The organism is Rhizobium sp. 01T417 (genome assembly GCF_056398905.1).
This window is the reverse complement of record NZ_JBFTQH010000004.1, coordinates 1-56,870: the sequence shown is the minus strand read 5'-3', so window position 1 is coordinate 56,870 and position 56,870 is coordinate 1. Positions and strand designations below refer to the sequence as shown.

Below are 56,870 nucleotides of genomic sequence, written 5' to 3'. Positions count from 1 at the left end.
GCAGGACGCAGTTGACATCTTCCACACCACGAAGCCGATCATGGTTTCCTTCGAACCGCTCGAGAACGAAAAAGTCTCAAGCGTCCGGATCGACGGATCGGTGGCCGCCGACGAGATCATCGACAAGATCGTGGCCGACGGCAAGAAGCGGTTCGCCTATCTCTCGGGTACGAAATCGAGCTGGATCGACAAGCTCCGCCGCAAATGGTTTGTTGATGCGCTTACCAAGCGCGGGCTGACCCTTCACGCGGAAGCCTTCGGCGACTACAGCTACGATTCCGGTTTCAAGGAAGCGGTGCTGCTTCTTCACCGCTCCAAGGTGGACGCAATCATCTGCGGCAATGACGTTATGGCGATTGGTGCTCGCGATGCCGCCCGCCGTGTGCTTGGCAAGAGCACACCGGATGATATCGCCATCGTCGGTCAGGACGGCATCGCCATGGCGGCGTGGGACTGCAATGACTTGACGACGCTAAGTCTCGACCATGTCGCCTTCATCGATGCGGTTGTAGACCTTATCGAGCGCCACGATGCCGAACTCGAGGGCCCCCACAGCATCACCCTCACCTGCACCGCTCGCTGGGGTTCGACGGCGTGAAGCGCCCTTCGCGCGGGTGGCCGAAAGACGAGATTGAAGCCTACCGGGCCTGACGGGATCTCGCGATCACAAGGTCTTCTGCCTCTTCATGGCTCATACTGAGCACTGTCTTGCCGGTTTCGAAGCTGAAGCCATTGCGCCCAAACGCCGCCATTTCCCTGGCGCTGCGCTCCCGATCCGCGTCGCCACGACGAAATGGCCCGAAGGCGCGCTTGCGCGCAAAGACCACTGCTGCCAGCAATTCATCGGCCTCATCAAGCGCGGCCGTGATGATTTCTCGATCGACGCCCTTTTGTGAAAGGGTCTGAGCGATACGCCGCTTCGACCTGCCGCTGCGAACGGCGGAGCGTGTGCTGACCTCCGCATAGGTGGTGTCGTTCAAGCCGCCGTTCTCATGGGCGAACGCAACGGCTGAATCCGCAACCGCCCTGAGCTGCATCTGGGTGATGTTCTCGAATTTCTGTTTCGCCTTCCTGATGATGGCATCGAACAGCTGTCTTTCGGTCATCATTCGCCGCTCAAGCCGATAGATGGTCGAGTTTCGGGCCCAGCTCAGCATCCGCGCACTCGGAACGTCGGGGCGTGCTTCATCGTCGCTCACGATTCAGTCGCGCCCCTGTTACTTACCTGCGAGAGAAGCCAGGTCGTGAACGCAACGCCGAGGGCGTGTTCGCGTTTACCGTCTGGCATGACGACATAATAGCTGTTTTCCGTCGACATCGGCCGGTCAAAGACGATCTGCAGCCTTCCAGCGCTCAACTCTTGCTCGATCAGATAGAGCGGTAGAAGCGCAAACCCCATCGCCATCGTTGCCGCCTCGATGATCATCGAAAACTGGTCGAAGCGATTGCCGCGATAAGAAGGATCTGCGTCGACGTTGCAGAGTTCGAACCATTGGCGCCAGAGCCGCGGGCGTGTGGCCAGATGCAGCAGGGGTCCGCGCATGAGGTCGGCCGGGGTTCTGACTGGATCCGCTTGTAAAAGGGTCGGGCTGGCAACGGGAACGATCTTCTCGTCGCAAAGGAAGGTGCAGGTCGCCCGCGCCCAGATCGGCTGGCCGTAGTGAATGGCGAGATCGAAGCTTTCCTGATCGAAATCGAAAGGTTCCGAGCGCGATGCTATGTCGACGAGCGAGCCGGGATGGGCAGAAAGGAAGTCTGGCAGTCGAGGCGTCAGCCAACGACTTCCGAACGTCGGCAAGGTCGCAATCGAAAGCGTTGCAGTCGCATCGGCGCCCGATGCTGCACGGATCATCATCTCTTCTGTCTGATGGAGGAGCCGCCTTGCCTCAGGAAGGAGCCGTTTGCCGGCTTCCGACAGGATCGCCCGCTGGCGGACACGTTCGAACAGAAGGACCCCCAACTGGGTTTCCAGGTCCTTGATCTGGCGGCTGATGGCGCTCTGCGTCAGATGAAGTTCAAGAGCGGCGCGCGTGAAATTGCCGTGGCGGGCGGCAGATTCAAAAGACTGCAGCGTTGTCAGGTCGGGTGTCAGCTTCCGAGGCAAAGTCATTCCGAAACCGCATCATCTAAGCTTCATTTATCGTTATTCATCTACTCTACGCGCGATATGATCGCAATCCAGAATGAACTCTTCCAACTGGCGCGTGAGATAAAATATGTTGACCAGAAGTTTCGTCTCCTCCTGCAGCATCCGTTCTGCATTCTCGGCGGCAATGTCGGCCATGTATCGCACAGAGGTGCCCGCTTACGGCACCCTGATGGACATTGTTGCAAAAGTGAATGCGGCCACGCTTGCAGCCGATCCAGTCCTTAGGCGCAGGTTGGAAGAAACGGATTCCCTTGAGCGTGTTTCCGAAGAGCGCCACGGCGCCATCCGTCTCGGAACTGCCGACGAACTTGCGATGATGAGACGCGTCTTTGCCGTCATGGGCATGTTCCCGGTCGGCTATTACGATCTCAGCGAGGCAGGCGTACCAGTCCATTCCACCGCTTTCCGCCCGGTCGGCGATGGAGCGCTGAAGCGTAACCCTTTCCGTGTTTTCACCTCGCTGCTGCGCCTCGACCTGATTGCCGACGAAGAACTGCGCGCCGAAGCCGAGACGGTCCTGCAGAAGCGTCATATCTTTACCGCTGGCGCCATCGAACTGACTGAAAGGGCCGAGCGCGAGGGCGGTCTAGGCGAGGACGATGCCAAGCGCTTCGTCGCAGAAGTGCTGGAGACTTTCCGCTGGCATCATCAGGCGAACGTTGATCTCGCCATGTACAGGCGCTTGCATGATGCGCACCGGCTTATAGCCGACGTTGTCTCCTTCAAGGGACCGCACATCAATCACCTGACACCCCGCACGCTTGATATCGACGAAGTGCAGCGGCTGATGCCGGAATATGGCATTGCGCCGAAGGCAGTTGTCGAAGGTCCGCCGAGCCGTCGTTGCGCGATTCTGCTGCGGCAGACGTCGTTCAAGGCCCTCGAGGAAGCCGTCTCTTTCAAGGATGCGGGCGGGAACTGGCAGCAGGGCACGCATACCGCGCGTTTTGGGGAGATTGAGAGCCGCGGCATCGCCCTGACACCGAAGGGCCGCGCCTTCTACGACAAGCTCCTGGCGGATTCGCGCAAGGTCGTGCGCCCCGCGGCCGATGGCTCGAACGCTGCGGCTTACGAAAAAGCACTCGCCGAGGCTTTCGCGCCTTTCCCGGACAGCTGGGCCGAAATTCGCGACCAGGGTCTTGGCTACTTCAGCTACTCACTCACGCCGAAAGGCCGGAGCGCGATTGCCTCGGCTGATGCCAGTGTCGATCAACTTGTGGCGGAAGGCCTCATCTGCTTCGACCCGATTGTCTACGAAGACTTCCTGCCCGTCAGTGCTGCGGGTATCTTCCAGTCCAATCTCGGGGACGAGGCTGCGCAGGAGTTTACTGCAAGCCCCAATCAGCAGCGCTTCGAGCGGGACCTCGGCGCCTCGGTTCTCAACGAATTCGATCACTATGCTGATATCGAGGCGCAATCAATCGCCGAATGCCGGGCCCTTCTGACCGCGGCGCAGGCGGCCGAGTAGGCCAACAGACCGAACCAGCAACCATTCAAAACGTCAAAGAGTGCACAAATGACCATCGCAGCAAGAACAGTGAATGTGGCACAAGAAGCCGTCGGGCTCCTCGACAAGATCGGCGTCGACAAGGCGCTCTACACAGGCGGCGACCTGGCCTCCTACAGCCCGGTCACGGGCGAGCAGCTCGCGGCTTTGAAGCCAGACAGCCAGGACGCGGCGGGCGCGAAGATCGACAAGGCTGCGCGCGCATTCCAGACCTGGCGCCTTGTCCCGGCGCCGAAGCGCGGTGAGCTTGTCCGCCTCCTGGGCGAAGAGTTGCGTGCCGTCAAGACGGAGCTTGGTCGACTGGTATCGATCGAAGCCGGCAAGATTCCGTCCGAAGGCCTGGGGGAAGTACAGGAGATGATCGACATCTGCGATTTCGCGGTCGGTCTTTCCCGCCAGCTCTATGGTCTGACCATCGCAACCGAACGGCCGGGGCATCGAATGATGGAAACCTGGCATCCCCTCGGTGTTGTCGGTGTCATCTCTGCCTTCAACTTTCCTGTCGCAGTCTGGGCCTGGAACGCTGCTCTGGCGCTGGTCTGCGGCAACGCGGTCGTCTGGAAGCCTTCCGAAAAGACGCCGCTGACCGCACTTGCATCGCAGGCCATCCTGCAGCGCGCCATTGCCCGCTTCGGTGATGCGCCAGAGGGCCTGAGCGAAGTGCTGATCGGCGACCGTGCGATCGGCGAGGTCCTGGTCGACCATCCGAAGGTGCCGGTGGTTTCGGCGACGGGTTCCACGCGTATGGGACGGGATGTCGGTCCTCGACTTGCTCGCCGCTTTGCCCGTTCGATCCTGGAACTCGGCGGCAACAATGCCGGCATTGTCTGCCCGTCTGCCGATCTCGACATGGCGCTGCGCGCAATTGCCTTCGGGGCAATGGGCACGGCCGGCCAGCGCTGCACGACACTTCGCCGCCTGTTCGTCCACGAGAGTGTTTATGATCAGCTCGTACCGCGCCTGAAAAAGGCCTATGCCAATGTCTCTGTCGGCAATCCGCTTGAAAGCACGGCTCTGGTCGGTCCCCTGATCGACAAGCTTGCCTTCGACAATATGCAAAAGGCGATCGGCGAGGCGAAAGCCCATGGTGGCACGGTCAACGGCGGTGAGCGCGTCGCGATGCCCCACGACAAGGCCTATTACGTCAAGCCGGCGCTCGTGGAAATGCCGTCGCAGGTCGGGCCGGTGCTGGAAGAGACCTTCGCGCCGATCCTCTACGTGATGAAATACTCCGACTTCGACAGCGTTATCGAAGACCACAATGCCGTCGGCGCGGGGCTTTCCTCGTCGATCTTCACGCTGGACCTGCGTGAAGCGGAGCGCTTCCTGTCAGCCGATGGATCCGATTGCGGTATTGCAAACGTCAACATCGGAACATCAGGCGCTGAAATCGGTGGCGCATTCGGTGGCGAGAAGGAGACCGGTGGTGGCCGCGAGTCCGGTTCGGATGCGTGGAAGGCCTACATGCGCCGTGCAACCAACACGATCAACTATTCGAAGGCTCTGCCGCTGGCGCAGGGCGTTTCCTTCGAGATCGAATAGGTGTTGCCATGACGATCGATGTGAAGATTGAAGAGGCGGGCTTTCGTCCCGCCTCGCGGATATCTGCCATAGGCGTCTCGGAGATCCTGCAGATCGGGGCGCGCGCCGCTGCCATGAAACGGGACGGCAAGCCGGTCATCATCCTTGGAGCCGGTGAGCCTGATTTTGAAACGCCAGACCATGTCAAGCAGGCTGCATGGGACGCAATGCAGCGCGGCGACACGAAATACACGGCGCTCGACGGCACGCCGGCGTTGAAGGAAGCAATCCGCGCCAAGTTTCAGCGCGAGAACGAAGTTTCCTTCGAAGTTGGCGAGATAACCGTTGCCACCGGCGCCAAGCAGATCCTCTTCAACGCGATGATGGCAACCGTCGATCCCGGCGACGAGATTATCATTCCCACGCCCTACTGGACGTCCTATTCCGATATCGTTCAGATCTGCGAAGGCAAGCCGGTGCTTGTCCCATGCGATGCGCAAAGCGGCTTCCGGCTGACCGCCGAAAAACTCGAAGCGGCGATCACGCCGCGGACGCGTTGGCTGCTGCTGAATTCGCCGTCCAATCCGTCCGGTGCTGCCTATAGCGCCGAGGACTATCGCCCATTGCTGGATGTACTGCTCAGGCATCCGCATGTCTGGTTGATGGTCGACGATATGTATGAGCACATCGTCTATGACGATTTTCGGTTCGTCACGCCGTTGCAGCTGGAGCCGCGCCTGCGTGAGCGCACGCTGACGATCAACGGTGTCTCCAAGGCCTATGCCATGACCGGGTGGCGTATCGGCTATGCAGGTGGCCCGAAGGCGCTTATCAAGGCTATGGCCGTGGTGCAGAGCCAGGCGACGTCCTGCCCATCTTCGATCAGCCAGGCTGCCGCCGTTGCCGCACTCAACGGGCCGCAGGATTTTCTTGCCGAGCGAACGCAGAGCTTCAAGCGGCGCCGCGATCTCGTCGTTTCCGGTCTGAACGCAATTGATGGTCTCGAATGCCGCGTTCCCGAGGGCGCCTTTTATACCTTCTCCGGATGTGGCGACATTCTCGGCCGGACTGCCCCAGGCGGCCGCAAGATCACGTCGGACAGCGAGTTCTGCGCCTATCTGCTCGAGGAGGCGAATGTCGCTGTCGTTCCGGGCTCGGCCTTCGGCCTGTCGCCGTACTTCAGGATCTCCTACGCTTCAGCGGAAGCGGACCTGAAGGAAGCCCTGGAGCGAATCGCAGCGGCTTGCAGGCGGCTCGGCTGATTGTCTGAGCGAGAGAGGGTCGCCATTTTCCCGCCACAGGACAAAGTGAATTGAGTTTGGCTTTCGTTGCCAGGCAGACAACGCAAAAGCGCCCGGATCACTTCCGGGCGCTTTTTCCTGTCCACTTTGATCGGACGATCAGCCGGCGATCTTTTCGCCGTACGCCTTCTGCGCATAGTGGTGGCCGAAGCGGCTGTCGAGGAATGCGTCGAGACCAATATCTTCCTGGCGGATGAAACCCTTGCCAGGCAACTCACCCTTGGCCAGCATATCGAGCACGGCGCAGATGCTGCAGGCGGTGGTGATCTGGATCGCACTCATCATGCGGCCGGCGACAACAGCGCTGTAGACCTTGTTGGCATAGGTTTCCTGCACGAGACGGCCGTTCTTCCAACCGGACACAGTGACGAAGACGATGACGACGTCCTGCATCGTCGACGGCAAGGCGTGCTCGAGGATGTCCTTGAGAACTTCGCGGCGATGACGCAGTCCGAGGTCGCTCAGCAGTGCCTTCATGATCGCGGCGTGGCCGGGATAGCGGATCGTACGATAGTTCAGCGTGCGAACCTTGCCCTTCAGCGTCTCACACAGCGTGCCGAGACCGCCGGAGGTATTGAAGGCCTCATAGGTCACGCCGTCGAGGGAGAACTCTTCCCGCTCTTCCAGAGCCGGCACTTCGATGAGCTGGCCGTCGACGATCGCCTCGCAGGGCTCGATGTACTCGTTGATGACGCCGTCGGTGCTCCAGGTCAGGTTGTAGTTCAAGGCATTCGAGGGATACTGCGGCAAGGCGCCGACGCGCATGCGAACACTGTCGAGCTTGTCGAAGCGGCTCGCAAGATCGTTGGCGACGATCGAGATGAAGCCCGGCGCCAGGCCGCATTGCGGTATGAACGCGGTGGATGCACCGGCAGCAATGGCCTTGACGCGGCGGGTGGATTCGACGTCTTCGGTCAGATCGAGGTAGTGCACGCCGGCTTCGGCCGCAGCCTCGGCGATGGCAATCGTCAGATGGAACGGGGCGGCGCTCAGCACGGCAAACTTGCCGGAAAGGAGTTTGACCAAGGCTGCGTGGTCGGCAATGTCCACTTCCGCCAGGCTGAGCGCGGCGTTGGCCTCCATGTGATCCAGCTGTTGCTTGCTGCGGTCGGCAAGCGTGACGTGGTAGTCGCCGGAATGGATGAGAAGACGGGCGATCGTAGAGCCGATCTTGCCAGCGCCGATGACGACAATGTTTTTCATATGCGTTCCCTCATATTGGTTCGAGAAATCTTTATGCCCCCTTTATTCCTGTCGGTTTGGTTGATTCACAGCGCGAGAATGATAAAATCGACTGGAATTCTTTGGCATATCGCCGTCTGGATTGATCAATATGACGATGAGTGACAAGGATCGGCAGCTTCTGTCGATTCTCAGCGAAAACGCCCGGATGCCGACCGCCATGCTGGCCCGCAAGCTCGGCCTGTCGCGCACAACAGTGCAGGCCAAGATCGAGCGCCTGGAGCGCGACGGCGTCATAGCAGGCTATGGCGTGCGGCTGTCGGATAACTTCGAGAGCGGTCAGATAAAGGCCCACGTGCTGATCACCCTTGCTGCCAAGGCGCTCGGACGCGTCACCCAAGAGCTGCAGGCAATTGCGGACGTCCGCTCGGTCCATTCGGTCAGCGGTAGCTTCGACATGATCGCAATCGTTGCCGCCGGCTCGATCAGCGAGCTCGATTCCGCCATCGACAAGATCGGTGATATCGACGGCGTCGAGAAAACCCTCTCTTCGATCATCCTGTCGACGCGCATCAACCGCTAAAGGGCAGCTGCATCTCGCGGTCAGCCTGGATTGCCGGAAGCACTAGACGCGGTAGGTGACGGCCGCCCCGGTGAGACCAGCACCGGCTGCTGCAAGAAGAAGGGTTTCACCCTCTCTGAGGGGCCGGGCGGCTGCATCCAGCGACAAGGTGAGCGGAATCGTCGCGGCGGAAGAGTTTCCGAACCGGTCCAGCGAGCAGACGGTCCGTTCGGGCCCGATCCCGAGATTGGTTGCAACTGCCTGAAATATCCGGACATTGGCCTGGTGCGGTACAAATCGGGTGATCGCTGCAGCTTCCACGCCAGCCATGTCGAGCGTCCGCTGCGAGGCGGTGCTCATCATCTCGACCGCCCGGGAAAACACCTCACGTCCGTCTCGCATCGTCATCAGATAGTCCGTGGCGGCGCGCCCCGGCGCGAAGGGCTTGTTGCTGCCGCCGGCGGCAATCGAGATCAGGTCATAGTTGCTGCCCTCGGAGCAGAGTTCAGTGCCGAGAATTCCGACGGAAGGATCGCTGGAGGGCGTCAGCACGACTGCGCCCGCCGCGTCAGCAAACAATACGCAACTGGCTCGCTCGGCCGGATTGATGCGGCGACTGAGAATATTGGCGGCAACGACAAGAACCGGCGTCCCCTGGGTGCGAACGAATGCGTCTGCGAGTGTCAGGGCATAAAGAAAACCGGAGCAGGCGCCGGCCAGGTCGATCGCGCCACAGTGATCAAGTCCAAGCCTGTGTGCCACGAGTGGCGCCGTCGGGGGCAGCAGCTGATCCGGCGTGGAGGTTGCCAGGAGCATCAGGCCGACCTCGGATCGATCGATCCCGGCATTGTCGAGGGCCATGGCTCCGGCTTCGGTGGCAAGCCCGCTGAGGGTGTCGCCCTCTTCTGCCCAGTATCGGGTGCGGATCCCGGTGCGACGCTCGATCCAACCGGTTTCTAGCCCGAGGGATTGCTCGATTTCGGCGTTTTCGACACAGCGACCCGGAACAGCGTGCCCAAAGCCTGCGATGCGCGCGGAGCGGACCTTCATCATGCTGCCGTTCCGATCAGTTCGTCTGCTGCCTCGTCGATGGCGTCATAAAGGCGATCGATTTCGGTTTCCGACACGCAATAAGGTGGCATGAGGTAGATGACGTTTCCAAGTGGGCGGATGAGCAGGTGGCGGTCGCGAAAGAAGCCGCGCAAGCGCGGTCCGATGTCGGCTAAATATCCTTCCGAGCCGACCGCCATGTCCAGCGCCGCAATGGTGCCGGTCTGGCGGACGTTCATGAAGCGCCGATCATTGGCAAAGCGTCGCAGCGCCTTCTCCTGCAGGGCAGCGAGGCGATCTATGCGCGCCTGAACCGGCTCGTTCGCCCAGATCTCCAGGTTGGCGACCGCTGCCGCGCATGCAATCGGGTTGGCAGTGTAGGAGCTCGAATGGAAGAAGGTCTTGCGGCGGTCGGTGGAAACATGCGCGTCAAAGATCTCGCTTGTACAAAGTGTGGCAGCGAGCGGCATGGCGCCCCCGGTCAGTCCTTTTGATGTGCAGAGGATATCCGGACAAATACCTGCCTGATCGCAGGCAAACAGGGTGCCTGTCCTGCCCCAGCCGGTCATCACTTCGTCTGCAATGAAAAGCACATCGTGGGAGCGGGCGATCTCCCTGAGCTTGCCGAGCAAGGATGGCTCGAACATCTTCATGCCACCGGCGCCAAGTACCAGTGGCTCAATCAACAAAGCCGCGACCTGGCCGGAGCAACAAAGCAGGTGAAAGGCATCAAGCGTCTGTTGCGCCGAACCGGGCTCCGGAAAGGCAAGTCGATCGACGCCGAACAGCAGGGGCTCGTAGGCGGCATTGAAAACGCCCCTTTCGCCGACGGACATCGTTCCGATCGTATCGCCATGATAACCGTGCTCCATGACGACGATCCGATCGCGGCGCCTGCCGGTGTTGTGGAAGAAGCCAAGCGCCATCTTCAACGCAACCTCGACCGCCGTCGACCCGCTGTCCGAATAGAAGACGTGCTCAAGCCCGGCCGGACTTACCTTGATCAGACCACGGGCGAGTTCTTCGGCAGGGGCATGCGTGTATTCGGCGAAGATGACCTGGTCATAACTGTCGGTCGCACGGCGGATCGCCTCCATGATCGTCGGATGCCGATGCCCGTGGGTGATGACCCACCATGAGGAGATCGCATCAAGAATGCGACTGCCGGCTTCGTCGATCAGATAGGCGCCTTCCGTCGCTATGACCTTTTTCATCGGCGGCTCGAGGCCGTGCTGTGTGAATGGATGCCATACAGGGGAGCGCGTCATGACTTTGAACTCCGAAAGACCGACACGTCGAAGCCGCGATGAAAGGCTGCCATCAGGCCGTCGTGGGTAAGCGGGCTGGTCGGCTCCAGCCGTCCCAATTCGCGAGAACCACTCATGTGGATGATGATCCTCTGGGTTTCGGCGTTTTCCTTGCCCATAAAGGCAATGCCGAAGATGGGCACACATCGGCGCTGCAGCGCTTCTACGGATAGCAGCGTATGGTTGATGGTACCGAGCGAGGTTCTGGCGCACAGGATGACGGGTGCCTGCCAGCGAGCGAAGATATCGGCAAACAGGATTCCAGATGTCAGTGGAACGAGAACGCCACCAGCGCCCTCAATGACAAGCGGATGCGGGAGCGCCGGCAGTTCAAGCGCGCCGGGTTCGATCGTCACGTGATCAAGCGCTGCTGCGTGGTGGGGGGATGCTGGTGTCTTTAGCCGGTAGGCCTCGGGGAGAATCCGTTCCGCCGGAACGTTGCCCAGTCGGGCGACCGTTTCTGCGTCGGTCTCCTCGTCCAGTCCCGCTTGGACAGGTTTCCAGTAATGCCCTTTGAGTGCGCAGGTTAATGCGGCGGCGAAAACAGTCTTGCCGATGCCGGTGTCAGTGCCGGTGACGACGAAGCGCGACGTCATTGCTGCTCCTTTCGCATGACAATGGCCAGCCTCTCGAACAGCCGCGAAATTGTCTCCGGTTCGACGTTGAGGGTGATGGAGATGCGCAAACGCGCCGTGCCCTCTGCCACGGTTGGTGGGCGGATGGGTCTGACGTCGAAACCCTCGGTCCGCAAGCCTTCGGCGATCCGAACCGCGCGACGATTGTCGCCGACAACAATGGGGAGGATCTGTGAGCCGCTGGATCGCATCCCGATCGTCCTTTCCATGTCGCGATTGGCAAGAGAGACAAGTCCGGCGAGCTTGTCGCGTCGCTCCGGTTCATCGTCGAGGATCCTCAATGCCTCCCGAACTGTCGCAGCCATCAGCGGGGATGGTGCCGTTGAATAGATGAAGTTCCGGGCGCGATTGACGAGGAAATCGCAGAGGACTGCCGGTGCAAGGACAAGCGCGCCCGACGCACCAAGCGCCTTGCCGCATGTGTGCAGCGTTATGCAGTTTTCTGGATGCCCCAGCCCCTCCGCCAGGCCGCGTCCTCCCTTTCCGAAGACCCCCGTCGCATGTGCCTCATCGATGACGAGGAAACCATCATGGAGCCTCGCAAGTTCGGCCAGCTCGCGAAGTGGCGCGCGATCCCCGTCCATCGAGTAGAGACTTTCGACAGCGATCCAGGGTCGGCCGGTGCCGCCGGCTCCCCGCCATGATCGGATGGCGTCGGCGACGGCGTTGACATCGTTGTGTGCGGTCGCGATCGATGGCGCCCGGCTGGCAGAAATCCCTTCATGAGCGCTGGCATGGATGAGCGCATCATGAAGGATGATGTCCTGGCGCTGTGGCAAGGTTGAGAACAACGCCACATTGGCAGCATAACCGTTGGCGAAGTAGAGCGCCCGTGCTGCCCCGAAATACGCGGCAGCCTCCCGTTCCAGCGCGTCATGCTCCGGATGATTGCCGCGTAGCAGGCGCGAACCCCCGGCCCCAACTGCCACGCCGCGGTCCAATGCAGACCGAAGCGCATCTCCTAGCCGCTGCGATTGCGCAAGACCAAGGTAGTCGTTCGAGGCGAAATCCGCGCCGCAAGCGGCGACAAGGCTGCGGCTCCTTCCCTTGCGATCAAGGCCAGCGAGCTTGCGCTCATAGACTGCAAGGCCCCCGGCACTCATTCTACCCGTTCCAGCTGTTCGGCTTTCAACCCCAGGCGGCGAAAGAGAGCCGCGTCATGATCCTCACCGGGATTGTCCGCTGTCAGGAGGGTTTCACCCACAAAAATGGAATTGGCGCCCGCAAAGAAACAGAGCGCCTGCATCTCGTCCGACATATCCGTTCGTCCCGCAGACAGGCGAACGTGGGAAGAGGGCATCAGGATTCGTGCCAGTGCAACCGTCCGAACGAACTCGATTGGATCGATCGGCTTTGCATTGGCGAGCTTTGAACCCGGGATCGGGATCAGCATATTGATCGGAACGCTCTCTGGCGGTGCCGGAAGATTGGCAAGCGTGACGAGCATCGAGATCCGATCTTCTGCCGTCTCGCCCATTCCGAGAATGCCGCCGGCGCAGACCTTGATGCCGGCCTGGCGGACATTGGCAAGGGTATCAAGGCGATCTGCGAAGGTCCGGCTTGTGATGATCTCGCTATAGAAGCGCTCCGAGGTATCGATGTTGTGATTGTAATAGTCGAGGCCGGCATCCGCGAGCCTTGCCGATTGCTGCGGCGTCAGCATGCCGAGCGTCATGCAGGTCTCCATTCCGAGCTCCCGCACACCCTCGACCATCGCGACGATCGAATCCATGTCCCGGTCCTTGGGGCTGCGCCAGGCGGCGCCCATGCAATAGCGCGTTGCACCCCCTTCCCTCGCCTTTCGCGCTTCGGAAAGTACGCGGTCGACCTCCATGAGTTTTGAGGCCTTGAGGCCGGTCGGATAATGGGCCGACTGGCTGCAATAGCCGCAGTCTTCGGCGCATCCGCCGGTCTTGACGGACAGGAGGCGGCTCATCTGTACGGCATTGGGATCAAAATTGGCTCGATGGATGCCGTGGGCGCGAAAGAGAAGGTCGCTGAAAGGCAAATTATAGATAAAAGTGGCGTCCGATGCGGTTAGTTGCCCCCTGTTGCCGCTCTCCGCGGTTGGACAGTCTGTATGTGGCTGCATTTGACTAAAACCTTTGCGCTGCGGGATGTCGAGTCGTAGATAGAAATCAAAATTATCTATAATAATTTCCCGCGACATTAGGCAAGTGCGTTTTTCAGTTTGTTCGCCTGAGGAAGATTGGCGATCCGACTCAGGCGCTCCAGTGTCGGCTAGCGCCTGATCGGCTGACAGGCTTCGCGTTTTCGATGCCACTCTCACAAATCAGGCTGCATTCCAGCGCGCAACAGGGATTGCGCTCGCTCGGCCGATGCGCGTCGCTATTGCCCGAGTTCGGAGCGCAGGCCACCGCTGAGCAGGCCACCGCTGAGCAGGAAATGCGCGTGGAGCAAGTGGGAACGGAGGCTAGCCGACGATTGCAAATCGTTCGCGAGCGGCATGCTGCATTCGCCGCGACGGGCCGCCGATCCATTGCACATGCCGCTCCAGCGCGGTCACGGCATTCTCGACCTTGCCGGCGCGAAGGAATGCGAGAATGCTGCGGTGGTCCGTATCGATTCGCGGTTCCCAGTCGGTGAGCCAGGTGGCGAACAAGAATCGAGCGCTCGCCGCATGCAGGTCGTCAATGGCAGAAAGCAGACGCGGCATTTCGCAGGGTTCGAGGATGAGTTTGTGAAACCTGCGATTGGCCTCTTCCCAGGTGCGAACGTCGCGCGCATTGTCACCGTCGATCGTTGCCTGTTCGGCCTGGTCGAGACGCGAAGGCGTCAGGTGCTCTGCCGAGTGGCGCAGTGCAAGGCCCTCAAGGGCGGCGCGCATCTTCGCGACCTCCTGCACCTCCTTTAGATCGAAGGAGGCAACACGAACGCCGCGGCGCGGTTCGCTGACGGCAAGGCCTTGCGCCTCCAAACGGCGCAGGGCCTCGCGCACGGGAACGTGCGAGGATCCGAATTCCTCGGCTATATGGTCCTGCTTCAGTTTCGAGCCGGGCGGCAAGGCGCCCGTCACGATGCGCTCCGCGAGCGCGCGACTTATGCGGCCGGCTATCGTGTCGTCGTTATGAATAGTCATATTTTAGAGATAGTTCCTGCGCTCGATGCTGTCGAGGTGCGTATCACCGACGGCTGTGGATTTGTAGGTTGGTCCTGCAGCGGTTCCTGGCGGTTTTGACGCCATGCGGCAATGGTTGCAAAGTTCGGGCACGAAGATCGGCAATGCCGGGCCCCGATTGTTTGTCCATTCGACACCAAGGTGGGGTCATCGCTGCAGAAGTTGTCGGGCCATGAAGCGGGACAATCTCTTATTCGTCCAACGCCATCTGGCAATGATTGTGTTGGATGGAGGGAGGCGCGGGACGGCCGAAGGGCTCCTTGTCGGATCTCTGTATCACGGTTGGGCTTTGTCGCCAGAATCCGTTGCGCACACGCGTTGAAGGCTTCCTCGTCGTTGGCGGCAACAGCCGCCGGCGCAAGATGTGCGGCCTTTGCCTGTAGTCGGGGGGGCCACGCTCCGTCGGCGGGCCGTGCCGGGCGGCGATAACATTTCGCCCTGAAAATAAAGACTTGGGCACGCCAGATGGCGCGCTCGTGCGTATGATGGCGGCTTCAACGTTGTGTTTGCGGGGATTTTCTTGCCGATGAGCGGCGCGGGCCTGCGTCATCTGAAACGTGGCGACATGGCGGGCTGACCTTGTGGTCATGTCGGCACTGTGATTTGCGCGTGGTTGGTGTTGCACCTGCTGTCGCTTGTGTGCGGGCGTCGCACTTGGCGGCTGCGCGGGCCAGGCGTGATGGCGGCGGCGTTACCACAGGGCTTCGGGCGCCAGGCAAGCATGAGGGGGCTTTTCGGGAAGAGCCGAGGTGGTGAGCGACAATGCGGTCGGCGTCTTCGGTGACGGTGGTTGGTGCATGCAGGATTATTGAGCCTTGTCGCAGGGCTTGGCTCGGACATGAAGGGATCAACTACTGGACTTGCCAAGTCTCTCGGCGCTGCCTGCCTGTCTCGCGGTCGCATTGGCCGGAAGTCCGTCGGGGGGGGGCATCAGGAGGTGCCCTGACCCTCGGTTGCTGCCAGCCTTCTAAGGTCCCGGTTCAAGCGGAGTTCCCCGCGGGGAACAAAGGGCCAGATGGCTTGTGCCGCTATCCACCGGCGCGAGGGGAAATATTAGTCTGAAAGGAATCGTTGGGCTTCGTCGCAGGTCTTGGCTCGGACATGAAGGGATTTGCGAATGGACTTGCCAAGGCGCTGGGAGCTGCCTGCCTGGATCGCGCTCGCATTGGCCAGGAAGACCGGCGGGGTGCAGCATGAAGCGATACCCTGACCATCGGTTGCTGCCAGCCTCGCAAGGTGCCGATCAAGGGGAGTTCCCCGCGGGGAACAATGGGTGAGATGACTTGTCGTGCCGCTATCCACCGGCGCGAGGGAAAGTATCAGTTCGAAAGGAATCGTTGGGCGTCGTCGTAAGGCTTGACCCGAACATGAAGGGGTTTTCGACCGGAGTTGCCAAGTCTCTCGGCGCTGCCTGTCTGTCTTGCGCTCGCATTGGCCGGAAGATCGTCAGGAAGCAGCGTCAGGAGGGGCCCTGACCATTGGGTTGCTGCCAGGCTCGCAGGGTCCCGACCCTGCGGAGTTCCCCGCGGGGAACGGTGGGGTCAGATCATTTGTCGTGCCGCTGATCCACCGGCATGAGATGCAGAATCAGTTCAAAATCACCGCGGCATGTTTGGTGTGCCTTGATGACAATTCCCGGATGATCGGGCGATTGTTGTTGACAAAGCACGGTCTTGTCCGAGATTCTATGGGCAGGTTTCAGGATTTGCGCCGCTCGCAGGAAGCGGCGCAAGGACATATTCTGGATGCCGCAGCCGTCATTGAGGCAATTTCAGCAGCATCTTTCGCCTTCGGCTTCCCGCCCTGCAAATAGCACATAGCGGAACGAAACAGCTCGGTGGCTGCCGTAAGCGAAAATATGTGCGGTTGATCAATGATTTAGCGGCGGCGCAACGACTGTGTCAGCAGACGCTGCGGAAGCGATCGACGCAGGTGGAGAGCACCTTTTCCCCCGGTCGTTTCCACCAGTTCGCTGCCGAAAAGATTTCGACTTCCTGCGCTCCATGATAACCGGCAGCCTCGATGGAGCGTCGGATCCCCTTGAGATCGATCACGCCGTCTCCCATCATGCCGCGGTCCAGCAACAGGTCCGTTGTCGGAACCAGCCAGTCGCAGATGTGGTGTGCCAGGATCCGGCCCGACGCCCCGGCTCGGGTGATTTGCTGCTCGAGTTTCGGGTCCCACCAGACGTGATAAACGTCGATGGCCACACCGACGCCGTTGCCGAGTAGGTCACAAATATCGAGCGCCTGCTCAAGTGTGTTCACGCAGGCGCGGTCGGCGGCATACATCGGATGCAGCGGTTCGATCGCAAGTGGTATGCCGGATGCGCGTGCGTGCGGAAGGATCGCGCCGATCCCGTCTGCGACCATATCGCGCGCGTGGGCGATATCCCTGGACCCCGCAGGCAGGCCGCCGACGACGAGAACGAGGCAATCGGCGTTGAGAGCAGCTGCCTCATCGATCGCCCTCTTGTTGTCGTCGATTGCTGCAGCTCGCCCCGCAGCATCCGCGGCGGGGAACATGCCCCCGCGGCAAAGCCCGGTCACCTGCAGTTGGTTGTCGGCGACGATCCGGGCAGCTTCCGACAAGCCGATCGCATGCACCTGATCACGCCAGGGAGCGATTGCAACAATATCCTGCTTGAGGCAGGCCTCGACCGCCTGCTTCATGTCGTACTGCTCTCGCACCGTCGCGAGGTTGATGGAAAGGCCATTGACTGCCATTTTTGATATTCCTCCCTCACCTCGCGATGCGAAGTGCATGCCGTGATTTTCAGATGCCTGCAGTCGCCAGGATCGTCTTCATCCGGCTGACCGCGAGATCCGGATCCCGCAGGACGCGGGCCTCGTCGGCAAGCCGGAACAGTTCCGCCAGATGCACCATCGAGCGCGTGCTTTGCTGGCCACCCAGCATCTGGAAGTGATTCTGGAAACCATTGAGATAGGCCAGGAAGACAACGCCCGTCTTGTAGAACCGCGTCGGTGCCTTGAAGATATGCCGTGAAAGCGGCACGGTCGGCGCCAGGATCTCGTGGAAACCGGCGAGATCGTCTGCGCCAAGCTTCTGCAGGGCAGCGCTGGCCGCAGGCGCGATGGCATCAAAAATGCCGAGCAGGGCGTGTGAGTATCCTTTCTCGTCGCCGGCGATAAGCTCCGCGTAGTTGAAGTCATCGCCGGTATACATCTTGACCGCCGGATCAAGCTTTCGACGCATGACGATCTCTTTCTCCGCGGAGAGGAGGGAGATCTTCACGCCGTCCACCTTGGTTGCGTGGTCATTGATGATGGCGACGGCCGTTTCCATGGCCTGCATATCATCACGCGAACCCCAATAGCCGGCGAGCGCAGGATCAAACATATCGCCAAGCCAATGGATGATCACCGGCTGCCGGACCTGCCGCAAGATGCGATCATAGACACGCACGTAATCCTCGGGGCTCTTGGCGGCGGCCGCAAGCGCGCGGCTTGCCATGAGGATGATCCGGCCGCCCTGCTCTTCGATGTAGGCGACCTGCTCCTCATAAGCGTGGATGACATCATCGATGCTAACGCCAGGACCTGCTGGCAGATGGTCGGTGCCGGCGCCATAGGCGATGAGGGCATCCGGGCGCCTGCGCGCTGCCGACTGGACATTGGCGATGAGTTCCTTGGCGCCAGCCCAGTCGAGCCCCATGCCGCGTTGGGCGGTGTCCATCGCCTCGGCAACGCCGAGGCCGAGGTCCCAAAGATACTCGCGGAATGCAACGGTGCGTTCCCAGTCGATATTGCGGTCGAGCCATGGATCGTTGTCCGCCAGTGGATCGACGACCACATGAGCGGCCGCGTAGGCGACACGGTTGAAGGCATGGCCGCCGGCCGGGCGTTCCGGCGCGGCAAGCGGTGCGTTGGCGATGGCATAATCCTCCAGCGTGCCGCCGGAGACGGGAAGACGAAGTGACTTTGCCATGGCCGTCAGGCAACCTTGCGGACTGATGTATCGGCGAGCGAGGGAACATCCACCCAGCGGCGTTCCTTCCAGCTCTGGTGCGCCAGTTCCGCAAGCTGAACACCCTTGGCGCCCTCGCGCAGCGTGAACCTCCACGGCGCGTCTTCGACGACATAGCGCAGGTAGTCTTCCCACTGCGCCTTGAAGCCGTTGTCGAAAACCTGGGTTTCCGGAACCTCGTCCCATGTCCTGTAGAAGTCGATCGTCTGCGGCTGATCGGGATTCCAGACAGGCTTCGGTGTGTTGACCCGATGCTGCGTCCAGCATTTGGTCAGACCGCAGACGGCCGAACCATGTGTTCCGTCGACCTGGAAGGTCACGAGGTCGTCACGACGCACGCGAACCGCCCAGGAGGAGTTGATATGGGCGACGATGCCGCCCTCGAGTTCAAAAGTCGAATAGGCTGCGTCGTCGGCATCTGCCCTGTAGGTCTTGCCGGTCTCGTCGACGCGGCTCGGGATATGAGTGGACGCGTAGCAGCTGACGGCCTTGACCTCGCCAAAGAGGTTGTCCAGCACGTAGCGCCAGTGCGGCAGCATGTCGAGGATCATGCCGCCACCATCGGCCGCGCGATAATTCCAGGATGGACGCTGAGCCTTCACGCCCCAGTCACCCTCGAATACCCAGTAGCCGAACTCGCCGCGTACCGAGAGTATCTTGCCGAAGAAGCCGCTGTCCTTGAGCAGGGCGATCTTGCGCAGTCCCGGCAGGTAGAGCTTGTCCTGCACGACACCATTTTTGACGCCGCGCTGTTCGGCAAGCGTCGCAACGGAAAGCGCCTCCTGGAGCGTCTCCGAGATCGGCTTTTCGCAATAGACATGCTTGCCGGCCTCGATTGCCTTTTTCAACAGCGAGACGCGCATTTGCGTCGAGCCTGCGTCAAAGAAGATCCTGTTGTTCGGATCCGCAAGGGCGCTGTCGAGATCAGTGGTCGTGCGCGTCAGGCCGTGCTTGCGGGCAATGGCCTCGATCTTGTCGGCGTTGCGTCCGACGAGGATCGGATCGGGCATCAGGCGGTCGCCGTTGGAAAGCTCAAGGCCCCCCTGCTCGCGGATTGCGAGAATGGACCGCACCAGATGCTGGTTATAGCCCATGCGGCCGGTGATCCCATGCATGATAATGCCAAGCGAAATCGTCGCCATCTGCGTCTTCCTCCCATAAATAACTATTTAGTTACATAAGTGCCATGTGCTCCCCATGCTGTCAACCCGGCCCGTTGCTGGCGACCAGAAAACGGCGCAGGCGCCAGCGCCCGCAAAGTCCCTGAAGCTCGGTCTTGCTCGTTGCAACGCCTGCGCACAATCACGCGGAGGGTCCGACCGCCGGGATGCAATCTGCTGGATATAAATGACGGAACCGCTTATGCGGTAAGCAAGGTGATGTTTAGAACGCTCGCAAGTCAGGCCAATGAAGGCAATTTCAGGCACCAATCTCGAACAGGCAAAATCGCACAACCGACGCGTCGTGATCGAAGCGGTTCGGACGAATGGACCGTTGTCGCGGGCGGCCCTCTCCCGGTTGACGGCGCTCAGCACGCAGACGGTATCGAACATTGTCGAAGAACTCGAACGGTCCGAGTTGCTGAAGGCCGAAGCCCCGAAAAAGGCGGCGCGTGGACAGCCGATCACGCCCTACTCGATCAATCCGGACGGTGCCTACTCCATTGGCCTGGAGCTGGAGCGGGATCGTGCGGTTGGCGTGCTGACCGATCTTTCCGGACGTGTCCGTGCCAGGATCGACAAGCCCGTCGACAGGCCGACGCCGACCGAGGCGATGCCGATCCTCGGCGGTATCGTTGACGAACTGCAACGGAACTTTCGCTTTGATCGCGCCCGCCTGCTGGGTGTCGGCATCGCAATGCCGGGGCGGTATGCGGCCGAAGGTGTGACATCGCTGAGCCCGGTGACGCTTCCCGGCTGGCAGGGCTTCCCGGTGGCCCCGGAACTCGCCCGACTTGTTGGCGTCCCGGTTCTCGTCGAGAACGACGCCACCTCTGCTGCGATCGGCGAGCGGCTCCACGGCGTCGCTCGGGGCTTGAGCAGTTTTGTCTATCTGTTTCTCGGCGGGGGTATAGGGGCCGGCATGTTTCTCGACGGCCATCTCTACAAGGGAAGCCGCAACAATGCTGGCGAAATCGGCCATATGATCGTGGTGCCGGATGGGCTGGCCTGCGTGTGTGGCAAGCGTGGTTGCCTCGACCGCTATGTCTCGCTCGGCGCGGCCTACGAATATCTCGACATCGGCGACCCCAGACAGCACGATCCTGAAACTCTTGCCGCCTTGATCGCGCAAGGGGACAGTCGGATTGATGCCTGGGCAGAGGCTGCCGCGAAGCCCATGCGTCAGACAATCGATGTTCTGGAATTGGCCTTCGACCCGCAGACGATCGTGCTTGGCGGTTCGATGCCCCCGTCACTGCTGCAGTGCCTCGCTCGAAAGCTGGATCCGTTGCATAGCCCGGTCAATCCCGGGGAGGAACGAAACCTGCCGCGCATCATGATCGGTGCGACCGGCAGGGACACGGCGCTTCTGGGCGCCGCGGCACTGCCGATCTTCTCGGAAACGAACCCGCAGTTCGATGTCCTTCAAAAACCTCTGGGCTGACAAGCTCACGGATAGGCGTACAGGACCGGCATCAATCCCGCGACTGCCTTGAAGCGCTCCCAGGACTTGTCCGCGGGCTTCGTCCAGGCGCTCTCGGCAAGTGCCGAGATCCGCGGAAACACCAGGCGGTCAAAGACCGCGCGATCGGTCATCGGCTCCGACCAGATGCAGGCCTGGATGCCACGCAGCTTCTTTTTCTGTTCGTCGCTCCAGCCTTCGACCGGGTCGAAATTGTAGAGCTTCTCCGGCTCCGACCACCCGGCCCAGCTGGCGCCCGGCTCGTCCCAATCGGGGCTGTTTGCCATGTCGAGATAGTAGACCTGCCCAGGGCAGACGACCATTTCGTAGCCCTGACCGGCCAGCGCCGCCGAAACTTCGACACTGCGCCAGCCGCAGAGATAGCTCTTTGCCTTGTCGATGACATTGCCATGCGCTGCCTCTTCCCAGCCGCCGGTGATGCAGCCCTGCTCGGCGAGGAACTTCTGGATCCGGGCGAGGAAAATCGACTGCAGAACCGCGGCTCCCGATCCGTCTATGTCATCGGCGCCGTGAGTATTGGTGATGACGTTGAGCCGCTTGGCATGTGCTTTAGCCACTGCATCTCCGCCAATCTCGCGCAGACGCGCCAAGGCCTCCGGCGAACCCGACCAGGCGCCGAGGGGCACTTCATCGGCGCCGATATGGATCGTCTTGAAGGGAAAGAGCTCGATCAATTCGCGGAAGATCGTCTCCAGAACCTCGTAGGTCTTCTCCCGTGCCGGGTTCAGGCAGTTGTCGGGGAAGCCCTGAACCGAATGGTAGCTCCCGGCTTCTTGCGGGTCGCGAAGTTCCGGGATTGCCTGTTGCATGGCATAGCAATGTCCAGGGACATCGATCTCCGGCACGACCTCGATGCCGAGCTCCTTGGCGTGCGCGACAATCTCGCGTACCGCCGCCTTGGTGTAGTAACCGCCGGTGCGGGCCGCGCCAGAGCCGAGAAGCGGCGGAATGGGAAGGCCATGTCCCCGCCAGGCGCCGACTTCGGTCAGGGCAGGATAGGCGTCGATCTCGATCCGCCAGGCCTCGTCGTCCGAGAGGTGCCAATGGAAGCGGTTGACCTTGTTCCAGGCGAGAATGCTGAGCAGCTTCTTGATTTCAGCCTTGCCGTAGAACTGACGGGCAACATCGAGATGAAGGCCGCGCCATCCCATGGATGGCTCGTCGCGGATCTCGCCTTCGACCGGAAAACGGAAGGCGTGCGGATAAAGGTGCGCACCACGCCAGACCTGGCCAAGCGTGATCAGGCCATAGAGCAGGCCGGTCTGTGTGCCGGCGGAAATGTGTACGATCTCGCTCGAGAAGGACACGCGATAGGCTTCTGGCGCCAGGCCCTCGACGACGTCAAGCATCACGGGCATTCCGCCTTCCGAGGCAGGACGAACGATCCCTTCGACCGCAAAGAGCTGTTCGACGAGGCCGGTAAAGGCAGCTGCCGCCGCAATGGCCGGGGGATTGCCGGCGTTGAGCGCAAAGCCGGTAGGAACCGAGCGCTTGCCGGATACCGACACCACGTCAGGCCACGGGACGATCGCGACAGGCACAGGCGGACTGACCGGCACGGGATAGATTTCTGCGCCACGCTTCAATGGGGCATTGTTGGCAAGCGAGCGGGTCGGCTCGACAGAAAGTGCAAGCGTGCCGCCGTCGGCGAACGCCACATAGGCGCCGGTTGCCCCATCCGTCCAATGCTGGAACGGCCAGCTGAGAGCGGAGATGGTCAGCGTCCAGGTCTTGCCCGCCTCAAGCTCGAAATTCTCGGGCGGAAGAAATTCGGTGAAATTTGATAGCCGGCGGCCGATCGTGCCACCCTCGATGTGAACAGCCGGATCCACCCGTCCCGGACCGCTGATGCAGAGGGTGAAGTTGGCAAGGGAATTCGATGAAAGGTTCTTGAGGTTGAGCGTGTAGGCCTGGTCTCGTTCTTCCGAAGCGGGCAGCCATGAGGTTTCGAGCCGCAGGGCGGGTTGGCGCTGTATCGACATCATCATCTCTTGATAGGTTAGGGACTGTGTTGTTCCGATTTGATCAATCAATTTGATTTAATCAGCTTGCGTTGGCGATCGTCAATCGGAAGAAGGAATTATTGCGGGCCCGGCAACGGCCCGTGTGCCAGGCGCCACGAAGGGGTCGTTACCCCGCTGCAAGTGGGAGATACAACTTGCGGTGAGTAATGTCGTGATATCGGTTAGATCGGCTTTGCCGCGTCCGGATGGGCAGCCTTGAATGCCGGCAGTGCGTTGCACGCGTCGACAATGCGTGCGACGCGAGGAAACGCCGACATTTCGATACCCCAGCGACGGGCGTTGTAGACCTGCGGCACCAGGCAGAAATCGGCCATCGTCAGTGTGTCTCCAAATGTGTAGCGACCGGTCGTCGGCTCATCGAGCATCTGTTCCACCGCGTGCAGTCCGCTGCCGATGAACCTGGTCATCCACTCGGCTCGGGCGCCCTCCTCGCCAGTCAGGTGAGCGACGTGCGAGACGACATTGAGGTTGCAGATCGGATGAATGTCCATGGCAACGGCGTAAGACAGCGCCCTCACCCGCTGCCGCCCCACGGCGGTATCGGGCAGGAACCCGCTTTCGGGATAGGTCTCGGAAAGGTATTCGATGATGGCCAGGGATTGGGTGAGCGTGCGTCCGCCGATGCGCAAGGTGGGGACCAGACCCTGGGGATTGATTTTCAGGTAGTCAGGATCCTTGTGCGCCAAGGCAAGCAGGTCGATCGGGACGGTCTCGAAGGCAAGCCCCAGCACATGAAGCGCGATGCGGACCCGGTAGCTGGCCGAGGAGCGCCAGTAGTCGTAAAGCACGATCCCGGTCATTGCCGCTCGTCCCCGGCGTAGCGTCGTACGGTCTGCTCGATCGCGCCAAAAATCGATGCACCGTGCTTGTCCTTCATCTCGATGCGAACCCTGTCGCCGAAGTGCAGGTAGGGCGTTTTGGGGCCTCCGTGCTCAATGGTCTCGATCATTCTGATCTCGGCGATGCAGGAATAGCCGTCTCCGCCCTCAACGATCGGCTTGCCGGGGCCGCCGTCACGCTTGTTGGAAACCGTGCCCGAACCGATGATCGAGCCTGCCGCCAGCGGTCGTGTTTTCGCCGCGTGCGAAACGAGCTGTCCGAAGTCGAACGTCATGTCTCTGCCGGCGTTGGCGCGGCCAAACGGAATGCCGTTCAAGCTGACGAGCAATGGAAGATGGACCCTGCCGTCCTTCCAGGCGTCGCCGAGTTCGTCCACTGTGACGGCGACGGGCGAGAAAGACGACGAGGGTTTCGACTGGAAGAAGCCGAATCCCTTGGCGAGCTCATCGGGAATGAGACCGCGCAGCGACACGTCGTTCACGAGCATCACGAGCCGGATTGCTTCATGTGCCTGCCGAGACGTTGCGCCCATCGCAACGTCATCGACGATAACGGCAACCTCGCCTTCCATATCGATGCCGAAGCGTTCATCGGCGGCAAGGATCGGGTCGCAAGGGGCGAGAAAGTTGTCGGAGCCGCCCTGGTACATCAGGGGATCGGTCCAGAATGTCGTCGGCATGGCGGCATTCCGGGCCCTTCGCACCAGCTCGACATGGTTGACGTAGGCCGATCCGTCCGCCCACTGGTAGGCGCGTGGCAGTGGGGAATGCACATGGCGCGGATCAAAGGGCTCGGATGGCACTGAGCCGGCTTCGAGGCTTTCGGCGAGGCGGGTAAGTTTTGGCGCGGTTGCCGGCCAGTCGTCCAGCGCTGCCTGCAGGGTGCGGGCGACCTCGCCCGCATCGGCAAACTGCGTCAGGTCACGGGTGACGACGATCAGCCGGCCGTCGCGCGAACCGTCTTTGAGCGTGGCAAGTTTCATGTGATCCTCCGCGTTCGAGCCTACTTGATGCCAGGCGTCCCATCGAAACGGCGCTCCAGACCGTCCCAGCAATCAATATAGTCATCCTGCAGCGTCTCCAGTTCTGCGGCGTATCTTGTCAGCTGCTGCGGGAAGCGCGTCTCGAACATGAACGCCATCGTGTGATCGAGCTTGACCGGTTTCAGCTCGGAGTTGGACGCTTTTTCAAAGCCGGAGGCATCCGGCCCATGTGGCAGCATCATGTTGTGCAGGCTCATCCCGCCTGGGACGAAGCCCTTTTCCTTGGCGTCGTATTGTCCATGGATCAGCCCCATGAACTCGCTCATGATGTTGCGGTGATACCACGGCGGTCGGAACGTGTGCTCGGCAACGAGCCAGCGGGGCGGAAAGATCACGAAGTCGACATTTGCCGTCCCTTCTTCGCCACTCGGCGCTGTCAGGACCGTGAAAATCGACGGGTCCGGGTGATCGAAGAGAATGGCCCCGACCGGGGAGAAAGTCCTCAGGTCATATTTGAACGGGATGTAGTTTCCGTGCCAGGCGACGACGTCGAGCGGCGAGTGATCGATCTCGGTCACATAGAACTTGCCGCACCATTTCACATGCACGCGGCACGCTGTCTCCTTGTCCTCGAAGGCGGCGACCGGCGTCTTGAAGTCGCGGGCGTTCGCCAGGCAGTTGGCGCCGATCGGTCCACGATCCGGCATGGTGAACTTCGCTCCGTAGTTTTCGCAGATGTAGCCGCGCCACTCGGGCCCGTCGCCGAGACGTGAAACCTTGAACATCATCCCACGGGGGATGAGGCAGATTTCCGCCGGTTCGATCTCCATGACGCCCATCTCGGTGAAGACGCTGACGGCGCCAAGTTGCGGAACAATGAGCAGTTCCCCGTCGGCATTGAAGAAATAGTCATCCACCATGTCCGCATTGAAGGCATAGGCATGCGCGGCCATCCCGACCTGGGTCATGACGTCGCCGGCTGCCGTCATCGTGCGGATTCCGGCAAGGAAGTCGGCGCTTACCATTGGAGCCGGGATGGGGTCCCAGCGCAATTGACCAAGTGGCAGGGAGTGATCGTCGAGACATGGCGCCGATTTCCAGAAGGGGTAGCTCGCATTGGCGAAGCGGCGCGTGTGGCGAACGCTTGGCCTGATGCGATAGAGCCAGGAACGCTCGTTCGTTCCTCTCGGAGCCGTGAATGGCGAGCCGGACAGCTGCTCGGCATAAAGGCCATAGCTGCATTTTTGCGGGCTGTTCTGGCCCTGCGGCAATGCCCCTGGCAGCGCCTCCGTCTCGAAGTCGTTGCCGAACCCCGGCATATAGGCCAGCTTGCTGGTCCCCGCCCGCGCACGGGAACCTGGTGCTTCGGTGGTGTCCATGCTTGCGTCTCCTCCATCTATATAGTTACAAACGTAACCGTCGATTTTGTAACTATCAAGGAGCAGCCATGGAGAGTGGATTTGAGCTCGACGGCTTCATTCCCTACCGGCTCAATCGGGCGTCGGAACTCATCAGCCTGTCATTCGCGCGCCAGTACAAGCAGGAGTTCGATCTGACCCGGCCCGAATGGCGCACGCTCGCCGCACTCGGCAGTGTCGGCGTGATGACGGCAAAGGACATCGGCGCCCATTCACACATGCACAAGACCAAGGTGAGCCGGGCCGTCCATGCGCTTGAGCAGCGCCATTGGCTGAAGAGAATTCCGAGCTATACAGACAGACGTTTCGAAGAGATCGAACTCACGGCGCTCGGGCGCGAATACTACCGCAGGATCACAGTCCTTGCGCACAAGTACCAGGAGACGGTGTGCCTGAAGCTTGGCGAAGAGGCGATCCGCCACCTCGACCTCGCGCTTTCGGCGATCGAGGCTTCCGCAGGACTGCGGCGCAAATCGAAATGAATCTATGAGCCGCTGAGCGGGTAGCCTTCGAAGTGCTTCAACGTGTTGAGCACGATCGAGGTTTTCACGTGCTGGACGGATTCGTGCGGCAACAGAACGTCGTTGACGAACCGCGAAAGGCCCGACAGGCCGCGCGTCGCGACTTTCAGGTGATAGTCCATCTCGCCCGTCAGCGCATAGGCCTCCAGGACCTCTGGCAGGCCGTTGACCAATTGCTGAAAGCGGCGGGCATTGTCGCGATTATGGGTTGCCAGCGTGACCGAGATGACGACCAGCAGATTGAGCCCCAGCCTGTCCGGATCGAGATTTGCCTGATAGCCGCGAATGAAGCCCTCTGCCTCCAACCGCGTTCGCCGTCGCGAGCATTGGGAGGCCGAGAGGCTGATGCGTTCGGACAGTTCGATATTGGTCAACCGTCCGTCTCTTTGAAGTTCGGCGAGGATCTTCAGGTCGAAACCATCCAGCTGCTCAGACATTGTACGACTATCTCGTCCTATGCACATTCCGTGCGGATAATTGGTCATAAGCCACCACAATGCAAGCACATTGCACAAGAACAGGTCCACAATTTGCATCCAACTGGCTACTGCCTGAGGAGGAAAAAATGGGCCCCTATCCGCACGACGCACCGCCGTCTCAGATCACCGTTGACAATCCTGCCGGCACGGACGGGTTCGAGTTTGTCGAATTCGCACATCCAGCGCCCGAGAAGCTGGCGGAACTGTTCGACCGTATGGGATATCGCGCCGTCGCCAGGCACAAGAGCAGGAACATCACGGTCTGGCGTCAGGGCGACATCAACTACATCGTCAATGCCGAGCCGGGCAGCCATGCCATGCGCTTCGTCGAGGATCATGGGCCCTGCGCGCCGTCGATGGCGTGGCGTGTCGTCGATGCCAAGCATGCCTTCGACCATGCCGTTGCCAGGGGCGCGACACCCTACGAGGGCAAGGACAAGACCCTCGACGTGCCAGCGATCGTCGGCATTGGCGGCTCGCTTCTCTACTTCGTGGAGCGCTACGGCGCAAAGGGCTCGGCTTATGATCTCGAGTTCGACTGGCTGGCCGAGCGTGATCCCCGGCCCAAGGGCGTCGGCTTCTTCTATCTCGACCACCTGACCCATAACGTCTATCGCGGCAACATGGACAAGTGGTGGGACTTCTATCGCGAACTCTTCAACTTCAAGCAGATCCACTTCTTCAATATTGACGGCCGGATCACCGGGTTGATGAGCCGTGCAATCACCTCTCCCTGTGGCAAGATCCGTATTCCTCTGAATGAATCGAAGGACGAGACCAGCCAGATCGAGGAGTATCTGAAGAAGTACAGAGGCGAAGGCATCCAGCACATTGCCGTCGGAACCGACGCCATCTACGAGGCGACCGACAAGCTTGCCGAAAACGGCCTGCGCTTCATGCCGGGTCCTCCGGAGACCTACTACGATATGTCACGCGAGCGCGTTCATGGACATGACGAGCCGATCGAAAGAATGGCCAGGCATGGCATCCTGATCGACGGCGAAGGCGTGCTCGACGGCGGCACGACGAAGATCCTGCTGCAGATCTTCTCGAAGACGGTGATTGGTCCGATCTTTTTCGAGTTTATCCAGCGCAAGGGCGACGAAGGTTTCGGCGAAGGCAACTTCCGGGCGCTTTTCGAATCGATCGAAGCCGACCAGATACGCCGCGGTGTCATCAAGCCCGCTGCCGCATAGCGGAAATGAACTTGTGAATTAGTGGCCGTCGGGGGCAACAGCCTCCGGCGGCACTGTTTCCAGCAGGTTCTTGCGATGGAAGATGAACAGGCCGGCGACGACGATGATCGTGCCACCTGAGATCACATAGAGATCCGGAACGTCGCCGAAGAACAGATATCCGAGCGCAATCGCCCAGATCAGAAGGCTGTATTGCAGCGGCGCCAGCAGGGATGCCGGGGCGAGCTTCAGCGAACGTGTGATCAGAAGGTGCGCACAGGATGCAACGACGCCGAGGGCGAGCATGCCGGTGAGTTCGACCGGGGTTGTTGGCTGCCAGGCGCCGATGGAAAGTATCGCCCCGACGACGAGTGCGGCGACCATCTGCCAGGTAACAAGGGTCGTGTCACTGGTGCTGCGGAGGTATCGGTTGAGCACCAGGGCCATTGAAAAGGACAGGCTGCCGACAATGCCGAAAAGCGAGGGCAGCGACAGCATCGCCGAGGACGGACGCAGCGCGATCACCACGCCGCAGAAGCCGACGAAGACCGCAAGCCAACGGCGCCAGCCAATCCGTTCGTTGAGGAAGAAATGCGACAGCGCGGCGACATAGATAGGTCCGGCCATGTAGAAGGTCATGACGTCAGCGAGCGGCAGGTAGGCGACGGCAGCGTAAAACAGGCCGACATCGAGTGTTGCAAAGAGCACGCGAAGAAACTGCAGCCCCTTCTGCTCTACCCTGAACAGTTGGGCTGGGCCCTGCCTGGCAATCAGGGGTCCCAGGATGATGAAGCATCCGAACGAGCGGATCAGCAACACCTGGCCGACAGAGAAGCTCGTCACGAGCCACTTGCCCATCGCGTCATTGAGTGCGAAGAGAAAGTCCCCGAGAAGCATCAGAACAACGCCCAGTAGCACGAAGTTCTTGAGGCCGGTCGCGGTAGGCTGCGGTTGCATGTCGGAATTCCTGTTGCCGGTCGCCGCATCGCGGCAGCCGGCGGCGTCGCGCATATCAGCGGGAGTGTCAAGCCACGGCAGAGGGCTATTCGGTCTTGCCCCGCAGCATTTCGATGATTGCAGAGAAATCGCGCGCGCCATTCCCCTGCTTCTCAAAAAGCGCATAGAGCTGGGAAGCTTCGGCGCCGAGCGGCGTCGAGGCGCCGGTCGACAGTGCCGCCTCCTGCGACAGGCGCAGGTCCTTCAGCATCAGTGCGGCCGCAAAACCAGGCTTGTAGTCATTGTTCGCGGGCGATGTCGGAACCGGTCCCGGGACAGGGCAATAGGTGCTGATCGACCAGCATTGTCCCGACGAGGTCGAGGCGACGTCGAACAGCGCCTGATGCGAAAGACCGAGCTTTTCGCCAAGCGCGAAAGCTTCGCAGACGCCGATCATCGAGATGCCAAGGATCATGTTGTTGCAGATCTTCGCTGCCTGCCCTGCGCCCGCGTCCCCGCAATGGACGATTTTCCTACCCATGGCTTCGAGGACCGGCTTTGCCTTCGCAAACGCCTCGTCCGATCCGCCGGCCATGAAGGTCAGTGTGCCGGAAGCTGCCCCGCCGGTGCCGCCGGAAACAGGAGCATCGAGGGAAAGGCAACCGGCATTGCTTGCCATTACGTGCGCCTTGCGGGCGCTGTCGACATCAATCGTCGAACTATCGATGACAAGCGTCCCGGCGGGGATGGAGCGAAGGATGTCAGTCCAGGCGCTGAGCACATGCTTGCCCTGCGGCAGCATCGTCACGACGATCTCGGCGTTTGAAACAGCCTGGCTGATATGGCCTGCCGCCTTCACGCCGTGCTCTTCCGCAGCCTGCAGGACGGGGGCGGCGAGGTCAAAACCGGTGACGTCATGGCCAGCCTTGACGAGGTTGGCGGCCATCGGCCCGCCCATGTTGCCAAGCCCGATAAATGCAATCCGTGCCATGCCGTTCTCCTATCTGTTGTCCGCCAGGATCATCGCAGCTGCCTTTTCGGCAATCATGATCGTCGGCGAATTGGTATTGCCCGACGTGATGGCCGGCATCACGGAGGCGTCTGCAATCCGGAGCTTCGCCAACGCCCGGAACCTGAGGCGAGGATCGACGACACTTTCGCGATCGGAACCCATCCGGCATGTTCCGACAGGGTGGAAAATCGTCGTGCCAATATCCCCGGCTGCCTGCGCCAGTTCCGCGTCTCTTTGGTAATTCGGGCCAGGCCTGAACTCCTCGGGCCGGAACCGCGCAAAGGACGGCTGCGCGACGATCTTCCGCGTCATGCGTATCGCGCGAATAGCTATGTCGCGATCTCGTTCGGTCGAGAGATAGTTCGGACTGATCGTCGGCTGGAGAGCAAAATCCGGGCTCGCCACATGGACCGAACCGCGACTTTCGGGTCTGAGGTTACAGACGCTCGCGGTGATGGCAGGGAATGGGTGAACTGGATCGCCGAACTTGTCGAGCGACACCGGCTGTACATGGTATTGAAGGTCCGGTGTCTCCTTGTCGGGGCCGGAGCGGGTGAAGATGCCAAGCTGGCTTGGCGCCATTGCCATCGGCCCGGAACGTCTGATCAGATATTCCAGGCCGATCTGAGCCTTGCCGATGAACCTTGTTGCCTTCTCGTTCAGCGTCGCAACGCCGGTGACCTTGTAGACCATACGAAGCTGCAGGTGGTCCTGAAGGTTCTCGCCGATGCCTTTTACCTCGGCAATGACCTCCACGCCCGCGCGTCTCAGCACCTCGCCTTGGCCCAGACCGGACAGCTCCAGGATGTGTGGCGAACCGATCGCGCCCGCAGCGAGGATCGTTTCCCTCGTCGCGTAGGCGCGCTTGGTAGTGCCCGCATGCTGATAGTCGACGCCCGTGACAGCGCCCTCCTCGATGACAAGCCGGCGCGCCTGCGCCTTCGTCAGAACCGTCAGATTGCCTCGCCGCATGGCCGGGCGCAGGAAGGCCTTGGTCGTATTCCAGCGAATGCCGGACCGCTGGTTGACGTCGAAGTAGCCTGATCCCTCGTTGTCGCCGGTGTTGAAGTCGGGCGTTTCCGGAATGCCGGCCTCACTGGCGGCGGCCTGGAACGCATCGAGTACCGCCCAGCGAACGCGGGCTTTTTCCACCCGCCACTCGCCGCCTGTTCCATGCATCTCGGTCTCGCCGCGATAGTAGTCCTCCGATTTGCGGAAGAACGGAAGCACGTCGTCCCAGCTCCAGCCCGAGCACCCCATCTGCCGCCAGAGATCATAGTCGCGTGCCTGGCCGCGCATGTAGATCATACCGTTTATCGAGGATGAGCCGCCGAGCACCTTGCCGCGCGGATAATTGAGGGCGCGCCCGTTCAATCCTTGCTGCGGAACCGTCGTGAAGCACCAATCGGTGCGCGGGTTGTTGATGCAATAGAGATAGCCGACAGGAATATGGATCCAGTGGTAATTGTCGCTGCCACCGGCCTCCAGCAGCAGAACGCGCGTGTTGTGATCTTCGGACAGCCGGTTGGCGAGAACGCAGCCGGCGCTGCCGGCACCAATGATGATGTAGTCAAAGCGATCCATGCAAATGCCACCCCGCAGGTTAGCGGCGGTAGACGAAGCCAAGCTTCCGACCGAGACGCGACGCATAAAACTCGCCGATGATGCCGCGGCGGAAGATCAGCACGCATACCATGAACACGATGCCCGTGATGATCGTCACCGGGAATTCCGATGTTGCAAGGTAGTTTTCCAGCGTGACGACAAGGCCCGCGCCAAACAGCGGACCGATCAAGGTACCAATACCGCCAAGCAGGGTCATCAGGATCACCTCGCCCGACATCTGCCAGGCGACATCGGTCAAGGTCGCGAACTGGAAGACGAGGGATTTTACTGCCCCGGCCAGGCCCGCGAGTGCCGCCGACATAACGAAGGCGCCCAGCTTGTAGCGCGCGACGGAATAACCGAGCGATATCGCCCGCTGCTCGTTCTCGCGGATCGATTTCAGGATCATGCCGAACGGCGAATTGATGAAGCGCCAGATAATCAGGATGCCGACGACGAAGACGGCCAGCACGAAATAATACATGTTGGTCGAACTATTGAGATCGAGGACGCCGAACAGCTGACCGCGCGGCACGGACTGGATACCGTCCTCGCCATGCGTGAACGCCGCTTGCAGGCAGAAGAAGAAGAACATTTGCGAGAGGGCAAGCGTAATCATCGCGAAATAAATACCCTGACGGCGGATTGCGAAGAAACCCATGACGAGGCCGAGGACGGCAGCACCTGCGACGCCGACCAGGATGCCGAGCTCCGGCGAAAACCCCCATTCCTTCACGGCATGGGCGGTAAAATAGGCCGCCCCGCCGAAGAAGGTCGCATGACCGAACGACAGCAGGCCGGTATAGCCGAGCAGCAGGTTGAAGGCGCAGGCAAACAGCGCAAAGCACAAGAGCTTCATCAGGAAAATCGGGTAGAAGAAGAACGGCGCCAATAGCAGGAGCAGCAGGCCGATGATCAGGAATGCCGCCTGTACCGATAGCGCGGTGCGGCTTTTTTCCGGACGGATGGTTTCGGTGATCTCTGTCATCGTCAGGCATCCCGGCCGAAGAGGCCCGCGGGCCTGATGAGAAGAACAATTGCCATGATGACGAAGATCACGATGTTGGACGCCTCCGGATAGAAGACCTTGGTCAGGCCTTCCGCGATGCCGAGTACATAACCGGTGATGATCGCGCCCATGATCGAGCCCATGCCACCAACCACGACGACGGCGAACACGACGATGATCATGCTGGAGCCCATCAACGGCGACACCTGATAGATCGGCGCGGCCAGTACACCCGCAAAGGCTGCAAGACCGGCTCCAAGTGCGTAGGTCAATGTCAGGAGAACCGGCACGTTGACGCCGAATGCCTGGACGAGCGTTGCATTCTCGGTGGCGGCCCTGAGATAGGCGCCGAGCTTTGTCTTCTCGATCAGGAGCCAGGTGCCGAGACAGACCACAAGCGACACGACGACCACCCAGCCGCGATAGATCGGCAGGAACATGAAGCCGAGATTGACGGCGCCGGTGAGCGCAGCGGGTTGCGCGTAGGGTTGGCCGGATGAGCCGTAGAGGTAACGGAAGGTGCCTTCGACCGTCAGGGCAAGACCGAATGTGAAGAGCAGCCCGTAGAGTGGGTCCAGATCATAGAGCCGACGGAGGAACAAGCGTTCGATCACCGCGCCGGCCAATCCGACGATCACGGGGGCAAGGATCAGCGATGGCCAGTAACCTATGCCGGCATAGGCAAGCAAAAGGTAGGCGGCGAAGGCGCCGAGCATGTATTGCGCGCCGTGCGCGAAATTGATGACGCGCAACAGGCCGAAAATGATGGCGAGCCCGAGGCTCAAGAGCGCATAGAAAGAGCCGTTGATCAGACCGATCAGCAACTGGCCCATGAACGCCTGCAGGGGAATGCCGAAGATCATTGTCATTCAGATCACACTCCCAGAACCTTGTGCAGCGTATCCATCCTCTGGGGCAACTCGCCCACCGGGAACTCCGAAACCATCTGCCCGTGATCCATAAGATAGAAGCGATCGGCGATCCGGCTAGCGAAACGGAAATTCTGCTCGACAAGCAGGATCGTCATGCCCCGCTCCTTCAATTGCCTCAGCACTTCGCCGATGCGCTGGACGATGACGGGCGCCAGCCCCTCCGTGGGTTCGTCGAGCAGGAGCATGCGAACACCGGTGCGCAAAATGCGGGCGATTGCCAGCATTTGCTGCTCACCGCCCGACAGCTTCGTGCCCGCACTGTTGCGGCGCTCGTAAAGGTTTGGAAACAGCTCGTAGATCTCCTCGACCGTCATGCCGCCCGAGGCAACGACTGGCGGCAGCAGCAGATTCTCGGACACCGTCAACGTCGAGAATATGCCGCGCTCCTCCGGCACGAAGCCGATACCGCGATGCGCCGTCTTGTGTAACGGCACCTGCATCATGTCCTTACCTGCGAATGTCAGCTTGCCTTTGCGGGTGCGGACGATGCCGGTGATGGTGCGCAGCGTCGTCGTCTTTCCAACGCCGTTGCGGCCAAGAATGGTAACCGTCTCACCCTCGCCGACACGCATGTCGACACCGTGCAGGATGTGGCTTTCGCCGTACCAGGCGTTGAGCCCCTGGACGTCCAGAAGTGTCGCCATCAGCCCTCCTCCGTGCCCATGTAGGCTTGGCGAACCCGCTCATCGGCGCTGACGGTCGCATAGTCGCCTTCGGCAAGGATTTCGCCACGCTGCAGCACGGTCACATGCTGGCAGATGTTGGCGACGACGGACAGATTGTGCTCGACCATCAGGACGGCGCGGTCGCGCGCCACCTCGCGGATCAGAGCGGAGACGACGCCGACATCCTCGTGCCCCATGCCGGCCATCGGTTCGTCGAGTAGGAGCACTCTTGGATCAAGTGCCAAGGTCGTTGCGATCTCAAGGACACGCTTGCGGCCATAGGAAAGATCGGCGGCGATGGCGTCGCGCTCCTTGAAAAGGCCGACCTTCGCAAGCAGCTGTTCGGCGCGATCGTTCAATGCGTCGAGTGCTGATAGTGGGCGCCAGAATTGCGTTGACAGCTTGTTGGGCCGTTGCAGCGCCACCCGCACATTGTCGAGAACGCTGAGATGTGGAAACACGGCCGAGATCTGGAATGATCGCACCAACCCCATGCGCGCCACCTTGTCGGGTGCCGTTCTGGTGATATCCGTACCCATCAGCGTGATTGTGCCCGATGTCGGCTGCAGGAACTTCGTCAGCAGGTTGAATACCGTCGTCTTTCCCGCGCCGTTGGGGCCGATCAGGGCATGCACGCTCGCGTCATGGACGTCGAGATCCACATTCTTGACGGCAGTGAAGCCGCCGAAGTCACGACGCAGGCCGCGAGCGGAAAGGACCACCCGCGGCATAGCGTTCGATTGGGTCGCGGAAACCGCCATCGCCTAGTTCACCAGGGCGCAGCCGCTCTTGGCGGGATCGATATAGGCTTCCTTGCCCGGAATGGTCGCGAGAACGTTGAAGTAGTCCCACGGTTCCTTGCTGTCGGCCGGCTTCTTGACCTGCAGCAGGTACATGTCGTGGATCATGCGGCCATTCGGGCCGACGGTGCCACCGCGAGCGAAGACGTCGTCGACGGGCAGTTCGTGCAGCTGCTTGGCAACAGCCTCGGTGTCGTCGGTGCCGGCCTTGTCGATCGCCTTGAGATACTGGAGCACGGCCGAATAGGTACCGGCGTGGATCATGTTCGGCATCTTGCCGGTGCGGGCGAAGAACTTCTTGCCGAATTCGCGGCTCTTGTCGTCGAGGTTCCAGTAATAGCCTTCCGTCAGCGTCAGGCCTTGCGCTGCCTCGAGCCCCAGGCCGTGAACTTCGGCCAGCGTGAAGAGCAGTGCCGCCAGATGCTGGCCACCCTGAGTGATGCCGAACTCGGCAGCCTGCTTGATGGCGTTGGACGTATCAAGGCCGGCATTGGCGAGGCCGATCACCTTGGCGCCGGAGGATTGTGCCTGCAGCAGGAAGGACGAGAAATCCTGGTTCGACAGGGGATGGCGGACAGAACCAACGACCTTGCCGCCGGCGGACTTGACGAAATCGCTCGTCTGCTGCTCCAGGGAGTAGCCGAATGCGTAGTCGGCCGTCAGGAAGAACCAGCTGTCGCCGCCTTGCTTGACGAGCGCACCGCCGGTACCGACGGCAAGGGCATGCGTGTCATAGGCCCAGTGAAAGCCGTAGGGCGAGCAGGCCTTCCCGGTGAGATCCGTGGTCGCGGCCCCGGTGACGATGTTGATCTTCTTCTTTTCCTTCGCGATCGCCTGAACCGCGAGCGCCACTGACGAGGTGGTCAATTCCATGATCGCGTCCACTTGCTCCGTGTCGTACCACTGGCGGGCAATGTTGGAGGCGATGTCAGGCTTGTTCTGGTGGTCGGCGTCGACGATCTCCACCGGCACGCCAAGCACCTTGCCGCCGAAATCCTCGACCGCCATCTTGGCCGCCTCGACGGAGGACTTGCCGCCGAAATCAGCGTAGACGCCGGACTGGTCGTTCAGGATGCCGATCTTCACCTTGCCGTCGGATGCACCATCGGCAAGCACGGCAGTGCTGCTTGCAAGCAGGAATGCCAGCGACGCAATGAGATTCTTTCGCATATGTCTCTCCTCCCAGAGATTGGCCAGAATGCGGATCTGTTCAAATTTGGCCAGCCGCCCTCCTCAAGGTCGCCAGCGCATGCCCCACGATCATGGAATTGCACCAATCAGGCAAGGCCGCTTTACAACTAATTCCAAACAGTATCTGTTCGTTTTTGAACAGAACTATTGGTCTGTCGCGGTTCCCCAATGAATGCAGATCGTTAGGGCGCTTTCGTTGGAACCTAGGGCGGAAGACGACGAGGTGCAGGCCGGGGTGCATTAGACGAAAGACCAATATCGAACGGCTGGATGATGCAAGCGCCGATTTGGGGGATCCGAATGAACAATCCGCCGCAATTTACATGGGATGACCTGCAGTTCTTTCTCGCGGTTGCCCGCACCGGGCAGCTGTCGACTGCGGCGCGGCAATTGCGCAGCAGCCACGCCACCGTGTCGCGCCGCATCGACCGGCTGGAGTTTGCGCTCAAGGTCAAGCTCTTCGAACGCAACCCTCGCGGCTATGTGATGACGGCGATGGGCGCCCGCTTCGTCGAGACAGCCGAGAAGATGGAGCAGGAGACCGAGCGGTTGCGCGCCGACCTCACCGACGGCGCAACGGCCCAACGCGGCGTGGTACGCCTCAGTGCGCCCGAGGGCTTCTCCAATTTCTTCTTCGCGCGTGTGTTGCCGCAGTTCGTCGCAAGGCATCCGAATTTGTCGCTCGAACTTGTGACGATCCAGCAGATCATGTCGCTGTCGCGCAAGGAGGCCGATATCACCGTCGTTCTCGATGAGCCTAAGGGCGGACCGTATTTCTCCGACAAGCTCACCGACTACCACCTTCAGGTCTATGGCTCGCGGGACTATCTCTACCGAAGCGCGCCCATCACCTGCCGCGACGACCTCCTGGGGCACCCGTTCATCAGCTACATAGAGGAAATGATCTTCGCCCCTGGCCTCGACTATCTTGGCGACGTGCATCCGCGCATCAAGCCGCAGTTCCAGAGCTCGAGCATCTTTGCGCAGCTGACGGCGACCAGAAACGGTCTTGGGCTTTGCGTGCTTCCCTATTTCTTCGCAAGTCGCTACCCCGAACTCGAGCGGGTTCTGCCTGAAGAGGTCGATCTCAGGCGGCACTACTGGATCACCTGCCATCGCGATCTTCGCCAGTCGCCGCGGGTGCGTGCGGTCATCGATTTCCTGCGCGAGGCGGTGACCGGCGAGGATGTCAGGTTCATCCCGCCCTGGGTGAAGCGATAAGGCGCCACCGAGCAGTGTTCTTGGCGAGTTGACCCATTCGACGGCCGGGTCTATGCCCGAAGGATGTTGGTGCCAGCAGGTAAATGAGGAGAAGTGACCATGCAGCATACCCGCGAGATCTTTGATTGGGCCGATCCGTTTCGCCTTGTCGAGCAGCTGACCGACGAGGAGCGCATGGTGCAGGAGACGGCGCAGGCTTACGCACAGGACAAGCTGGCGCCGCGCGTGCTCGAAGCCTTCCGTCACGAGAAGACCGATCCGGAGATCTTTCGCGAAATGGGCGAACTCGGSCTKCTCGGRCCSACGATCGCKCCGGARTATGGYGGCGCYGGCCTGGGCTATGTCGCTTACGGTCTGATTGCCCGCGARGTKGARCGSGTCGACAGCGGYTACCGCTCGATGATGAGCGTGCAGTCGTCCCTCGTCATGGTGCCGATCGACGCCTTCGGCTCCGAGGCGCAGAAGCAGAAGTACCTGCCGAAGCTTGCGACCGGCGAGTGGATCGGCTGCTTTGGCCTCACCGAACCCAACCACGGCTCAGATCCGGGCTCGATGGTGACGCGGGCGAGAAAGGTTGATGGCGGCTACAGCCTGACCGGCGCCAAGACCTGGATTTCCAATGCCCCGATCGCCGACGTATTTGTCGTCTGGGCCAAGACCGAAGACGGCGTCATTCGCGGCTTCATCCTCGAGAAGGGCTGGAAGGGCCTGTCGGCGCCGGCGATCCACGGCAAGGTCGGCCTGCGCGCCTCGATCACCGGTGAGGTGGTGATGGATGAGGTGTTCGTACCGGAGGAGAACCTGCTGCCCAACGTCTCGGGCCTCAAGGGTCCGTTCACCTGCCTGAACTCGGCCCGCTTCGGCATTGCCTGGGGGGCGCTCGGCGCTGCCGAGGACTGCTATGCCAAGGCACGTCAATATGTGCTCGACCGCAAGCAGTTCGGCCGGCCGCTGGCTGCCAACCAGCTCATCCAGAAGAAGCTCGCCGACATGGTGACCGAAATCGCGCTCGGCCTGCAGGGCTGCATCCGGCTCGGCCGCATGAAGGAGGACGGGCACCCGCCCGTGGAACTGACCTCCATCGTCAAGCGCAATTCCTGTGGCAAGGCCCTCGACATCGCAAGGCTGGCGCGTGACATGCTTGGCGGCAATGGCATTTCCGACGAGTTCGGCATTGCCCGCCATCTCGTCAACCTCGAGGTGGTCAACACCTATGAGGGGACCCACGACGTCCACGCCCTTATCCTCGGCCGCGCCGTCACGGGCATCGCCGCCTTCGCCAATTGAAACACGTAAACCATCGCGCAAATTGAAACCTGCGCGACAATGTGCAAGCTTCCCATGACCGCGCTTAGATTGTGCGCGGCATGGGGGATTGCACATGCTTTTGCTTCTTGCATTTCTGATTGGAATTATCGCGGGTCTCAGGGCCATGACGGCGCCTGCCGCCGTTGCCTGGGCGGCTGCTCTCGGCTGGCTTGACGTTTCGCAGACGCCGCTTGCCTTCATGGGATACCGTTGGGCCCCATGGGTATTCACCCTGCTCGCTGTGGTCGAGCTGATCACCGACCAGCTGCCCTCGACCCCGTCCCGCAAGGTTCCGATGCAATTTGCCGCCCGCTTGATCATGGGCGGGCTGGCGGGCGCCACGATCGGTGTTACCGGCGTCTCACTCATTGGCGGACTGATTGCGGGCGTCGTTGGCGCAGCGATTGGCACGTTCGGTGGAGCGGCGGCTCGTGGTAAACTCGCCGCCGCCTTCGGCAAGGATACACCGGCAGCGCTGATCGAGGATGCGGTTGCGATCATCGGCGCGCTCATCATCGTGGGAGCAGTGTGATGCCTAGTTTCGACGCCATCGTCATCGGGGCCGGCCAATCCGGTCCCTTCCTCGCCGCGCGCATGGTCGCCAATGGCATGAAGGTGGCGTTGATCGAACGCAAGTTCCTGGGCGGCACCTGTGTCAATGCCGGCTGCATGCCCACCAAGACGCTGGTGGCAAGTGCCCGCGCCGCCCACATGGCGCGGCGCGGCGCGGACTTCGGCGTGGTGCTTCCAGGTGGCGTGGGTATCGACATGACTGTCGTGCGCAAGCGTGCCGAAACCGTGACGATGAACGCCCGCAACGGCCTGATCAACTGGTTCGCCGGAATGGACGGCATGACCGTCATCTATGGGCATGCCCGCTTCCAGGACGCCCATAGCGTGATCGTTAACGGCGAGATCCTGACGGCCCCAAGGATCTTCCTGAATGTCGGCGCGCGGCCAACCATTCCCGCCATGCCCGGGGTTGGCGGCATTGACTACCTGACAAGCACCTCGATCATCCATCTCGACCGTCTACCAAGGCACCTTGCTGTCATCGGCGGCAGCTATATCGGGCTTGAGTTCGCGCAGATGTACCGCCGGTTCGGGGCTGAGGTGACGGTGATTGAACGCGGGCCGAAGCTTGCCTCGCGTGAAGATGCCGACATTTCAGACGCGATCGCTGACATCCTGCGCTCGGAAGACATTGCCGTACACACGGATGCCGACGGGATCGGATTTGCCAAGACGGCCAACGGCATCAGCGTCAGCATCGGTAATGGTCAGCCGGCCATTGAGGCGAGCCACGTGCTGGTTGCCACCGGGCGCACGCCGAACACCGACGACCTCGGTCTTGACAAGGCAGGCGTCGCCACCGACCGGCGCGGTTACATCACCGTTGACGACAAGCTTGCCACCAATGTCGAGGGGATCTTCGCGCTCGGCGATTGCAATGGCCGAGGCGCCTTTACCCACACATCCTACAATGACTTCGAGATCGCTGCCGCGAACCTTCTCGACGGCGAGGATCGCAAGGTCAGCGATCGCATTCCTGCTTATGCGCTCTATATCGACCCGCCGCTCGGTCGCGTCGGGATGACCGAGAAGGAAGCACGGGCGTCGGGCCGCACCATCATGATCTCCACACGGCCGATGAGCCGTGTCGGCCGCGCCAACGAGCGCGCCGAGACCAAGGGCTTCATGAAGGTGATCGCCGATGCCGATACGCAGCAGATCCTGGGTGCTGCAATCCTCGGGATCGAAGGTGACGAGGCGATCCACGGTTTCATCGACGCGATGAATGCCAAGGCGCCCTATCCGGTGCTGAAATGGGCGGTGCCGATCCATCCAACCGTGTCAGAACTCATTCCGACATTGCTCGGGGATCTGAAGGCGGTCTAGCAAATCGCCGCGGCGGCCGGTCTGGGGTGGGAGCCGCAATCCATGATCTCTCGCCCAGTCAAAATCTTCGGTTACGTCGTCGCGGAGGGTTATTGGAGTGAGGTGCGCCACTCGATATCCCTCATGACCATAGTGGGCGGACGCCCAGCAATCCGGGCAACACCGTCCCCTGCCCGTGATCGCCTCAGGCCGCCGCGACCAGATGCCGATCGCCGATGTCCGTCAGCTGATTGTAGACCGGCTGGTATCCTAGCGGCCGGATCGGGCTTTTGATCTCGCGCGCCGCTGCGTCATAAAGCCGGCGTTCTCGGCGTGGATCCGGAACCGGCACCGCGCTGAGCAGCTGGCGCGTATAGTTGTGCCGCGGGTTTTCGAAGATCTGCCGGCGGGTTCCCACTTCCACGAACTGGCCCATATACATCACCGCGACGCGGTGACTGATCTGTTCGACCACGGCCATGTCGTGGGAGATGAACAGATAGGCGATGCCGGTCTCGTTCTGGATATCCTGCAGTAGATCAAGAACCTGCGCCTGGATCGACACGTCGAGCGCCGAGACGCTTTCGTCCGCGATGATGACCTTCGGTGACAGCGACAAGGCGCGCGCAATCGAGATGCGCTGGCGTTGGCCGCCTGAAAATTCGTGCGGATAGCGATTGATCTGATCCGGCGACAGACCAACCCGGCGGAACAAGTACTCCACCCGGTCCTTGAGCTCGGAACCCTTGGCAAGGCCATGGATTGCCAACGGCTCGGCCACGAGATCGCCAACGCGATAGCGCGGATCGAGCGAGGCATAGGGATCCTGGAACACCATCTGCACGTCGCGGAGGATCGGCTTCATCGCCCGGCGACCGAGGCCGCTCGTCTCCTGTCCCTTAACCCGGATCGAGCCTGTCCACGGGATCAGGTTCATCAGCGCCTTGCCGGTCGTCGACTTGCCGCAGCCGCTTTCACCGACCAGCGAGAGTGTCTCGCCCTTCGCGATCTCGAAGCTCAGGCCCTCGACCGCATGGACGCGGCTCACCGGACGCTGGAGAATACCGCCCTTGATGTCGAAACGCACGGTGAGATCTCTTACCTCGACCAGCGCCCCGTCGGTCCGTGCCGCAGCCCCGGTGGCGGCAGAAGCGGGAACCGCCGGGATCGGTTTTGCACGCTTCGGCGTGTCGATCCCGTGCATTTCCCCGAGCGTTGGAACCGCCTCGAGCAGCATCTGCGTGTAGGGCGCGCTCGGTTTTTCGAAGATATCGTGCACGGTGCCGTATTCCACGGCTTTGCCATTCTTCATCACCAGGACATGGTCGGCCATTTCCGCGACGACGCCCATGTCGTGGGTGATCATGATCACCGCGGTTCCATGCTCCTTCTGCAGGTGGCGGATCAGGCTCAGGATTTGCGCCTGGACGGTTACGTCGAGCGCCGTGGTCGGTTCGTCGGCGATCAGGATATCGGGGCCTTGCGACAGCGCGATCGCGATCATCACACGTTGACGCATGCCGCCTGAAAGTTCATGCGGGTATTGGCTTAACCGCCGTGCCGCGTCTGAAATCTGCACTTGCTCGAGAAGCCGCAGGGCCTCGGCCATGGCTTCGGCATGGCTCATCGGCCGTTGCGCCGTGATCGCTTCGACGAGCTGGCGCCCGATGGTCAGCACCGGATTGAGCGAGGTCATCGGCTCCTGGAAGATCATTCCGATTTCCTTGCCGCGTAGCTTGCGCAATCCCTCGTCGTCGAGCGCAAAGACGTCACGGCCCTTGAACAGCGCAAGGCCGGAAGCGACCCGTGCCATCGGCTTCGGCAGCAGCTGGATCAGCGACAGTGCCGTCATCGACTTGCCGGAACCGCTTTCGCCGGCGATGCACAGCGTTTCGCCGCGCATGAGATCGAAACTCAGGCCGTCGACGACCGTCTTCGCGCCCATGGGGGTCGCCACCTGTGTCACGAGATCGCGAACAGAAAGTAGCGGTTCTGAGGATGTCTTGTGCGTCGTCGTCATGGCTTGCGATCAATAAGGGTGAAAGAAGCGGAGCCGCGTCTGAAACGCGGCTCCGCATGGCTTATTCGAATACGATCCGCGGGAAGTAGAACGACACGACCCAGTTCGGCATGTCGACGATTTCGCTGATGCGAAGGTCGCCGCAGACCGAGCAGAGCATATAGGCGTCGTCGGCGGAGAGGTTGTAAAGCTTGCCGAGCAGATCGACCATGTTGGAAACGGCGGCCTTGGCCCCATCCATCAGGTCTGCTCCGATCCCGGTCGTCACCTCGTAGCCCTTGGCGTCGAGATGACGGGTCACCGGGCCGGGCGTGGTGAAGCGCGGCATGTTCAGCTTGGCGCCCTTGACGAGATCCAGCGTCACCGTGAGGTTCATCTGGCTTTCGATCGCCGTTCCGCAAACCTCGCCGTCGCCCTGTGCAGCGTGCGTGTCGCCGATCGAGAACAGGCCGCCAGCGACTTCAACCGGCAGGTAAAGCACAGAGCCGGAGGACAGGTCCCGAATGTCGAGGTTGCCCCCCACCCGCCGCGGCGGAACAACCGAATGACGCCCTTCTTCCGCCAGCGCCAGCCCGATCGTGCCGGCGAACGGTTTCAACGGCACGCGGCCGTTCTTGCCGAACATGGCCGGCTCCATGCTGACGGGATCGTATTTCCATACCGTCAGGGCCGGGCTGGTGAACTGATCCGCCAGAAGTCCGAATCCCGGAATGATCCCCGTCCAGCCGAAACCGGACGGCTCGAACTCGTGGATGGTGATCTTGACCGCGTCCCCGGGCTCGGCCCCGTCGATATAGACGGGACCGGTGACCGGATTGACTTTCGAGAAATCCAGCGTCGCGACATCGGCCGCGGTGCTGTTGGCATTGAAGTGCCCGCTGCCGCTATCCATGCATTCGAAGCGGATCGTCGAGCCCGGCGCGACTTTCTCGACGGGCGGGATCGAACGATCCCACCCGAAGTGATGATGCGCGCCGTGGATGGTGTAGTTACAGTTATTGCACATCTTTGGCGTAAACCTGCTCGTAGTTGATGGGGATGTGGACCGGATCGACGAAAATCGCGTCCGGACCACCGAGCCGCTCGGAGCGGATGGTGAATCGCTGCTCGTTGAAGACAGGTGCCCACGGGGCATCCTTCATGATGTCGAGGAAGATCGACCGCCAGGCTTCCTCGCGCTCAGCCTTCTTGGCCGGATCGGTGATCGAATCGGCCGCGGTTGCGCGCTCTTCCAGTGCCTTGTTGCAGTAGTAGGACCAGTTCCAACCACCCTTGACTGCTCCCGAGCAGCCGAGGATCGGGCCGTAGAAGTTGGACGGATCCGGGAAGTCGGCGATCCAGGCCATGCCGCCCGACCAGACCATCGGCGCCTGGTCCGGCTCACCGCCGGCGGCAATGACATTGGCCTGGGCCAGCGACTTGATTTCAGCCTTGATGCCGATGGCGGCGAGATCCTGTTGGATCGCCTGGGCGATGCGAGGCTGCGGGTCGGTGTTGTAGACATAGAGTTCGGTTTCGAATCCGTCCGCCAGACCGGCTTCAGCCAAAAGCTTCTTGGCGCCCTCCACGTCGTACTTGTAGCCTTCGAAGTCCTTGGCGAAGCCCGGCATGGTCGGCGGCAGAGGCTGGTTCGCAGGAACGGCGCGGCCGTTGATGATGCGGATGATGCGATCCTTGTTGATCGCCATGTTGACGGCCTGGCGCACCTTGACGTTGTCGAAGGGCTTCATCGTCGTCTTCATGGTGACGTAGCCGGTGTGCAGCTGACCGCCCTCGACAATCAGCTTGGCATAGGTCGGGTCGTTCTTCACCTCGAGGAACTTCGCCGGCGGAATGCCGTCGCCGGCGACGTCGACCTCGCCTTTCTGCAGGCGCAGAAGTGCCACAACCGGCTCCTGGCCAACCTCAAAAGTGATCTGGTCGAGCTTCGGAAGGCCAGCGTTCCAGTAATCCTTGTTACGCTCGAACACGAGCTTCTGGCCGAGCGTCCACTCGCCCAGCTTGAACGCGCCTGTACCGACCGGATGCTTGCCGAAATCGGCGCCCCATTTTTCGACTTCTTCCTTCGGGACGACAAAGGAGAAGTTGATCGCCATGACATGCAGGAAGGTGGCGTCCGGACGGGTCAGTTCGAACTTGATCGTGTAGGGATCAACGACAGTGACGCCCTCCAGCGACTTGGCCGAACCGTCGGCCATCTTGTCGAAGCCCTTGATCGAGCCAAAGAAGCCGGCGCCAGGGCTCTGGGTCGCCGGGTTTGTGACGCGGTCCAGCGAGTATTTCACGTCCTCGGCAGTCATTTCGCGGCCGTTGTGGAACTTCACGCCCTTGCGCAGCTTGAAGGTGAAGGTCTTACCGTCGTCGGAGATGGTGTAGTCCTCGGCGAGATCTTTCCGAAGTGTGGAAGTGCCGGGTTCGTAGTCCATGAGACCGTCGAACAGGCTCTTGATCATCGACCAGTTCTGCCAGTCATAGCCGATGGCCGGATCGAGCGTCGACACGTCGTCCTTGTAGGTCACGACCATCTGGCCGCCCTGTTTGATGTCATCGGCGTGTACCGCCGTCATGCCCGCTGCGGCAATGGCAAAGAACGCCACGCCTGCAAGAAGTGTCTTACGCATTTGCAATTCTCCTCTGGTTTTTTTGTACCTGTTCACGTTATCCGCCGACGATCGTCAGCGAAGCTTGATGCGCGGATCGATCATCGGAGCGATGAGGTCCGCCATGAGATTGCCGACGACGATGGCCAGGGCCGAGACCAGCGTGACTCCCATGATGATCGGAATGTCCACCCGCTGGATCGCCTGCCAGGCAAGCTGGCCAATACCGGGCCACCCGAATACGCTTTCGACGACGACGATGCCCGACATGAACATCCCGATGTCGATGCCGATCATCGCAATTACCGGCAGAATCGCGTTGGGCAGCGCGTGGCGGAAAATCACCGTGGCGCGGCCAAGCCCCTTGGAATGAGCCGTGCGGATGAAATCCTGGCGCAGCACGTCGATCATCGAGGAACGCATCATGCGCGCATACCACCCCGCTCCCAGCACTCCGAGAGTGAGCGACGGGAGCACCAGATGCGAAAAGGTGCCGTAGCCGCCGATCGGAAACCAGCCGAGCTGCACGGAAAAAACGTAGAGCATCAGGATGCCGATAACGAATTGCGGCGCCGAAACGCCGACGAAGGAAAGGAGCATCAGCCCGTTGTCGAGCCCCGAGCCACGGCGCAGCGCCGAGACGAGACCCATGGCGATGCCGAGAATGAGTTCGCAGGTGATCGCCCCTGCCATCAGAAGCAGGCTTGCCGGCAGGCGCGAGGCGATCAGCTCTACCACCTCGGTTTTCTGCAGGTAGGAGCGGCCGAAATCGCCGTGCAGCAGTCCGGTCGCATAGCGCAGATACTGCTGGTAGAATGGCAGGTTGAGCCCGAGTTGCTGACGGATGCTTTCCACTGTCTCGGCCGTTGCGCTGCGCCCGGCGATCTGGCGGGCCGGATCGGCCGGCAAAAGGTAAAGCAGCACGAAGGTGACCAGACTGATGCCGACCAGAATGAGCGCCGATTGCAGCAGGCGGCGGGCGATATAGGAGATCATCAGTGGTGCCCCTGCTGAGTCGGGTCGAGGATGTCGCGCAGGGCATCGCCGACGAGATTGAACGCGAGCGCGAGCAAGATGATCGCAAAACCCGGAATGAAGACGAGCCAGGGCGCGCTGGTGAAATAGGTCTGGTTCTCGAAGATGATGTTGCCCCAGGAGGCCGTCGGCGGCTGGACGCCGATGCCGAGGTAGCTGAGCGTCGCCTCGAGCAGCACCGTCGTTGCAATGCCGAGCGTCGCATAGACGACGATGGTCGATACCAGATGCGGGAAAATGTGGCGGGTGAGGATGCGGAAAGTCCCTGCTCCGAGCGCCCGTTCAGCCTCTACGAAATCCCGCTCGGCAAGCGAACGCGTTTCCGTGTAGAGCACGCGGGCGATCTGCACCCAGTTGACCATGGCGATCACCATGGCAACGATCAGGAGGCTCGGGCGGAAGATCGCCGCAAGCACGATGGCAAGCAACAGCGCCGGAAATGCCATCATCAGATCGGTAAAACGCATCAGCACAGTACTCACCCAGCCCTTGAAATAGCCGGCAGTGATACCGACCGCCGAGCCGATGAGGACGGAAACGCCGTTGGCGATGACGCCAATGATCAGCGAGGTTCGCGCGCCGTAGATGATGCGGCTCAGGAGATCGCGGCCGACCAGATCGGTGCCGAACCAGAACTGCGCGGTCGGCGCGAGCGGCGCGCCCTCGAGCGTCAGTCCTTCGAAGAACTGTTCATCCGGATTGTAAGGAACGATCCATGGCGCAAACACTGCAGCGAAAACGATCAGTGCAATGACGATCAGCCCGAAAACGGCAAGTTTGCGCTTCAGGAGGCGGCGAAAGACGCCGGGTGTCGGGGCAACAGGGACGGAGATGGCGACGTCAGCCACGGCGCTTGCCCTCGTTCAACCCGGTTTTCTCCAGAATGATTTGAGCGACCTCGTCGATCGTTCGGCGTTCGTCCATCGCGCGGCGGCGAAGCAGCGCATAGGCGGCGTCGGCCGGCAGCCGCTCCCGCACCATCAGGATCGCGGTGGCCTCGGCAAGGTTTTCCCGGTTCGCCAAACGTTCGGAGAGCGTTGCGACCTCGCTTGAGAGCGACTTGCGGCGTTTAAACGCATGTGTGGCAATGACCAGCGCGCTATAGACGCCCGAGCTGCCGATCGGCTTCAGCAGCTGCGCGTCGGCGCCGTGGCTGACGGCCCAGGTGATCCGTCCCGGCGCTTCGCTGCCGATCAGGGCGATCGTCGGAATGGGCGCCTCGCCGGCGCTCCAGGGAAACTGCTCATCATAGCCCATGTCTGCGTCGAACATCAGCACGTCGAAATCCTGAAACGACTGTTCGGCCGCAAGCTCCGGCCAGACGGTCACGGCGCTGACGCCGATGCGCGCGAACTGGCGTTCCAGCGCCTCGGTATTGGCGTGTTGGCGGTGCAGGATCAGCGCTCTTAGGCCTTCGAAGGAAGGCGTCATGAAGCCATTGTTCATTAGACGAGTCTCAGCTGTGGTCGGGACGGCGTCGTCGCGGTTTCGATTGCGGGAACGGCAAGCGCCGAGCGGATGAGGAAAGGATCCGGTGCGATCGCGTCGCGTCCTTGCCGGACGATATCATAACGGCCGCCGGCAGTCGCCCGAGCGACATGCGCGACCACGTGAATGTGGTTGTTGGCCGGGTCGATCCGCAACGGGCCGAAGGGCGTTTCGACCGCGCGTGCCTTGACCGCTTCGAGCACATCGAGTGCCGCCGCTTCGCCTGCGACCTCGATCCCGGCAGCGATCAGCAGAACCGCCGAATAGGCCTGCGCGAAGAAGGCCGATATGCCGGCTGCGCGAGCGTCTTCGGGAAGTCCCGCGAGAAAGCGCGCGTTCTCCTGCGTCTCCAGCGTTTCGAAATAGGTGGCTGTGGTGTAGTGCCCTTCGGCCGCGGGCATGATCTTGACGATCTCGTTCTCACCGAGATTGCAGCTCAGCACCGGGCGACGGCCCGGCGCGAAATCGCCGTCGCGCTCGCCAAGCGCGCGATAGGCGCGCAGGAAAGCATAGGATGAGGGTCCGATCAGGGAATTAAGGATGAAATCCGGCTTTTTGCGGTGAATTTCATCGATGATACGGTCGATATCGGCGTCGCCGAGCGGAACGTGCCGTTCGCCGAGGACCTCGCCACCGGAACGCAGGATCACGTCACGAGCAATACGGCAGGTCTCCCAGCCCCAAATGTAGTTTGAGCCGAGGAGGAAACCCCGACGGCCGAAGGCAGGAAGGGCGAATTCCAGAAGCGGTAGAATGTGCTGGTTGGCGCAGGCACCGACATAGACAACATTCTCGTTCGCCTCGAACCCCTCGTAGACGCAGGGGTACCAGAGGAGTGCCTGCGTCTTTTCCAGGACCGGGATGACCTCTTTGCGGCTCCAGGATGTCGTGCAGCCGACAATATGTCGGACCTCGCCACCGCTCACCAGCTCGGCGGCAAGCGCAGCATAGCGATCGGTATTTCCCTTCGGATCGGCAACACTGGCCTCAAGCCGGAACGGCAGGCCTGTGCGTGCATTGACTGCGGCGATCCCAGCCATTGTGCCAGCGTAGCCCTGCTCGCCCAGATCCGCGTAGGGACCGGAGCGGGAAAACAATACGCCGACCTGAACAACCGTCCGAGTGTCCAAAAAGCACCTATGAACGAAAAAACCCCACGCGGGATGTCATCCCGGTGAGGCCGAACCGCCTGATTTTTTTCGATGTTCGGAATTGATAGCGCCCTTTGCATAGGGCCGTCAAGTATAGGCGAAGCAAGGATTGAAGTGACGACAACCATTCTGAGGGCCAGAAACTGTGCTTCTGGTCCTATATGCCGCGGATAGCCTCGGCGCATTTCGGCGTTATCTCTTGACCCGCCGCCCAAACGACGAAAATCAATCATGAAACGGGGCTGGAAAAGAGCCGCCCCGGCGCGTTTCCAAGCGACCGACGATCCGATATCGTTGGAACCGAGGTCCTGCGGGAGCCCCACAGTTTGATCGATGTCTTGGGTCACGTTTACCCTGCGGCCAAGGCACATAGTCGCTCACGGCGCGAACGCCATGGTGGAGGAGAACGATCGTCATGAATTGCCATGCCTCACTTGTCGATCGACCGATTTGCAGCCCCGGAAGATATCCACTCCGGCAAAGCCGCGTTCGAGCAAGATCTTCACGCGGTGTCAGACGGATGCCGGCTTCATGAACCAGAAAGCGCCCCAACCGGGATCTCATGTTCCCGTCCTACCCAGCCTTGCCGATTTTCATCCGCTGAGCGCCGCTGAAACGAAGGTCGTGGCACACCTGCAGTTGGGAGACTTCGACCGATTGGGCGACGGTCTGCGGCCGGAACAGGAAGATCCCGAGCGGACGGTGCGGGCGGATCTGTTGCGCTATCTCATTCTTGGCGACGGTGCCTATCGTTTGCATGAGAAAGGGTTGAGGCTGAGCGGAGCCTGGATCATTGGCATTCTCGACCTGGAGGGGTGCCGGATACCGCGCGACATCGGCCTCAAGGATTGTCACTTCGACGCCTCGCCGGTGCTGCGCTCGGCGGTTATCGACAATCTGTTCCTGGACGGTTCGGCCCTGCCCGGATTGCAGGCCGACAGGTTGGAAGCACGGGGAGTCCTTTCGCTTCGCGGCGCGATTGTAACCGGTGAAATCCGCCTTCCCGGCGCGCGGATTGGCGGTAGCATTGAGGCTGATGGTGTTTCGATCGCTTCGCCCGGCGATATGGCGTTCGACGCCGAGGCATTGGAAACACGCGGTGGCATCCTGTTGCGTGGCGCCAATGTGCGTGGCGGCATCAATCTTTCGGCGGCGCGCCTGGGGGGTGACGTCAATGCGGTCGGCGCACAGATTGAACGCCCGGGCGAAGTCGCATTGAACGCAGACGCGATCGTGGCAGGGGGCGACCTTGCCTTGCGTGGGGCGACCATCGTCGGCGAAACGCGCCTGCTCGGTGCCCGCTTCGGAGGTGACGTCAATTGCACCTCCGCATCACTTTCGCAGCCCGACGGCAATGCGCTGCGGCTCAATCGCGCCATCATCGACGGCGCATTCTTCCTGCGACAAGGTGCATCCGTCGAGGGTGCGCTCGACCTCACTGCGACGACGATCGGCGCGATCGATGACGATCAGAGCAGCTGGCCCAAGACTGGCGACCTGCTTTTGAACCGCTGCCGGTACGGTGCTTTCATTGGAGGGCCAGCCGATGCGGCAAGCCGGCTCGACTGGCTATCGCGTCAGACGCCAGAACGGTGGAACGCGGACTTCTGGCCGCAGCCCTACGAGCATCTGTCAATGGTATTGCGGGAAATGGGCCATGACGAGGATGCCCGTGCGGTCTTGATCGCCAAGGAGCGACTGCAGCGACGTGCGCGCCGAGCGCGTGCCAAAAATCCAATCTTGCGGGCAAGCCTGGCGATTGTCGACGGTGTGCTTGCCGTCACCCTTCGTTACGGGCGGCAGCCTCTGCTGGTGCTGGTCTGGCTGATGCTCTTCTGGGCGATCGGCACGGGTGTCTTCGCATTCGCCTATCGCAACGGTGCAATGAAACCGAACAATCCCATCGTTCTGCGTTCCCCCGAGTGGACGATGTGTGATCTCCCGCGAACCGAAATCCGCTATATGCCATCAACCGGACAGGACCTGGCTGGACGTGCCGCGGTCGGGGAAGACCAGCTCACTTGCTTCCGCAATCAGCCGGAAGCGGCCAGCTACCCGGAGTTCAATGCGCCAATGTACTCGCTGGATGTCCTCCTGCCGGTAGCGTCCATCGGTCAAAGGGAATACTGGCGACCGGATTCGATGAAACCAAATGGCACGTTCTCCTTGAGATATTTTTTCTTCCAGTCGGTCATCGGCTGGGCCCTCAGCCTTCTGGCTGTCGCTGGTTTCTCCGGTCTGGTGAAATCACACTAAAATAGCGGACGCGCTCGCTATCAAAGCTGAAGATGCGTGAGTTCCTCACCGAGCTGTCGCAACGGCAGCACCTCGATTTCGTTGTTGAGAGGATAGGCCTCGGACCCTGGGTAAACGACGATGCGGCGATCGGGCTTCAGTTCCAGACAGGCGTTATGAAAGCCGCGTTCCACTTTCGGAGTGAGACTTCGCTTGATCTCGATTGCCCAACGGCGCCCGCCGGGCAGAGTGACAATGAGGTCGACCTCGGCGCCGGCAGCGGTACGATAGAAGTTCGCATGTGCGCCCACTGGTATAGCGGCATGAAGCGTTTCGATCACGAATCCTTCCCAACTGGCGCCGGCGATCGGGTGCCCGAGAATATCCTCGAGCGTTGTCAATCCAAGTAGACTGTGGAGCAGCCCGGAGTCGCGAACGTACACACGCGGCGACTTTACCAGGCGTTTGCCCGCATTGTTGTGCCAGGGTTCGAGCCGACGCACCAGAAGCAGATCCACCATGAGATCGAGATAGGAAGCAACGGTCTTTCCGTCGACGCCGAGTGCGCGCGCGATGTCTGCCGCATTGAGAAGGCTGGATTGATGGTGCGCGAGCATTGTCCAGAATCGGCGTAGCGTCTCGGCAGGGATCCTTGGTCCAAGAAGCGGAATGTCCCGTTCTAGGTACGTTCGAATGAAATCAAGGCGCCACCGCTGGCTAACAGCATCTGTCCTGGCCAGAAGACTGTCAGGAAACCCACCCCGGTTCCACAGCGTGTTGAGCTCAGTCGTGTGGACCTCGAGGCCGTCAATTGGGGCAAGCTCCAAATATGCTATCCGTCCAGCTAGGCTCTCGCCGGACTGTTTCAGGAGATCGATTGAGGCCGAGCCGAGCAAAAGGAAACGGCCGCTGCGCAATCCCTTTCGCCGCCCCTTGTCGATTAGTCCACGAAGAGCCTGGAAGAGGTCCGGAAGGCGGTGGACCTCGTCGAGAATAACCAGTTTATCCTCGTGACCGGAAAGGTAGAGCTCCGGCTCGGAGAGCYTGGCTCGATCGGCGTCCGACTCCAGATCGAGATAGATCGACGGCCGCTGTTCGCCTATTTCCAATGCGAGCGTTGTCTTTCCTACCTGTCGAGGTCCCAGCAAAGCGACGGCCGGATTGGAATCGATGAGCTCAATGAGTTCTAATGTTTTTCGCCTGCGGATCATCCTTGCAATTATGGAGTTCAGATCCAGAAATGCAAGGTTAAATATCGAGATGGGAAGGGAGACATGCGATTCAAATCCTTAGGCAAGCGACAGCACGCTAACGATCTCAAGTCGTGAAGTGGCGCCAGAGCGAGCCATATCCGCGGGGAGCGCGTCCGCTGCGCCGGGTTGCAAGGTTGTAGCACCTCGACGCCTGCTGCACCGACCGATGGCGTGATTGCTCCTCCGCCTCAATGAGAGGACGCGATCTTCCAGATCGTCCGCTTGCAAGAATCATAGTGCGCTTTGCATCGCTCGGCAGAGAATCCCAAAGTTCAGCTTTCCTACAGAGTTGGCATTTTCAATCCGCCTCAAAGCCATTCTGCACAAGGCTTCCGGAGCTTCATGCCGCATCCTTGTCGCGCTCAGCCGCCGAGAAGGAAACGCTCGGCAGCTGCCAATTCATCTGCGTCGTCACCGCGCGGAAAGAGATGACCATACACGTCCATGGTCATCACGATAGTAGAGTGCCAAGCCTCTCCTGCACGACCTTCGGCGGTAATCCCAGGTCGCCATCCGCCGGGCGATTGATACACCGGGACGCGTAGAAATGCCGCAGCGCATGCATGCCTGTATAGCGCGCCCGAAAAAGCGGCTTTCCATCATCATCCACTTCCCCCGTCGCGCTCACGACATCAGTGGTTCCAACTATCTAAAGGTTATCCCAAACGATTGCTTTGATGTCTGCGCTAGCTAAATCCAGCCAATCACTCCCGTGTTTGTCCGTCCTCAGGTGTCCGGTCGATACTGGGAGCAGCTAAGCGAATTCGACAGGGCCAGTCTGTGAGCTCACCAGCAAAAGCTTACGTCCTCCGTATTTACTCGACAATGTAGCCAGGGGTAGAACGGATGATGGATTGGTTCGAAAAGCTCACCGGGTTCCAAGAGACCAGCTATGAGGAAACCCGTTCACGGCTCAAGGTCGTTGACGGGAGACTACACTCCCAGGTCAACGGTGAGAGCTATGTGACTGGCGACCTTGAACTGATTTCCCTTGAGAACCTTCGTGAGAAGGCAAAATCCGGGGGCGGGTTGCCCGGTCGGATCCGCACAAATGTCGTGACTGGCGATGTACGGAGCATGCACCGGTCCTTCAAAAATGCCGGCGCACTATTCCAAGTGGCATCACAGTTCAATTTGCTTGAGATGCTTTCGCCAGAGGTGACTCCGGAACAGGGCGTGACACGATATCAACACGACCATACTCAAGGGCCGGCTTGCGCCATTGCGGCAGGCGCAGCGACCATTTATCGGAATTACTTCGTTCCCGTCGACGGCAGCGAGGGCCAGACCGCCAGGAGACAACTCGATGGGCTTGCTGACCTTGGCGCGGCGTTGAGCAGCAGGACTAAACTGCCTGTAAGCGATCTTTGGACGATGAAGAACGGCTACGCCTTGTGCAAAGAGGAGGGACTTGGTGCGATCACGCGGCATCTCCGAACGCTTGCTCCAGACGATATAGACATCCTGCGAGGGAAGCTTCGGATTGGGTTACACAGCGACGTGGAAGCTACCGAAGTAGAGGCTCCGAAACGGTATCAAATATCACAGGCGCTTTGTTCGGCGCTCCCGATTGCTTACAGCGACGTGCCATCTCCTCGTTGGGAGACGTTCGCATCACTGGTGCTGGAAGCTGCATACGAGGCCACCATGTGGGCAGCGGTTCTGAATTCGCAACGCGGCGCATCAAATGTCGTCTTCCTGACACTTCTCGGCGGTGGCGCCTTCGGCAATCTCGACAGCTGGATTCACGCCGCCATACGGCGAGCCCTTGAATTGATGCGGACCTTCGATCTTGACGTGAGGCTTGTAAGTTACGGGACTCCATCGAGAGAGATTCTGGCTATTTCCGAGGAATTCCGCTGACTTTCACCGGAGGTCGCCCAACCGCCGGAGACTGAACAAGGGCAAAACTGTGAAAAACCGCTAGGTCCAGGGCTTTACAGCAGCTATGGAACGGTAGGATTTTGCCGGTTCCGAACGCCTTTGCGAATGAGGAGCAGTACGGAAAGCTGGCGGCATGGGGAGGATGCATGATGGCGGGCACAACGTTCAAGACAAATCCATTTTCGTTGCATGAGCTGCTCGGCAACTGCCAAAAGGGCGCCCTTCAGCTGCCGGATTTTCAGCGCAGCTGGGTGTGGGACGAGGATCGTATCAAGAGCTTGGTCGCCTCTGTGTCCCGCGCCTTTCCTGTCGGCGCATTAATGACGCTGGAGACGGGCGGAGACGTCAGCTTCAAACCTCGCCCGGTTGAAGGTGCGCCAGATTCAGCGAAGGGTGTTTTGCCTTCGTCGCTCTTGCTCGATGGCCAGCAGCGGATGACATCCCTGTATCAGGTCACCCTACGCAACAAGGTTGTCGAGACAGTCACGCCCAAAAACAAGCGGGTGAAGCGTTGGTTTTATATCGATATTAATGATGCACTCGACGCCGACGCCAATAGGGAAGATGCGATTGCCGGTGTGCCGGAAGACAGGATCGTACGGACCGATTTCGGACGAGAGGTAAAACTCGATCTCTCGTCTCGAGAACATGAATACGCGTCAATGATGTTCCCGTTGACCGAAGTGTTCGATTGGGACGATTGGCAGGATGGTTTCAACGACCATTGGCAAGGGGAAGACGGGAAGGCTGCCAAGGACAAGTGGAAGACGTTCAAGAAGGAAGTCCTCGAGAATTTCAAGTCCTATCAAGTACCGGTCATCACCCTGGACAAGGGGACTACCAAGGAAGCCGTCTGCACTGTTTTCGAAAAGGTCAATACCGGCGGTAAGCCGCTCGACGCGTTTGAGCTTGTAACTGCTATGTACGCAGCGGACGGGTTCGAGTTGCGTAAGGACTGGTACGGTGCCGATGGTCAGAAAGGTCGTCACCAGAGGCTTGCGCAAACCCTCCGTCCGGCCGGACGGGATACCGGTATCTTGGCTAACGTAGCGAACACCGACCTCCTGCAGGTCATTTCGCTGTTCCATACATTTGATAGGCGACGCACAGCCGAATCCGAAGGAAAACAAGGCAAGGACCTGCCACAGGTAACAGGCAATAGACAGGCACTCCTCAATCTGCCGCTCACTGCCTACAAGGCATATTGCGATAAGGCAGAAAAAGGCTTCGAGCGTGCCGCCAAATTCCTGTTCGAGCTGAATATCTACAAGGTCGAGGACCTGCCCTACCAGTCGCAAATAGTGCCGCTGGCTGCGATTCTCGCGCTCAACGAAACGGCACTGCACCACGCGACACTAAAGCAGAAACTGCAGCAGTGGTATTGGAACGGCGTTTTCGGGGAGCTCTATGGTTCAGCGGTCGATACAAGGATCGCCAAGGACTTTATGGAGGTACCCGTCTGGCTGGAGGGTGGCGCGGTACCTTCAACGGTTAGTGACACGACATTCCGTGCGGATCGTCTTAAAACCATGCGGATGCGCCTTTCGGCAGCCTACAAGGGCATGAACGCGCTGCTGATGAAGGAAGGCGCTCTCGACTTCCGATCTGGTCTAAAATTCGACCACACTTCCTTTTTCGGCGAGAGTGTCGACATCCATCACATCTTTCCGAAGAAGTGGTGCGAGGACAACAAAATCAAGTCGGACGTCTATGATTCAATCATCAACAAGACGCCGCTGACCTATCGCACCAATCGCATCATCGGTGGCGTCGCTCCTTCGGAGTATCTAGCCACCCTGGAAAAAGGCACAGGTTCCACGCCGCCGATCGAAATCGCCAAACTGGACGGCTATCTCGCATCACATCTGATTGAGCCGTCGCTCTTGAGAGCCGACAGGTTCGCGGAATTCATGACCGAGCGGCAGAAGCGGCTTCTCGCACTCATCGAGAGAGCAACGGGCAAGCAGGCGTATCGTGGTGACCAGGCGGAAGAAGGTGTTGACGCCGAGAGCGAGGGCGACGAGGCCGAGGCGCAACTCATAATCACGGTGGAGCAATGGAACGACAGGTGAGGAACTAAAGCGCGTCGCCCGTTTTTTGATTCAGGTTCTCGAATCGGCCGATTTGTGATTCCTTCGTAGCTGGAAGGAGACCGGTCATGGGCAAATCACATCCGATCGAGTTGCGTTCCCGTGTTGTTGCGTTCGTTGAAGAGGGTAACACCC

At 60.6% G+C, this 56,870-nt stretch carries 49 protein-coding genes and 1 pseudogene (1 of these 50 running past the window's edge); 16 read left to right on the top strand and 34 right to left on the bottom strand.

The features are described from left to right. Positions 1–598 carry the 3' portion of a LacI family DNA-binding transcriptional regulator gene (locus tag AC1DPR_RS05780; RefSeq protein ID WP_062369461.1) on the top strand. The gene continues 392 nt to the left of window position 1, outside the view, so 598 of the gene's 990 nt are visible here — the last part of the coding sequence; the start codon falls outside the window, past its left edge; it ends in the stop codon at positions 596–598. A gap of 40 nt (positions 599–638) precedes the next feature. Here the strand turns inward: AC1DPR_RS05780 and recX are convergent, their stop codons facing one another. Next, positions 639–1,199, bottom strand: coding sequence for a recombination regulator RecX (recX, locus tag AC1DPR_RS05775; protein ID WP_477815854.1), 561 nt, complete (start codon positions 1,197–1,199; stop codon positions 639–641). Beyond that, entirely contained in the window at positions 1,196–2,110 is a 915-nt protein-coding gene (locus AC1DPR_RS05770) for a LysR family transcriptional regulator (protein WP_062369463.1), read from the bottom strand. Before AC1DPR_RS05770 ends, recX begins: the two co-directional genes overlap by 4 nt. A gap of 106 nt (positions 2,111–2,216) precedes the next feature. Between AC1DPR_RS05770 and hglS the strand changes: the two genes are divergently transcribed. From hglS to AC1DPR_RS05755, 3 genes are read left to right on the top strand one after another with little or no spacing between them, the layout of a single operon-like run. Next, positions 2,217–3,617 (top strand): 2-oxoadipate dioxygenase/decarboxylase HglS, encoded by a 1,401-nt coding sequence (gene hglS, locus AC1DPR_RS05765; protein ID WP_477815853.1) that lies wholly within the window; start codon positions 2,217–2,219, stop codon positions 3,615–3,617. 48 nt (positions 3,618–3,665) lie between these two features. Beyond that, positions 3,666–5,198, top strand: a complete 1,533-nt coding sequence (gene amaB, locus AC1DPR_RS05760; RefSeq protein ID WP_477815852.1) for an L-piperidine-6-carboxylate dehydrogenase — start codon at positions 3,666–3,668, stop codon at positions 5,196–5,198. Positions 5,199–5,206: 8 nt separating this feature from the next. Beyond that, the gene (locus AC1DPR_RS05755) at positions 5,207–6,439 is read left to right on the top strand and encodes a pyridoxal phosphate-dependent aminotransferase (protein ID WP_477815851.1); all 1,233 of its coding nucleotides are present in this window, start codon (positions 5,207–5,209) and stop codon (positions 6,437–6,439) included. Positions 6,440–6,577: 138 nt separating this feature from the next. On the opposite strand, the gene AC1DPR_RS05750 is transcribed toward AC1DPR_RS05755, so the two are convergent. Further along, on the bottom strand, positions 6,578–7,681 hold the full coding sequence (locus AC1DPR_RS05750; RefSeq protein ID WP_062369467.1) for a saccharopine dehydrogenase family protein: 1,104 nt from the start codon (positions 7,679–7,681) through the stop codon (positions 6,578–6,580). A 130-nt stretch (positions 7,682–7,811) separates the two neighbouring features. Between AC1DPR_RS05750 and AC1DPR_RS05745 the strand changes: the two genes are divergently transcribed. After that, positions 7,812–8,243, top strand: a complete 432-nt coding sequence (locus AC1DPR_RS05745) for an Lrp/AsnC family transcriptional regulator (protein WP_018855491.1) — start codon at positions 7,812–7,814, stop codon at positions 8,241–8,243. Positions 8,244–8,285: 42 nt separating this feature from the next. Here the strand turns inward: AC1DPR_RS05745 and AC1DPR_RS05740 are convergent, their stop codons facing one another. The 6 genes from AC1DPR_RS05740 to AC1DPR_RS05715 form a co-directional block, all read right to left on the bottom strand. Then, positions 8,286–9,275, bottom strand: a complete 990-nt coding sequence (locus AC1DPR_RS05740) for a beta-ketoacyl-ACP synthase III (protein WP_477815850.1) — start codon at positions 9,273–9,275, stop codon at positions 8,286–8,288. Then, positions 9,272–10,540 (bottom strand): adenosylmethionine--8-amino-7-oxononanoate transaminase, encoded by a 1,269-nt coding sequence (locus tag AC1DPR_RS05735; RefSeq protein ID WP_477815849.1) that lies wholly within the window; start codon positions 10,538–10,540, stop codon positions 9,272–9,274. Before AC1DPR_RS05735 ends, AC1DPR_RS05740 begins: the two co-directional genes overlap by 4 nt. Beyond that, positions 10,537–11,175, bottom strand: a complete 639-nt coding sequence (gene bioD / locus AC1DPR_RS05730; RefSeq protein WP_477815848.1) for a dethiobiotin synthase — start codon at positions 11,173–11,175, stop codon at positions 10,537–10,539. Before bioD ends, AC1DPR_RS05735 begins: the two co-directional genes overlap by 4 nt. Beyond that, positions 11,172–12,317 (bottom strand): 8-amino-7-oxononanoate synthase, encoded by a 1,146-nt coding sequence (locus tag AC1DPR_RS05725; RefSeq protein WP_477815847.1) that lies wholly within the window; start codon positions 12,315–12,317, stop codon positions 11,172–11,174. The genes bioD and AC1DPR_RS05725 overlap by 4 nt, the downstream gene beginning before the upstream one ends. Next, a complete protein-coding gene (gene bioB / locus AC1DPR_RS05720) occupies positions 12,314–13,306 on the bottom strand; it encodes a biotin synthase BioB (protein ID WP_477815846.1) in 993 nt (330 codons plus the stop codon). The genes AC1DPR_RS05725 and bioB overlap by 4 nt, the downstream gene beginning before the upstream one ends. A 342-nt stretch (positions 13,307–13,648) precedes the next feature. Next, a complete protein-coding gene (locus AC1DPR_RS05715; RefSeq protein ID WP_025658367.1) occupies positions 13,649–14,314 on the bottom strand; it encodes a GntR family transcriptional regulator in 666 nt (221 codons plus the stop codon). 1,594 nt (positions 14,315–15,908) lie between these two features. On the opposite strand from AC1DPR_RS05715, the gene AC1DPR_RS05710 reads away from it, so the two are divergent. Beyond that, positions 15,909–16,166, top strand: a complete 258-nt coding sequence (locus tag AC1DPR_RS05710; protein WP_477815845.1) for a hypothetical protein — start codon at positions 15,909–15,911, stop codon at positions 16,164–16,166. Between the two features lie 88 nt (positions 16,167–16,254). Here the strand turns inward: AC1DPR_RS05710 and AC1DPR_RS05705 are convergent, their stop codons facing one another. Genes AC1DPR_RS05705 through AC1DPR_RS05695 form a run of 3 tightly spaced genes read right to left on the bottom strand, consistent with a single transcriptional unit; the run spans position 16,255 to position 19,482 of the window. Further along, on the bottom strand, positions 16,255–17,079 hold the full coding sequence (locus AC1DPR_RS05705; RefSeq protein WP_018855481.1) for a sugar phosphate isomerase/epimerase family protein: 825 nt from the start codon (positions 17,077–17,079) through the stop codon (positions 16,255–16,257). Positions 17,080–17,128: 49 nt separating this feature from the next. After that, positions 17,129–18,301, bottom strand: a complete 1,173-nt coding sequence (locus tag AC1DPR_RS05700; RefSeq protein WP_477815844.1) for a dihydrodipicolinate synthase family protein — start codon at positions 18,299–18,301, stop codon at positions 17,129–17,131. A gap of 5 nt (positions 18,302–18,306) precedes the next feature. Continuing rightward, the gene (locus tag AC1DPR_RS05695) at positions 18,307–19,482 is read right to left on the bottom strand and encodes a Gfo/Idh/MocA family protein (protein WP_477815843.1); all 1,176 of its coding nucleotides are present in this window, start codon (positions 19,480–19,482) and stop codon (positions 18,307–18,309) included. Between the two features lie 265 nt (positions 19,483–19,747). Between AC1DPR_RS05695 and AC1DPR_RS05690 the strand changes: the two genes are divergently transcribed. Further along, entirely contained in the window at positions 19,748–20,944 is a 1,197-nt protein-coding gene (locus tag AC1DPR_RS05690) for an ROK family transcriptional regulator (RefSeq protein WP_477815842.1), read from the top strand. 5 nt (positions 20,945–20,949) lie between these two features. On the opposite strand, the gene AC1DPR_RS05685 is transcribed toward AC1DPR_RS05690, so the two are convergent. The 4 genes from AC1DPR_RS05685 to hmgA all read right to left on the bottom strand — a co-directional run bounded on the left by AC1DPR_RS05685 (position 20,950) and on the right by hmgA (position 26,208). Continuing rightward, positions 20,950–22,971, bottom strand: coding sequence for a beta-N-acetylhexosaminidase (locus tag AC1DPR_RS05685; protein ID WP_477816020.1), 2,022 nt, complete (start codon positions 22,969–22,971; stop codon positions 20,950–20,952). 197 nt (positions 22,972–23,168) lie between these two features. After that, positions 23,169–23,807, bottom strand: a complete 639-nt coding sequence (gene maiA / locus AC1DPR_RS05680; RefSeq protein ID WP_477815841.1) for a maleylacetoacetate isomerase — start codon at positions 23,805–23,807, stop codon at positions 23,169–23,171. Further along, the gene (locus tag AC1DPR_RS05675) at positions 23,804–24,829 is read right to left on the bottom strand and encodes a fumarylacetoacetate hydrolase family protein (RefSeq protein ID WP_477815840.1); all 1,026 of its coding nucleotides are present in this window, start codon (positions 24,827–24,829) and stop codon (positions 23,804–23,806) included. The genes maiA and AC1DPR_RS05675 overlap by 4 nt, the downstream gene beginning before the upstream one ends. Positions 24,830–24,849: 20 nt before the next feature. After that, positions 24,850–26,208, bottom strand: coding sequence for a homogentisate 1,2-dioxygenase (gene hmgA, locus AC1DPR_RS05670; protein WP_477815839.1), 1,359 nt, complete (start codon positions 26,206–26,208; stop codon positions 24,850–24,852). Positions 26,209–26,276: 68 nt separating this feature from the next. Between hmgA and AC1DPR_RS05665 the strand changes: the two genes are divergently transcribed. Further along, positions 26,277–26,729: a MarR family winged helix-turn-helix transcriptional regulator gene (locus tag AC1DPR_RS05665; protein ID WP_018855473.1), complete on the top strand. Its 453-nt coding sequence runs from the start codon at positions 26,277–26,279 to the stop codon at positions 26,727–26,729. A gap of 2 nt (positions 26,730–26,731) precedes the next feature. Here the strand turns inward: AC1DPR_RS05665 and AC1DPR_RS05660 are convergent, their stop codons facing one another. After that, on the bottom strand, positions 26,732–27,205 hold the full coding sequence (locus AC1DPR_RS05660) for an Lrp/AsnC family transcriptional regulator (RefSeq protein ID WP_025658357.1): 474 nt from the start codon (positions 27,203–27,205) through the stop codon (positions 26,732–26,734). A 128-nt stretch (positions 27,206–27,333) separates the two neighbouring features. Between AC1DPR_RS05660 and hppD the strand changes: the two genes are divergently transcribed. After that, positions 27,334–28,443: a 4-hydroxyphenylpyruvate dioxygenase gene (gene hppD, locus AC1DPR_RS05655; RefSeq protein ID WP_018855471.1), complete on the top strand. Its 1,110-nt coding sequence runs from the start codon at positions 27,334–27,336 to the stop codon at positions 28,441–28,443. An 18-nt stretch (positions 28,444–28,461) separates the two neighbouring features. Here the strand turns inward: hppD and AC1DPR_RS05650 are convergent, their stop codons facing one another. From AC1DPR_RS05650 to AC1DPR_RS05615, 8 genes are all read right to left on the bottom strand, one after another. Continuing rightward, a complete protein-coding gene (locus AC1DPR_RS05650; RefSeq protein WP_477815838.1) occupies positions 28,462–29,379 on the bottom strand; it encodes a DMT family transporter in 918 nt (305 codons plus the stop codon). A gap of 85 nt (positions 29,380–29,464) precedes the next feature. Beyond that, complete coding sequence (gene mmsB / locus AC1DPR_RS05645; RefSeq protein WP_477815837.1) at positions 29,465–30,349, bottom strand: 3-hydroxyisobutyrate dehydrogenase; 885 nt, start codon at positions 30,347–30,349, stop codon at positions 29,465–29,467. Between the two features lie 9 nt (positions 30,350–30,358). After that, complete coding sequence (locus AC1DPR_RS05640; protein ID WP_477815836.1) at positions 30,359–31,954, bottom strand: GMC family oxidoreductase; 1,596 nt, start codon at positions 31,952–31,954, stop codon at positions 30,359–30,361. Positions 31,955–31,973: 19 nt separating this feature from the next. Then, positions 31,974–32,963: a branched-chain amino acid ABC transporter permease gene (locus AC1DPR_RS05635; RefSeq protein WP_025658352.1), complete on the bottom strand. Its 990-nt coding sequence runs from the start codon at positions 32,961–32,963 to the stop codon at positions 31,974–31,976. A 2-nt stretch (positions 32,964–32,965) separates the two neighbouring features. Next, positions 32,966–33,853, bottom strand: a complete 888-nt coding sequence (locus tag AC1DPR_RS05630) for a branched-chain amino acid ABC transporter permease (protein ID WP_018855466.1) — start codon at positions 33,851–33,853, stop codon at positions 32,966–32,968. Between the two features lie 5 nt (positions 33,854–33,858). Next, positions 33,859–34,560 (bottom strand): ABC transporter ATP-binding protein, encoded by a 702-nt coding sequence (locus AC1DPR_RS05625; protein ID WP_018855465.1) that lies wholly within the window; start codon positions 34,558–34,560, stop codon positions 33,859–33,861. After that, positions 34,560–35,342 carry an ABC transporter ATP-binding protein gene (locus tag AC1DPR_RS05620; protein WP_018855464.1) on the bottom strand — a complete coding sequence of 261 codons (783 nt, stop codon included), beginning with the start codon at positions 35,340–35,342 and terminating at the stop codon, positions 34,560–34,562. The genes AC1DPR_RS05625 and AC1DPR_RS05620 overlap by 1 nt, the downstream gene beginning before the upstream one ends. A gap of 3 nt (positions 35,343–35,345) precedes the next feature. Further along, entirely contained in the window at positions 35,346–36,551 is a 1,206-nt protein-coding gene (locus AC1DPR_RS05615; protein ID WP_018855463.1) for an ABC transporter substrate-binding protein, read from the bottom strand. A 321-nt stretch (positions 36,552–36,872) separates the two neighbouring features. Between AC1DPR_RS05615 and AC1DPR_RS05610 the strand changes: the two genes are divergently transcribed. The 4 genes from AC1DPR_RS05610 (at position 36,873) to AC1DPR_RS05595 (ending at position 41,000) form a co-directional block, all read left to right on the top strand. Continuing rightward, positions 36,873–37,793, top strand: coding sequence for a LysR family transcriptional regulator (locus AC1DPR_RS05610; protein ID WP_026371544.1), 921 nt, complete (start codon positions 36,873–36,875; stop codon positions 37,791–37,793). A gap of 99 nt (positions 37,794–37,892) precedes the next feature. Continuing rightward, the gene (locus AC1DPR_RS05605) at positions 37,893–39,080 is read left to right on the top strand and encodes an acyl-CoA dehydrogenase (protein ID WP_477815835.1); all 1,188 of its coding nucleotides are present in this window, start codon (positions 37,893–37,895) and stop codon (positions 39,078–39,080) included. Between the two features lie 94 nt (positions 39,081–39,174). Beyond that, a complete protein-coding gene (locus AC1DPR_RS05600) occupies positions 39,175–39,633 on the top strand; it encodes a membrane protein (protein WP_018855460.1) in 459 nt (152 codons plus the stop codon). After that, a complete protein-coding gene (locus AC1DPR_RS05595) occupies positions 39,633–41,000 on the top strand; it encodes an FAD-containing oxidoreductase (RefSeq protein WP_477815834.1) in 1,368 nt (455 codons plus the stop codon). The genes AC1DPR_RS05600 and AC1DPR_RS05595 overlap by 1 nt, the downstream gene beginning before the upstream one ends. A 184-nt stretch (positions 41,001–41,184) precedes the next feature. Here AC1DPR_RS05595 and AC1DPR_RS05590 read toward each other — a convergent pair whose 3' ends face one another. The 7 genes from AC1DPR_RS05590 to AC1DPR_RS05560 all read right to left on the bottom strand — a co-directional run bounded on the left by AC1DPR_RS05590 (position 41,185) and on the right by AC1DPR_RS05560 (position 49,252). Beyond that, positions 41,185–42,999, bottom strand: coding sequence for an ABC transporter ATP-binding protein (locus AC1DPR_RS05590; protein ID WP_477815833.1), 1,815 nt, complete (start codon positions 42,997–42,999; stop codon positions 41,185–41,187). A 61-nt stretch (positions 43,000–43,060) separates the two neighbouring features. After that, positions 43,061–44,005: an acetamidase/formamidase family protein gene (locus tag AC1DPR_RS05585; protein ID WP_477815832.1), complete on the bottom strand. Its 945-nt coding sequence runs from the start codon at positions 44,003–44,005 to the stop codon at positions 43,061–43,063. Further along, a complete protein-coding gene (locus AC1DPR_RS05580) occupies positions 43,995–45,620 on the bottom strand; it encodes an ABC transporter substrate-binding protein (RefSeq protein WP_477815831.1) in 1,626 nt (541 codons plus the stop codon). The genes AC1DPR_RS05585 and AC1DPR_RS05580 overlap by 11 nt, the downstream gene beginning before the upstream one ends. 54 nt (positions 45,621–45,674) lie before the next feature. Next, a complete protein-coding gene (locus tag AC1DPR_RS05575) occupies positions 45,675–46,595 on the bottom strand; it encodes an ABC transporter permease (RefSeq protein ID WP_018855455.1) in 921 nt (306 codons plus the stop codon). Beyond that, positions 46,595–47,482 (bottom strand): ABC transporter permease, encoded by an 888-nt coding sequence (locus tag AC1DPR_RS05570; protein ID WP_477815830.1) that lies wholly within the window; start codon positions 47,480–47,482, stop codon positions 46,595–46,597. The genes AC1DPR_RS05575 and AC1DPR_RS05570 overlap by 1 nt, the downstream gene beginning before the upstream one ends. Continuing rightward, complete coding sequence (locus AC1DPR_RS05565) at positions 47,475–48,080, bottom strand: ANTAR domain-containing response regulator (RefSeq protein WP_062369500.1); 606 nt, start codon at positions 48,078–48,080, stop codon at positions 47,475–47,477. The genes AC1DPR_RS05570 and AC1DPR_RS05565 overlap by 8 nt, the downstream gene beginning before the upstream one ends. Continuing rightward, positions 48,080–49,252, bottom strand: coding sequence for a transporter substrate-binding protein (locus AC1DPR_RS05560; protein WP_477815829.1), 1,173 nt, complete (start codon positions 49,250–49,252; stop codon positions 48,080–48,082). Before AC1DPR_RS05560 ends, AC1DPR_RS05565 begins: the two co-directional genes overlap by 1 nt. 552 nt (positions 49,253–49,804) lie before the next feature. Here AC1DPR_RS05560 and AC1DPR_RS05555 point away from each other — a divergent pair. Continuing rightward, on the top strand, positions 49,805–51,529 hold the full coding sequence (locus AC1DPR_RS05555; RefSeq protein ID WP_477815828.1) for a hypothetical protein: 1,725 nt from the start codon (positions 49,805–49,807) through the stop codon (positions 51,527–51,529). A 20-nt stretch (positions 51,530–51,549) separates the two neighbouring features. On the opposite strand, the gene AC1DPR_RS05550 is transcribed toward AC1DPR_RS05555, so the two are convergent. Further along, positions 51,550–52,719 (bottom strand): ATP-binding protein, encoded by a 1,170-nt coding sequence (locus AC1DPR_RS05550; RefSeq protein WP_477815827.1) that lies wholly within the window; start codon positions 52,717–52,719, stop codon positions 51,550–51,552. 404 nt (positions 52,720–53,123) lie between these two features. Continuing rightward, a pseudogene (locus AC1DPR_RS05545) lies at positions 53,124–53,371 on the bottom strand (site-specific integrase); the annotation flags it as partial. 239 nt (positions 53,372–53,610) lie between these two features. On the opposite strand from AC1DPR_RS05545, the gene AC1DPR_RS05540 reads away from it, so the two are divergent. Together AC1DPR_RS05540 and AC1DPR_RS05535 are read left to right on the top strand one after the other, a co-directional pair. Continuing rightward, positions 53,611–54,624 carry a hypothetical protein gene (locus AC1DPR_RS05540; RefSeq protein WP_477815826.1) on the top strand — a complete coding sequence of 338 codons (1,014 nt, stop codon included), beginning with the start codon at positions 53,611–53,613 and terminating at the stop codon, positions 54,622–54,624. Positions 54,625–54,791: 167 nt separating this feature from the next. Beyond that, positions 54,792–56,717, top strand: coding sequence for a GmrSD restriction endonuclease domain-containing protein (locus AC1DPR_RS05535; protein WP_477815825.1), 1,926 nt, complete (start codon positions 54,792–54,794; stop codon positions 56,715–56,717). Positions 56,718–56,870 lie beyond the last annotated feature (153 nt).

Excerpts from the sequence above, each read along its gene's own strand:
- AC1DPR_RS05575 (WP_018855455.1), bottom strand. The coding sequence starts at position 46,595 with ATGATCTCCTATATCGCCCGCCGCCTGCTGCAATCGGCGCTCATTCTG.
- AC1DPR_RS05735 (WP_477815849.1), bottom strand. The coding sequence starts at position 10,540 with ATGACGCGCTCCCCTGTATGGCATCCATTCACACAGCACGGCCTCGAG.
- maiA (WP_477815841.1), bottom strand. The coding sequence starts at position 23,807 with ATGACCGGGATCGTGCTTTACGACTACTGGCGCTCCTCGGCCAGCTAC.
- AC1DPR_RS05535 (WP_477815825.1), top strand. The coding sequence starts at position 54,792 with ATGATGGCGGGCACAACGTTCAAGACAAATCCATTTTCGTTGCATGAG.
- AC1DPR_RS05610 (WP_026371544.1), top strand. The coding sequence starts at position 36,873 with ATGAACAATCCGCCGCAATTTACATGGGATGACCTGCAGTTCTTTCTC.
- AC1DPR_RS05700 (WP_477815844.1), bottom strand. The coding sequence starts at position 18,301 with ATGGCAAAGTCACTTCGTCTTCCCGTCTCCGGCGGCACGCTGGAGGAT.
- AC1DPR_RS05690 (WP_477815842.1), top strand. The coding sequence starts at position 19,748 with ATGAAGGCAATTTCAGGCACCAATCTCGAACAGGCAAAATCGCACAAC.
- hmgA (WP_477815839.1), bottom strand. The coding sequence starts at position 26,208 with ATGGACACCACCGAAGCACCAGGTTCCCGTGCGCGGGCGGGGACCAGC.
- AC1DPR_RS05770 (WP_062369463.1), bottom strand. The coding sequence starts at position 2,110 with ATGACTTTGCCTCGGAAGCTGACACCCGACCTGACAACGCTGCAGTCT.
- bioB (WP_477815846.1), bottom strand. The coding sequence starts at position 13,306 with ATGCAGCCACATACAGACTGTCCAACCGCGGAGAGCGGCAACAGGGGG.
- AC1DPR_RS05755 (WP_477815851.1), top strand. The coding sequence starts at position 5,207 with ATGACGATCGATGTGAAGATTGAAGAGGCGGGCTTTCGTCCCGCCTCG.
- bioD (WP_477815848.1), bottom strand. The coding sequence starts at position 11,175 with ATGACGTCGCGCTTCGTCGTCACCGGCACTGACACCGGCATCGGCAAG.
- AC1DPR_RS05660 (WP_025658357.1), bottom strand. The coding sequence starts at position 27,205 with ATGTCTGAGCAGCTGGATGGTTTCGACCTGAAGATCCTCGCCGAACTT.
- amaB (WP_477815852.1), top strand. The coding sequence starts at position 3,666 with ATGACCATCGCAGCAAGAACAGTGAATGTGGCACAAGAAGCCGTCGGG.
- AC1DPR_RS05540 (WP_477815826.1), top strand. The coding sequence starts at position 53,611 with ATGGATTGGTTCGAAAAGCTCACCGGGTTCCAAGAGACCAGCTATGAG.
- AC1DPR_RS05750 (WP_062369467.1), bottom strand. The coding sequence starts at position 7,681 with ATGAAAAACATTGTCGTCATCGGCGCTGGCAAGATCGGCTCTACGATC.
- AC1DPR_RS05725 (WP_477815847.1), bottom strand. The coding sequence starts at position 12,317 with ATGAGTGCCGGGGGCCTTGCAGTCTATGAGCGCAAGCTCGCTGGCCTT.
- hglS (WP_477815853.1), top strand. The coding sequence starts at position 2,217 with ATGTTGACCAGAAGTTTCGTCTCCTCCTGCAGCATCCGTTCTGCATTC.
- hppD (WP_018855471.1), top strand. The coding sequence starts at position 27,334 with ATGGGCCCCTATCCGCACGACGCACCGCCGTCTCAGATCACCGTTGAC.
- AC1DPR_RS05630 (WP_018855466.1), bottom strand. The coding sequence starts at position 33,853 with ATGACAATGATCTTCGGCATTCCCCTGCAGGCGTTCATGGGCCAGTTG.
- AC1DPR_RS05675 (WP_477815840.1), bottom strand. The coding sequence starts at position 24,829 with ATGAAACTTGCCACGCTCAAAGACGGTTCGCGCGACGGCCGGCTGATC.
- AC1DPR_RS05715 (WP_025658367.1), bottom strand. The coding sequence starts at position 14,314 with ATGACTATTCATAACGACGACACGATAGCCGGCCGCATAAGTCGCGCG.
- AC1DPR_RS05595 (WP_477815834.1), top strand. The coding sequence starts at position 39,633 with ATGCCTAGTTTCGACGCCATCGTCATCGGGGCCGGCCAATCCGGTCCC.
- AC1DPR_RS05640 (WP_477815836.1), bottom strand. The coding sequence starts at position 31,954 with ATGGATCGCTTTGACTACATCATCATTGGTGCCGGCAGCGCCGGCTGC.
- AC1DPR_RS05695 (WP_477815843.1), bottom strand. The coding sequence starts at position 19,482 with ATGGCGACGATTTCGCTTGGCATTATCATGCATGGGATCACCGGCCGC.
- AC1DPR_RS05635 (WP_025658352.1), bottom strand. The coding sequence starts at position 32,963 with ATGACAGAGATCACCGAAACCATCCGTCCGGAAAAAAGCCGCACCGCG.
- AC1DPR_RS05585 (WP_477815832.1), bottom strand. The coding sequence starts at position 44,005 with ATGTGCAATAACTGTAACTACACCATCCACGGCGCGCATCATCACTTC.
- AC1DPR_RS05625 (WP_018855465.1), bottom strand. The coding sequence starts at position 34,560 with ATGGCGACACTTCTGGACGTCCAGGGGCTCAACGCCTGGTACGGCGAA.
- AC1DPR_RS05600 (WP_018855460.1), top strand. The coding sequence starts at position 39,175 with ATGCTTTTGCTTCTTGCATTTCTGATTGGAATTATCGCGGGTCTCAGG.
- AC1DPR_RS05565 (WP_062369500.1), bottom strand. The coding sequence starts at position 48,080 with ATGAACAATGGCTTCATGACGCCTTCCTTCGAAGGCCTAAGAGCGCTG.
- AC1DPR_RS05665 (WP_018855473.1), top strand. The coding sequence starts at position 26,277 with ATGGAGAGTGGATTTGAGCTCGACGGCTTCATTCCCTACCGGCTCAAT.
- AC1DPR_RS05685 (WP_477816020.1), bottom strand. The coding sequence starts at position 22,971 with ATGATGATGTCGATACAGCGCCAACCCGCCCTGCGGCTCGAAACCTCA.
- AC1DPR_RS05705 (WP_018855481.1), bottom strand. The coding sequence starts at position 17,079 with ATGGCAGTCAATGGCCTTTCCATCAACCTCGCGACGGTGCGAGAGCAG.
- AC1DPR_RS05650 (WP_477815838.1), bottom strand. The coding sequence starts at position 29,379 with ATGCAACCGCAGCCTACCGCGACCGGCCTCAAGAACTTCGTGCTACTG.
- AC1DPR_RS05620 (WP_018855464.1), bottom strand. The coding sequence starts at position 35,342 with ATGGCGGTTTCCGCGACCCAATCGAACGCTATGCCGCGGGTGGTCCTT.
- AC1DPR_RS05580 (WP_477815831.1), bottom strand. The coding sequence starts at position 45,620 with ATGCGTAAGACACTTCTTGCAGGCGTGGCGTTCTTTGCCATTGCCGCA.
- AC1DPR_RS05590 (WP_477815833.1), bottom strand. The coding sequence starts at position 42,999 with ATGACGACGACGCACAAGACATCCTCAGAACCGCTACTTTCTGTTCGC.
- AC1DPR_RS05555 (WP_477815828.1), top strand. The coding sequence starts at position 49,805 with ATGAACCAGAAAGCGCCCCAACCGGGATCTCATGTTCCCGTCCTACCC.
- AC1DPR_RS05740 (WP_477815850.1), bottom strand. The coding sequence starts at position 9,275 with ATGATGAAGGTCCGCTCCGCGCGCATCGCAGGCTTTGGGCACGCTGTT.
- mmsB (WP_477815837.1), bottom strand. The coding sequence starts at position 30,349 with ATGGCACGGATTGCATTTATCGGGCTTGGCAACATGGGCGGGCCGATG.
- AC1DPR_RS05745 (WP_018855491.1), top strand. The coding sequence starts at position 7,812 with ATGACGATGAGTGACAAGGATCGGCAGCTTCTGTCGATTCTCAGCGAA.
- AC1DPR_RS05615 (WP_018855463.1), bottom strand. The coding sequence starts at position 36,551 with ATGCGAAAGAATCTCATTGCGTCGCTGGCATTCCTGCTTGCAAGCAGC.